Origin of the sequence: Janthinobacterium sp. PSPC1-1 (assembly GCF_049897625.1) — a bacterium.
GTDB lineage: Bacteria > Pseudomonadota > Gammaproteobacteria > Burkholderiales > Burkholderiaceae_D > Janthinobacterium > Janthinobacterium tructae.
In genome coordinates this window covers 1-56,462 of record NZ_JAFCWP010000008.1, presented here as the reverse complement: position 1 = coordinate 56,462, position 56,462 = coordinate 1, and the positions used below count along the sequence as shown (strand labels likewise).

Here is a 56,462-nt window from a genome sequence, read left to right as displayed (position 1 = left end):
CATCGCTGCCGTCGGCCCCGCCTTGCCCGTGACGGGCGCGCAGGAGATCGACGCCGCCGGCGACCTGGTCACGCCGCCGTTCGTCGACGCCCACTTCCACATGGACGCCACGCTCAGCTACGGCTTGCCGCGCGTGAATGCCTCCGGCACCTTGCTCGAAGGCATCGCCCTGTGGGGCGAGCTGAAACCGCAGCTGACGCAGGACGCGCTGGTGCAACGCGCCTTGCAGTATTGCGACTGGGCCGTGGCGCGCGGCTTGCTGGCTATCCGCTCGCACGTCGATATCTGCGACCCGCGCCTGCTGGCCGTGGAAGCGCTGCTCGACGTCAAGCGCCAGGTGGCGCCGTATCTCGACCTGCAACTGGTGGCGTTCCCGCAGGATGGCATCCTGCGCAGCCCGGGCGCCTTCGACAATTTAAAGCGGTCGATTGCCATGGGCGTCGACGTGGTGGGCGGCATTCCGCATTTCGAGCGCACCATGGCCGATGGCGCCGAATCGGTGCGCCTGCTGTGCGAATTCGCCTGCGAACAGGGCCTGATGGTGGACATGCATTGCGACGAGTCGGACGACCCGCTGTCGCGCCACATTGAAACCCTGGCCTTCCACAGCCAGCGCCTTGGCATGCAGGGCAGGGTGACGGGCTCGCACCTGACATCCATGCATTCGATGGACAATTATTATGTGAGCAAACTGCTGCCGCTGATCCGCGAGGCCGGCGTGGCGGCGATTGCCAACCCCCTCATCAACATCACCCTGCAGGCGCGCCACGACACGTATCCGAAGCGGCGCGGCATGACGCGCGTGCCCGAGATGCTGGCCGCCGGCATTCCCGTCGCCTTTGGCCACGACTGCGTGATGGACCCGTGGTACAGCCTCGGCTCGGGCGACATGCTGGAAGTGGCGCACATGGGACTGCACGTGGCGCAGATGACGGGCCAGCAGGCGATGCACGACTGCTTTTTGGCCGTGACCGAGACGCCGGCGCGCATCCTGGGCCTGGACGGCTATGGCATCGCACCCGGCTGCCATGCGGACTTGCTGATCCTCGATTGCAGCTCCACGGTGGAGGCGCTGCGGCTGCGCGCGGCGCGGCGCCTGGTACTGCGGCGCGGGAAAATCGTCAGCGAGGCGCCGCGCGCGCAATCGCGTCTGCAACTGCCGGGCCGGCCCGAAACGGTCAATTTCCGCCTGGGGCGCTGATACAATCAGCCATAACTTGTTATCGGGAGCAGCGCCTTGAAAGAAATTGATATCCGCCCGGCCCAGGAAGCCGACTTCGACGCCATGTGGCCGATTTTCCAGACCCTGGTGGCCGCTGGCGACACCTACACCTTCCCCGCCGATACCACGCGTGAAGCGTGCCACGCCTACTGGTTCGGCCCCGGCGTGCAAAGCTATGTCGCCGTGATGGGCAGCGAGCGCTTGCTGGGCATGTACAAGCTGGTGGCGAACCAGCCGGGTCATGGATCGCACGTGGCCAATGCCTCGTTCATGGTCGACCCGGCCGCGCAGGGCGTGGGCGTGGGTCGCATGCTGGGCGTGCACTGCATGGAAGAAGCGCGCCGCGCCGGCTACCTGGCGATGCAGTTCAACTTCGTCGTCAGCACCAACCTGGGCGCCGTCACCCTGTGGAAAAAGCTGGGCTTTTCCATCGTCGCTTCCCTGCCGCTGGCCTACCGCCACGCGCACCTGGGCTATGTCGACGCCTACGTGATGTACCAGCTGCTCAGCGATCCGATGCAGTGGCCGGCATGAGCGGCGCCATGATAAAGCTGACAATCGAGCCGATCACCGTCATCGAAACGCCGCGCCTGCGCTTGCGCACCTTCACGCCCGAGGACGCGCCGTTCTACCTGGCGCTGATCAATGAGCCATCGTGGATCGCCAATATCGGCGACCGCAACATCCATACCGTGGAAGCGGCGCGCGCGGCGCTGGAAGCCGGTCCGATAGCGCAGTTCCGCGAACATGGCTATTGCTTTTACATTATCGAGCGCCGCAGCGACGGCACGGCCATGGGCATGGGCGGCATGATACGCCGCGACAGCCTGCCCGGCCCCGACATCGGCTACGCCATGCTGCCCGCCTACTGGGGCCAGGGCTATGCCTACGAGGCCGCCGCCGCCGTGGTGCGGCATGCCCGGCACACGCTGCGCATCCCCACCCTGTACGGCATCACCTCGCCGCAGAACCAGGCATCGATCAATTTGCTCAATAAACTGGGCTTGCGCTTCGAGCGCTTTTCGCGCCTGCCGCCGGCGGGCAAGGATACCAATATCTACCGCAAGGATTTTCGCCAGTTTTCGTAGTGTGAACGTCAATATTGAATAGAGTAAGGAAATAGATGGCCACAAGTAAAAAAGTCGTTCCACCTCTCGAAACCATGCTTGCTGAATTGCAAGATTTAGCCATTCGAATAGCCAATGTTGACGCAGGTACTGATGCTCGTAGCGTCAAAAAAATCCGTTTGGAACTAGAAAAGGCTGTGTCTGAGATCAAGGCGACCACAGAAAGGTTGGACCCCGTTTGGCGCCCCGAATCGATTTTTGATCCTTCCGATCCCAATACTGCTGGCAGAGTAGTTGCCTTGACCATGGTTGCGCAGGAAAGGCATTCGTTAGCGGCGATCCCTGAGTTTTACGGCGCCGGGGTGTATGCGATCTACTATAGGGGTGATTTTTTGCCATACTTGCCGCTTAAAGACAAGGATCATCCTATCTATGTCGGGAAAGCTGACCCTGACCGACAAGGCGCCAAGGATGCTGTAACTCAAGGAACAAAGTTGTCGGCACGACTCAATGAACATGCCCGTAGTATTCGAAAAGCCACCACGACGCTGAAGATTGAAGATTTTGAATGCCGCTTTTTGATTGTGCAAAGTGGATATCAAAAGTCGGCCGAAGATTATTTGATCAACTTTTTTAAGCCCATCTGGAACTCGGAAACAAAGATTTGCTTTGGTCTTGGGAAACACGGTGACAGTTCTGATACGCGTGTCAATAAACGATCACCCTGGGATACCCTTCATCCAGGACGAGAATGGGCGGATAGAACTTTTGAAAACCAGAAATCGCCAGAGGTGATCAATGAACAAATTGCTGGCCACTTGGTAATCCATACGCCTTACACGGATGTCCATCAGATTTTTGAGCGTATCATGGCCGATATGCGCCAGATTAACCGGGAGCGCTTTTTTACTCCCACAAAAGGTGGTGTTTTGTTCGATCAGGTAGCTGCCGAGGTCACTTCCCCTCCAGATAAGTAGCGTTGATAGAACGAATTTTTGACTCAGATTCACACTTTCAAATAAGGTAGGAAAATCACGTGTATTTTATGTAATTTTCTTGCCATGCCGACGCCTATTTTTACTCTCGCAAAAGTGCGCATACACCGCGCGCCATCACTGCCGCCAACTTCACCGGAACCGCATTGCCCAGCTGGCGCATGGTCTCAGACCATGTGCCTTCAAATATGAAGTTGTCAGGAAAGGTCTGAATGCGTGCTGATTCTCTGACAGTAAAATACCTAACCGAGCCGTCTGTTCGGCGTAGCATATTTTCACCACCAGGTACTCCATGATCACCTGCTTTGAGCGCCTTTGCTGGTTCATCAATTGAGCTTCCCGTATGTCCTGCATAAGCTCTTGCGCCTGGCTGAAAGCGATGTGCTTGCACTAACCCTAACGCCTTTGTAGAGGATATCTCGGGATCGGGAAGGTCGGAGATGGCGTCTCTGACGGTTTGCCAAGCAAGCATGTTGGCACCATAATCAGCATCCAATATTTTTTGTATCTTTTTATCGATGCCATCGGGCCGTGGCGGACGGTTTTTTGACGCAACGCGGTGACGTTCCCAGTAGCTTCCGTTTGCCCATTTTGTCAGCACCAGCGCATCACTGCTATGTGTCTCTGCTGGGAAGTCCCAAGGCTTGTGAACATCAGCCCTGAAACCAACAAAGAAAATTCGCATGCGCTTTTGTGGTACACCATAATTGGCCGCATTGACCAGACGGTGATAGACATGATATTCGCTCGTGGCTCCCTTGGCCCTGTATTTTTGCAGCCTCACCAAGTGGTCTGTCCACAGTTCTTTCGTTTTGGCGATTTGTGAGGGGAACTCAAGTTGCAGCAAGATGTAGTTGAAGTAGTCGGCGAATGCGGCACGTTTTAGGCCTTGTACATTTTCGAAGGTGAACGCGCGCGGTCGGGCCTCTCGGACAGCACGTATTGCTTGCGGGAACATATCTCTCTCGTCGAGAAATCCACCGTGCTTCCCTCCCATGGAAAAAGGTTGGCAAGGTGGACCTCCGGTGATTAGATCGATATTGTTGTGATTTTTGTAGTTAAAATCACGTACGTCACCCTCTGTGACATCGGGCCAATGACTGATCGGTTCCACCTGCTGAAGCTTATTATTGCGCAAGGTATTGCACGCATGGCTGTTCCATTCGACAACCGCGCGATGCTGAACATCATTGCTGGAAAAACCAAGCGCCAGCCCTCCCGCCCCTGCGAATAGCTCAATTGACTCAATGGTACGAGTGCTTGTCACTAGTGTGTCTGACGGGACTAAGAGGGCGGGCGTGTTATACATGGTCATTTGGAGTGGCTGAAACGATGCTGCTTTTTCGGGACATTACTGATTCGATGTGGTTGATTGCAACTACCACTCACGCCTGTATGCGAAGGTGTGTATGGCAACTTCTGTTGGATACATTTAAGTAGTGCGGCAGTATAAAGCAAGGAACAGAAGAGGAACAAACCGATGGAAGCAGCTCCACTTTTGATGCTTTAAAATCAACTTTTCTGCACAACTCATTATACTGTGTTTTTGTACAGTATTCAATGACCTGATTTGTACTACTCAAAGTACCCTTGAAAATACTAGGAGTGGCACTATTTCTGCACGGTTTCATGAGGTGCATTATGGTTGATACTATAGATCAGCCATCGCGTAGCAGAGTGATGGCGCGGGTCAAGGGGAAAAATACTGGACCAGAGTTGTGGGTTAGAAAGATGGTTTTTGCAGCAGGATATCGCTATCGGATCCATGTCAAAAATATTCCGGGCTCCCCAGATTTGACGTTTCCTGGTAGGAAAAAAGTCATCTTCGTGCATGGATGTTTTTGGCATCTGCATGAGGGCTGTGATTTGGCTCGCATGCCTAAGAACGCCTAACAAAACGTCGTCCAGAGAAACAAACCGCCCCAAAGTTTGTCAAACCCACCTGACATTGTTTTCGGGAGCCGCGCCATGGCTAAATCACTTCTTCCTGACGACCTGTGGGCGCTGATTCAGCCTTTGCTACCAGCACATCGTCCTTCTCCCAAAGGCGGGCGTCCTCGCATTGACGACCGCGCCGCCTTGACCGGCATCCTGTTCGTCCTCAAGACCGGTTTGCCTTGGGAATACCTTCCCCGTGAACTGGGTTGCGGCAGCGGCATGAGTTGCTGGCGGCGCCTACATGCCTGGCAACAGGCGGGTAGCTGGCAACGCATCCATGACGCCATGCTGCAGCACTTGTGGGAATACGACCAGATTCAGTGGGAACGCGCTAGTGTCGACTCGGCCAGCGTGCCATCCCCCCCTCGGCGGACAGCATACCGGCCCCAATCCCACCGACCGCGGCAAGCTCGGTTGCAAGCACCATCTGCTCGTCGATCAACGCGGACTGCCTCTGGTGGCGAGCATATCGGGGGCTCAGGTACATGATTCCCGAATGCTGATTCCACTGCTTGAAGCCGTCCCTTCAGTAGCAGGGCTTGCGGGCCGGCCACGCAAACGTCCTGCCAAACTGCATGCCGACAAGGCCTATGCTTCGCGTGCCCATCGGGCCTGGTTGCGTAGCCGTGGCATTGCTCCACGCATAGCCCGCTACGGTATCGAGTCGCGCGAACGGCTGGGAAAATGGCGCTGGGTGGTCGAACGCACACTGGGCTGGCTTCACCGTTTCCGCCGCCTGCGTATCCGCTACGAGCGCCGAGCTGATATCCATCAGGCATTCCTGTCACTTGCCTGCATACTCATCTGCTGGAGATACATTCAGCGGTTTTGTTAGGCGTTCTAAGTCATGAATTAATTTTTGGTGCTCAAAATTAAGTGAAAATAAGTTACGTGACGCACGAACAGTCGAGGCCTTACGTGGGTCCGGATGGGATGTCATGGTGGTGTGGGAGTGCGAGCTTCGTGATCCTGAGAGCGTAGCGAGAGCAATACAGATATTTCTCGGCGCACCTGGTCAGCGGGCGCTGCCGAATTCCAGAGGTGAGTCTCCAGGCAATTGAGGACATGCTGGCTCGCGCTGATCCGCAGACTAATCGGGCTGACTGAAAAATAGTATTTGGAAACCCGCGCCTTTTGTAGTGGTGGTGCGCAGTCTTTGTTTTTATAGTTGGCATACCGGTGGAAAACCACCGGACTATAAAAATGGAGACTCGTGATGAAAATCGTTACTGCTATTGCATGGGGCGGCGTCATGTCCGCCGCCTGCTTGTCGATGTCGGCGGCCTCGGCGCAAAGTTGCTCGGTGCCCGTGCTCAAGGTGCTGGCGCAAAAAAGCCTGGGGCTGACGGTGATGGAAAAGACCCTGGCCGAGTATGAAAAGAAAAACGGCACCAAGGTCCAGATCAGCTATTTCGGCGAAAACGACCGCCGCTCCAAGGCCCGCCTCGACGCCTCGACCAAGGCCGGTTCCTACCAGATCTATTACATCGACGAAGCCAACGTGGCCGAATTCGCCACCGCCGGCTGGGTCGTGCCGCTGCTCAAATACCTGCCCAAGGACGCCGACTACGAGGACTTCCTGCCGGGCCGCCGCGCCGTCGCTTCCTACAAGGGCGTGGCGTATTTCGCGCCCCTGATCGGCGGCAGCGACTTCCTGTTCTACCGCCGCGACTTGCTGGAAAAGGCCGGCATCGCCGTGCCCAAGACGCTCGACGAACTGGTCGCCGCCGTGAAAAAACTGAATAATCCCCCCAATGTTTACGGTTGGGCGGCGCGCGGTCAGCGCGGCTCGGGCATGAATGTCTGGCGCTGGGCGCCGTTCATGCTGGCCGCCGGCGGCAAGTGGGAAAAGGATGGTGTGCCCACCTTCAATTCGCCGCAGGCCGTCAAGGCAACCACCCTGTACCGCGAGCTGTTCAAGTATTCGCCGCCGGGCGGCGCCACCTACGACTGGAGCAATGCGCTCGAAGCGTTCAGGTCCGGCAAGGTGGCCTTCATGATCGAGTCGACGCCGTTCGCCGACTGGATGGAGGACCCGAAAAAATCCTCGGTGGTCGACAAGGTGGGCTATGTGCGTCCGCCGTCGCCGCTGCCGTCGGCCGCTTACGGCCACGGCCTGGCCATCTCCGCCACGGGCGCGAAGGATGAATGCACGCGCCAGGCGGCCGGCAAGTTCATTGCCTGGGCCACGGGCAAGGAGCAGGAACAGGCGCGCCTGAAGGACAATGTCTTCAGCGACTACAACCGCAGCAGCACCATCGCCAGCGAGTACTTCCGCAAGCACGTCAAGCCGCAGATCCAGGCGGGTCTGACGGACACCACGCCCGTCTCGCGCGTCACCATCTGGCCCAGCCCAGAGTGGCCGGACATCGGCGACAACCTGGGCGTAGTTCTGGAGGAGGTGTTTACGGGCACGCGCGGCGACGTGCAGAGCGCGCTCGATGAAGCGAATGAGTATGCGACCGATGTGATGGCGCGGGCGAAGAAACGTAAATAACTTCTTTCACCCCAATACCTGAACAGCTGGGGTCGGACCCTCAGGGTCCGACCCCGGTATCTCGCCTTTGGGGTTAAAGCCAGCGCTTGCCTATCCTCGCCCGAAAGCTTATTTCTATGCCACGCTCCATCCATAAAAAACGCCACACCTGGCTACCGGCGGTGTTCCTCACCCTGCCGCTGCTGGTCCTGCTGATACTGGGCCTGGTGCCCAGCATCGCCGCCATCAACCTGGCCCTGCAAAATCGCGTGCTGCGCTACAGCGACAGCGAGTACGTGGGCTTGGCCAATTTTCTCCGCCTGTTCGGCGACCGCCGCTTCCTCAATGCCGTGCAGGTGTCGGCCATCTGGGAAGTCGTCACCGTGGCCGGCTCGCTGATCGTCGGCGTGCTGCTGGCCGTGTTCCTGTTCGAGAGAATCAGGGGCCGCACGCGCGATCTTCTCGCGCTGCTGCTGATCGTGCCGGTGCTGCTGCCGCGCGTCTCGGCCGCCTTCATCTGGAAGTTCATGTATTCGCCCCTGATGGGTATTTTGAACTGGCTGCTGGAATGCGTGGGCCTGGGCGGCACGGCCCTGTTGTCCGATCCCGCCACGGCGCTGTATGCGGTGGCGCTGGTCGACATCTGGCAGTGGGGCCTGTTCTTCGGCGCCGTCATCCTGAAGCTGCTCGAAACCCTGCCCACCGAACCGCTGGAAGCGGCGCGCCTCGATTACGCCGGCACCCTGCAGGTGTATGCGTATATCGCGCTGCCGATGCTGAAGGTGCCCATCATGAGCCTCGTGTTCATCAAGATGGTCGAGTCGTTGCGCTCGTTCGACCTGATCTACGTGATGACCAAGGGCGGCCCCGGCATCGCCACCGAAACGCTGGACATGTATGCGTATGCGCAAGGCATCGGCCTGATGGGCAAGGTCTCGTATGCGTCCAGCATGGCCGTGCTGATGATGCTGGCCACGACCGTCATCTTTACTTTACTCTGGAAGCGGGTCGCCAAATGGGAAAACTGACTATGACGCGCGGCCTGGGCGCCGTCGCCACCACTGCCGTCACCACCTTGATCGTGCTGGTGGCGCTATTCCCCATCCTGTGGGCCGTGCTCAATTCCTTCAAGGAGTTGATGGATATCGTCACGCCCGTGCCGCGCTTTTTCTTCACCCCGACGCTGGCCAATTACAGGCAGGTGCTGGCCAGCCCGGAAGTGCTGACGGGCCTGGGCAACAGCGTGGCCATCGTCGGCCTGGCCGTGCTTGCCGGCGCCGTGCTGGGCGTGCCGGCCGCGTATGCGATCGCCCGCTATCCGATCCCGGCGAAGAAGGATATCCAGTTCTTCCTGCTCTCCCTGCGCTTCCTGCCGCCGGTCGCCGTCGCCATTCCCCTGATCTCGATCTGGATCGACTTGGGCTTGTATGACTCGCGCCTGTCGATGGTGGTGACGTATCTGCTGGTGACCCTGTCGACCATCATCTGGCTGTCGATTCCCGCCTTTGCGCGCATCCCGAAAGAGATCGAGGAAGCGGCGGCGCTGGATGGCTACAGCCCTTACCAGGTGTTCTGTCACGTGGCCCTGCCGGTGGCTTCGAAGACCCTGATGGGTGGCATCGTCTTCAGCTTCGTGCTGGTCTGGAATGAGCTGATGATCGCGCTGGCGCTCACCTCGTCGAAAAGCATGACCCTGCCCGTGGTGGCGTCGGCCTTCACCTCGATGGGGCAGGAAGTGCCGTGGGGCGTGGTGAATGCGTCCACCGTGCTGCTGGCGCTGCCGCCACTGCTGTTCGTCGGCATCCTGGGACGGCTGCTCAACTCCATGCTCAAACATAAATAAATATAAATAAACAAAAACAAGGAAACCATCATGCAAGCACTCGTACTGGAACAGGCGGAAAAAATCACCTTGCGCGACATCGACGTGCCGCTCGTCGTCGGCGCGCGCGACGTGAAAATCAAGATCCACACGGTGGGCATCTGCGGCAGCGATGTGCATTATTTTAAACATGGCAAGATCGGCCCCTTCGCGGTCGAAGCGCCGATGGTGCTGGGCCACGAGGCCTCCGGCGTGGTGGCCGAAGTGGGCGAGCAGGTCACGCACCTGAAAGTGGGCGACCGCGTCTGCATGGAACCGGGCGTGCCGCAGTTCGATTCGCCGGCCACCATGCGCGGCCTGTACAACCTGGACCCGGCCGTGCGCTTTTGGGCCACGCCGCCCATCCATGGCTGCCTCACGCCGTATGTGGTGCACCCGGCCGCGTTCACCTTCAAGCTGCCCGACAACGTCAGCTTCGGCGAAGGCGCCATCGTCGAACCGCTGGCCATCGGCCTGCAGGCGGCCAAGAAGGCAGCCATTAAGCCGGGCGACGTGGCGGTGGTGATCGGCGCCGGCACCATCGGCGCGATGACTGCCCTGGCGGCGCTGGCGGGCGGCTGCTCGCGCGTGATCCTGGCCGACCTGGTACCGGAAAAACTGGCGCTGTTCGCCGGCAATCCCGCCGTGACCACGCTCGACGTGCGCCATGCCAGCCTGGCGGACACGGTGCGCGAGCTGACGGACGGCTGGGGCGCTGACATCGTTTTTGAAGCCAGCGGCAGCATGCGCGCCTACGACGGCATCATCGACCTGCTGTGCCCCAACGGCTGCCTGGTACTGGTCGGCATGCCGCCCGATAAGGTGCCCTTCGATATCGTCGCCATCCAGGCCAAGGAAGCGCGCATCGAGTCCGTGTTCCGCTACGCGAACATCTTCCCGCGCGCCATCGCGCTGCTGGCCTCGGGCAAGATCGACGTGAAACCCTTCATCTCGCGCACCTTCGACTTCGCCGACGGCGTGCGGGCGTTCGAGGAGGCGGCCAAGGGCCACCCGCGCGACGTCAAAATCCAAATTGAACTGGCCTGAACCAGTAATTAACAACACCTAACAAAACCGTAGCGAGCGGAAGGGAGAGGTGGCTAAGAAGCGCAACCGTACGAAGGTACGGTGAGCATCGCAGGCCGCCTATACCGACGCGCAGCAGGTTTTGATTGGTGTACTAAAAAGACGGAGAGTAATCATGGCAAACATCGCCTGCAGGCAGTTGCACAAGACTTACGACCACAAGACGGCGGTGCTGCAGCCGTTCGACCTGGAGATAGACGACGGTGAATTCATCGTCCTGCTGGGGCCATCGGGCTGTGGCAAATCGACGCTGCTGCGCATGGTCGCGGGACTGGAAGACATCAGTGGCGGCGAGTTGCTGATCGGCGGGGCCGTCGTCAACGACTTGCCGCCGCGCGAGCGCAATGTGGCGATGGTGTTCCAGAACTACGCGCTGTATCCGCACATGACGGTGTACGACAATATCGCCTTCGGCCTGCGCCGCCTGAAGGTGCCGGCCGACGAGATCGAGCGCCGCGTGCGCGAGGTGGCGGCCATCCTCAGCCTGGACAGCCTGCTCGATCGCAAGCCGCGCGCCATGTCGGGCGGCCAGCAGCAGCGCACGGCCATCGCGCGCGCCATGATCAAGACGCCGCAGGTATTCCTGTTCGATGAACCGCTGTCGAACCTGGACGCCAAGCTGCGCGCGCAGCTGCGTGCCGACATCAAGCGCCTGCACCGCCGCCTGCGCACCACCACCCTGTACGTGACGCACGACCAGCTCGAGGCGATGACCCTGGCCGACCGCGTGGTGCTGATGAAGGGCGGGCATATCGAGCAGATCGGCACGCCGGCCCAGTTGTACAACCATCCGCGCACCCTGTTCGCGGCCGGCTTCATCGGCACGCCGGCCATGAACTTCATCGACGGCGTGATCGAGAGGGATGGCGAGCGCACCCTGCTCATTTGCTCCGGCTACCGCTGGCCGTTGACGTCGCCCCGTTTCGCGACGCTCAAGTCGGGCACGCGGGTGGTGTTCGGCTTGCGCCCTAACCACTTGCGTGCCGCCACGCCGCAGGATCAGCAGCCTGGCAGCGGCGCAAGCCATGGCCTGGCGTGCGTGATCGACCTGGTGGAATTGCTGGGCGCGGAAGCGCTGATCAGCTTCCAGTGCGGTGCACTGACCCTGTCGGCGCTGCTGCCGGCGAACGCCGCCAACAGCGCGGCGCAAGTGGGCCAGATGCTGGCGCTGGCTTTCGACGAAGAACACATCCATCTGTTCGATGCCGACACCGAGCTGGCCCTGGCGGTAAGTGCTTAAGTATTAGAATAGGCACCACCGAGACTGTGCAAGGGAACCGCCGTGACGCCTGACCTGGAACTGATCCACAAACCGATACACGAATCGTTTCGCGCGTGGGCGCACGGCTATCCGCATGTGGTGGCGAAATGGCATTTCCATCCCGAGTACGAACTGCACATCATCACCACGTCGACCGGCAAGTTTTTTGTTGGCGACCATATCGGCAGTTACGCGCCGGGCAACCTGGTGCTGACGGGACCGAATTTGCCGCACAACTGGGTCAGCGAGCTGGCCGAAGGCGTGAGCCTGCCCGCGCGCGACCTGGTGCTGCAGTTTTCCAGCGACTTCATCGACCGCTGCGCGCTGCTGTTCCCGGAAATGGCACCCCTGAAAACGCTGCTGGGCGAGGCGGGCAGGGGCTTGCAGTTTCCCGACGCGCTGGGCTTGCGCCTGGCGCCGCTGATGGCGGAACTGACGACGGCGCAAGGCCCGCGCCGGGTGGAACTGTTCGCGCGCCTGTTCGGCGAGCTATGCGGCTGCCGCGAACGCCGTGCACTGGCCAGCGTCACTTATCTGGCACAGGCGGGGCGCTACATGTCGTCGACCATCAACCTGGTGCTGGCGTACATCAAGCAGAACATCACGCTCGATTTTTGCGAGCAGGACGTGGCCGACGTGGCGGAAATGAACACGCTCAAGTTCACGCGTTTCTTCCGCAAGCATACGGGCACCTCCTTCATCCATTACGTGAACCAGGAGCGCATCGCGCTGGCCTGCGAGCTGCTGATGAATACCGACATGAAGGTCACCGATATCTGCTACCGCACGGGTTTTAACAATCTGTCCAATTTCAACCGCCAGTTCCTGGCCCACAAGCAGATGTCGCCGTCGAAATTTCGCTCCTGCCTGCACATGAACATGCCCGAGTCCTTCCCCTGACGGCCGGCTTTAATCACTTTTATACATGGAACCATCGTGACATATCTCGGTATCGATATCGGCACTTCCGAAGTCAAGGCCATCCTGACCGACGACGCGCAAACCATCCTGGCCAGCAGCGGCGTGAGCCTGCGCGTGTCTAGCCCCCATCCCGGCTGGTCGGAGCAGAACCCGGAGGACTGGTGGCACGCCACGCTGGATGTGATCGCGGCCATCCGCAGCGCCCAGCCGGTGGCGTTTTCCGGCCTGCGTGGCATTGCGCTGTCGGGCCAGATGCATGGTGCCACGCTGCTCGACAAGCAGCAGCACGTGCTGCGCGCGGCCATTTTGTGGAACGATACGCGTGCCTTTGCCGAATGCGTGGAACTCGAAGCGCTGGTGCCCGAGTCGCGCGCCATCACGGGCAACCAGGCCATGCCCGGCTTCACGGCGCCCAAGTTGCTGTGGCTGCAAAAATACGAACCGTCGCTGTTTCGCGCCATCAGTAAAGTCTTGCTGCCCAAGGATTACGTGGCGCTGCGCCTGACGGGCGACTGCGTCTCCGACATGTCCGACGCTTCCGGCACCCTGTGGCTGGACGTGGCCAAACGCGACTGGTCCGAACGCATGCTGGCGGCCACCGGTTTGACGCGCGAGCACATGCCGCGCCTGGTCGAAGGCAGCCATGCCGCCGCGCAGGTGCGCCCGGCGCTGTGCCAGGAATGGGGCATCGCACATGCGGTGCTGCTGGCCGGCGGCGCGGGCGACAATGCCGCCGCCGCCGTGGGCCTGGGCGTGGTGGAAGCGGGCGCCGGCCTGCTGTCGCTGGGCACCTCGGGCGTGCTGTTCGCCGGCAGCGATGGCTTCGCGCCCAATCCGGGCCAGGGCGTACACGCCTTCTGCCATTGCCTGCCCGGGCGCTGGCACCAGATGAGCGTGATCCTCAGCGCCGCGTCCAGCCTCAGTTGGGTGGCGCGGCTGACGCAGTCGTCCGACATCGGAGAGTTGGTGACGCTGGCCGAAGGCGTGGACGCGCGCACGGCACCGATCTTTTTACCCTACCTGAGCGGCGAGCGCACGCCGCACAACGACGCCACGGCGCGCGGCGTGTTTTTTGGCCTGTCGACGGAACATGGGCGCGCCGAACTGGCCTACAGCGTGATGGAAGGCGTGGCCTTTGCCATGGCCGACGGCAATGCGGCCCTGTGCAGCGCCGGTACGCAGCTGGAAGAAGCATCTTTCGTCGGTGGCGGTTCGCGCAGCCGCTTCTGGGCCCAGCTGTGCGCGAATGCGTCGGGCCTGAACGTGCTGCGGCACGACCATGGCGTGGCTGGCGGCACCCTGGGTGCGGCGCGCCTGGCGCAGATGGCGGTGACGGGCTTGCCGCCCGCGCAGGTGTGCACGCGCCCGCCCGTGCAGGAAACGATCGCGCCGCAAGCGTCCGCCATGCTGGACGAGCGGCTGGCGCGCTACCGGCGTTTGTACCCGCTGCTGCGCGAAGAGTTCGCGGGCGCGGCCGCGGCGGCGCGCTAGGGCTGCCAACAAGATTGCCGGCCCGACCATGCTGCGATCCCGGCAATATGGCCAGACAGTCAACCTTCCCGTGTAATTTGTTGTTTCTGTGTTGAAAGTGTTTCTCTAGCGAAAGCACCGCTTGGTTTTTCATGGGGTGCGCGGCATGATTTCCTCATCTGGTGAGAATTGGATAGTTTTGGTGGCGTCTTTGTTGCCATCCTGTTCTTGCCGCCGGGAGAAACACATGCAACTCGCGAATCTGAAAATCTCCGTCCGCCTGGGTCTGTTGGGCGCCTTCTTCTTTCTTGCGCTGGTGTTCGTTGGCGTGCGCGGCTGGAGTGCGCTCGATGCGGCCAGCGCGCGCAGCGCGGAGGCCATGCAGCGCTCCGTGGCCTTGACGGAAGCGGTCGATGCGGCGCGCAGCGCGCAGGTGGAATTCAAGATCCAGGTGCAGGAATGGAAAAACATCCTGCTGCGCGGTGGCGATGCGGCCGCCTTCCGGCGCTACCGCGAAGCGTTTGTCGCCAGCGGCGCGCAGACGCGCAAGGAATTGGCCGGCTTGCAGGCCATGATGGCCGCGTTGAAACTCGATACGGCGCCCGTGGCGCAAGCGCTGCAGGCGCACGACGCGCTGGGCGTGAGCTACCTGGCGGCGCTGCAGCAGTATGACGGCGCGCGCGCCGACAGCGCCCACGCGGTCGATGCGCTGGTCAAGGGCATGGACCGCGAACCGACGCGCCAGATCGACGCCATCGTCGCCACTATCGGCAAGCAGTCGCACAGCCTGATGGCGCAGATGAAGGAGCAGGATACGGCCGCGCACCGCAGCGCCAGCATCGCCATGCTGGCCACGGTGCTGGTGACCCTGGTGGTCGGCAGCGTCACCGTGTGGTGGCTGATCCGCAGTATCACGGTGCCGCTGGGCGCGGCCGTCGGCATCGCCCAGCAAGTGGCGGCCGGCGACTTGCGCGCCGTGGTGGCCGACAGCAGCCGCGATGAAATCGGCGACCTGCTGCGTGCCTTGAAGGCGATGAGCGGCAACCTGGCCGACATCGTGGGACGGGTGCGCGCCGGCACGGACGCCATCGCCACGGCGTCGGGCGAAATTGCCAACGGTAATATGGACCTGTCTTCGCGCACGGAGGAACAGGCCAGCTCGCTGGAAGAAACGGCTGCAGCGATGATCGAGCTGACCTCCACCGTACGGCAGAATAACGACAACGCGGACCAGGCGCGCCAGCTGGCCGGCGGCGCGTCCGACGTGGCGCAGCGCGGTGGCGAGGCAGTGGCGCAGGTGGTGCAGACCATGAGCCATATCAATGCTTCGTCGAAGCGTATCGTCGACATCATCGCCGTCATCGACGGCATCGCCTTCCAGACGAATATCCTGGCCCTGAACGCGGCCGTGGAAGCGGCGCGCGCGGGCGAGCAGGGACGCGGCTTTGCCGTCGTTGCCACCGAAGTGCGCAGCCTGGCGCACAGGTCGGCCGCGGCGGCCTTGGAAATCAAGCAGCTGATCGGCGAATCCGTGCGCACGGTGGAAGAGGGCAGCGTGCTGGCGGGCCAGGCGGGGCGCACGATGGACGATGTGGTCAGCAGCGTGCAGCGCGTGAACGCCATCATCGGCGAGATCGCCGTGGCCAGCGTGGAGCAGCGCGACGGCATCGAGCAGATCAGCATCGCCATCAGCCAGATGGATGGTGTGACGCAGCAGAACGCGGCCCTGGTGGAGCAGGCCGCCGCCGCCGCGGACGCGCTGCAGCAGCAGGCTGCCAGCCTGGCCGACGCCGTCAGCATCTTCAAACTGCATGCCGTTCCCGGCGTGGCCGCGCCGGCCCGGAGACTGTCGCTGACCTGATGCAGGCCCGCCCCGCGCCGCTTGATGCCAGTCAAGCGGCGTCCGATCAGGCAAATATCGCGCCGAAATTCTTATACTATTTCCTTTCCGCATGGATCTGCGCCCGGCCGCATGGCGCGCGTTGCAAAGGAAAACCATGTTCTTCACTTTCCGCCTGCCGGGTGACGCATGACGGCGCTGCTGCTGGCGCTGTGCCTGACCCTGGCCGTAGTGCTGAGCGCGCTGCTGGCCTGCCAGTGGCAGGCGGCGCGCATGTGGCGCATGCGCCATGCGACGGGCGTGGTGCTGCAGGCGGCGCAGGCGCAGCGCATGGCGGATGCGCTGGCGCTGTTGCACGCGCTGCCGGCAGCCGTCGTCGGCACTGACCACGATGGCGTGGTGCAGTACATGAATCCCCGCGCCAGCAGCATGGGTGGCTTGCTGGGCGACGATGGCCTGGGCCAGCCTGTGACCGAGCTGCTGCCGCTGTTCCACGACGGCGCGCCTGTCGATGCGGCGCGCCAGGTGCGCGACTGCGTGGCGCGGCAGGAAGTGCTGGAAGTGGCGCGCGGCGCCGTGCTGCTGCGCCATCTCGATGGCAAGCGCATCGACGTGCAGTACAGCTGCGCGCCGCTGGCGCAAGGTGGCGCGGTGCTGCTGCTGCACGATGTCTCGGCGCGCCGGCGCGCCGAGCAGCAGCTGGAATTCATCGCCCATCACGATGGCTTGACGGGGCTGCCGAACCGGCTGCATTTCCAGATCCGCTTTGAGCACGGCATCGCCTACGCGCGCCGCCACCAGGCTTTGCTGGCCGTGCTGTTCGTCGATATCGACCGTTTTAAATCCATCAACGACAGCCTGGGACACGACGTGGGCGACCAGGTGCTGACGGAGTTCGCGCGCCGGGTGCAGCAGTGCGTGCGCAAGGTCGATACGGTGGCGCGCCAGGGCGGCGATGAATTCATCATCCTGCTGACGGAACTGCGCACGGCTCACGATGCCGAGCGAGTGGCCGAAAAGATTGTCGCCGCCATCGCCGCGCCCTTCGTCATCGGCGAATACAGCCTGTCGGTGGCGGCCAGCGTGGGCGTGGCCCTGTACCCGGACGATGACGACGACGTCAATGCGCTGATCGAAAAGGCCGACCTGGCCATGTACGCGGCCAAGCGCCACGCGCCGGGCACTTGTTTGCGTTACGCCGCGCGCATGCAGACGCAGTCGTATTCGCGCACCATCCTCGAGACAGCCCTGCGCCATGCGCTCGAACGCAACGAATTCGCCCTGTTCTATCAGCCGCGCATGGACCTGAAGACGCGCAGGATCACGGGCGTGAAGGCGCTGCTGCGCTGGAAGCACCCGGAACTGGGGCTGATGATGCCGCTCGACTTTTTACCGGTGCTGGAAGAAAGCGCCTTGATCCTGCCGGTGGGCGCCTGGGTGCTGGCCACGGCGGTGGAACAGGCGCGCAGCTGGATCGCGCAGGGGCAGAGGCTGACGGTGTCCGTCAGCCTGTCGGCGCGCCAGTTCTACCAGCGCGATATCGCGCGCAATTTCGCCGCCGCGCTGGAGGCGGCCGGCGTGCCGGGGCACTGCATCGAGCTGGAAATCGCCGCCGGCATCCTGATCGACCGCAACCAGAATTGCGAACTGATACTGCGCCAGTTCCGCCAGCTGGGCATGGCAATAGCCATCAGCGATTTCGGCACGGGCGACGCGTCGCTCAATTACCTGAAACGCTTTCCCACGGATGCCGTGAAGATCGAAAAGTGTTTCGTCGACGACCTGGGCAAGCCCGGTGGCGACGGCGCCATGGTGCGCGCCATCGTGGCGATGGCGCGCACGCTCGGGCTGCGCAGCATCGCCGGCGGCGTGGAAAGCGGCGCGCAGCTGGAACTGCTCGCCGAGATGGGCTGCGACGAGGCGTTCGGCTACTACCTGGGCCGCGCCATGGCACCCGAGGGCATCGAGGTGCTGCTCAAAAGTAGTGAAGTCATTCAGAACTGATAGCGCAGCGACAGCATGGCGTTGCGCGGATCGCCGTAGTAGCCGCCCATGCCCGTCGAATAGTACTTCTTGTCGAAGACGTTATTGACGTTCAGGGTCGCCACCAGCTGCGCACTGACCTGATACTGCGCCATCAGTCCCGCCACCGCATACGCCTTTTGCGTGAAGCGTTCGCCATTCGGCCCGCGGTCATCCATGTAGATATCGCTCTGCCAGTTCACGCCGCCGCCCAGCACCAGGCCAGGCACACCCTGCGCCAGGCGCCAGGTGGTCCACAGCTTGGCCATGGCTTGCGGCTGGTTGGTCTGGATGCGTGCGCCGGCGGCATTGCGGATGCGGCTGTAGGCATAGCTGGCCGTCAGTTGCCAGTCGGGGCGCAGCTGGCCCGAGACTTCCGCTTCGACGCCGCGCGTGGTGGCGCCCTTGACCGTGTGATAGGCGTAGGAACCGCCGCCCGTGCCGATGATCCAGACATTGCCCGGATCGGCTTCTGCCAGGTTTTCCTGCTTCAGCTGGAAGACGGCTGCGCTGGTGGTGAGCTTGCCGCCGAAGAATTCGCCCTTCGCGCCCACTTCATAGTTCTTGCCTTCCAGCGGCGCCAGGAAGCGGCTGTTGACGTCGCGTTGGCTTTGCGGCGTGAAGATGCTGGTGTAGCTGGCGTAGGCCGACCAGTGCCGGCCCAGGTCGTAGACGAGGCCCGCATACGGCGTGATCTTGCCGTTTTCGCGCATCGCATCGTACAGGTCCGCGTCATTGACATAGTCGCTGCGGATGTCGCGCTTCCAGTACGACAGGCGCGCGCCAATAATCACCGACAGCGCATCCGTCGGGCGCAGGCGCAGGGTCGAATACAGGCCGCTTTCGCGTTCCTTGTCGTACGAACTGCCCAGGCGCGTGCCGCTGTAGTCGGGCACCGGCATGGCGCCATTCCAGGCGTGGATATCCGGCACCGTGTAGTCATAGCCATCGAGGCGCCAGCCCGGATAGATGGGGCTGTTCGTCTTGAGTTCCGAGGCGCTCACGCCCAGCACCAGTTCATGCTGGCGGCCGAAGGCCTGGAACGGGCCGCTGACATAGGCGTCGAGCGAGGTCTGTTGCGGCTTGCTGTGCCAGTTGGCCAGCCACAGCCGCATGCCGCCGCCCGTCACGCGCTCAGGGTAGCCATTGCCGGAAAAGCCCTGCAAGGCGTCGTACTGGTTGCTGCTGCGGCTCACGGCCAGCTTGGCGATCCAGTCGTTCTCGAAATAGTGGTCGAGCGTCGCGAACAGCATGCTCTGTTCGCGCTCGTACGTGCTCCACGCGGCCGTGCCGTTCATCGAGCGGGGGAAGCGCGTCTGCGAGCCGTCGGCATAAAACATGGGGAAGTCGCGACCTGCGCCTTTCAGCTTTTCCTTCTGGTAGTTGATGCCGGCGCTGAGCACCGTCGATGGCGTCAGGTCCGCTTCGACGATGGCGTACAGCACGTCCTTTTTCTGGCGGTAGCGGTCGATGAACGAGCGCTGGTCTTCATGCGCGGCGACGAGGCGCGCGCGCACCTTGCCATCCGCCGTCAAGGGCGTCGAGACATCGCCTTCGATGCGGTAGCGGTCCCATGATCCCAGTTGCGCGCCGGCCGTGGCGGCAAAGCTGCGGCCCGGGCGCTTGCGCACCAGGTTGACGGCCGCCGACGGGCTGCCCGTGCCGCTGATCAGGCCCGTCGCGCCGCGGATGATTTCGACCCTGTCGTAGATAGCCATGTCGTAGGTGCGCGCTTCCAGGTTCTTGCTGGTCGGGATGCCGTCGAACATGTACGACGTCACTTCAAATCCCCTTGAAAACACCTGGTCGTATTCGCGCGTGCTCGACGAATGGTCGACCGTGATGCCGGGCGCCTGGACCAGCACGTCCTGCAAGGTGCGCAAGCCCTGGTCTTCAATCTGCTGGCGCGTGATGACGCTGACGGCTTGCGGCGTTTCGCGCAGCGACAGGTTCAGACGCGTGGCGCTGGTCAGCCCCGCGTAGCCGCGCTTGCCTTCCGTGGTGCCATCGCGCAGGGCGCTGGAGCTGACGGCTACTTCATCCAGGGTGGCGGCAATCGGCGCACCGTGCGATGCAGCGCCCGCCTTGCGCAGCACGTAGCTGCGTTCCCCGCTGGGCAGTGCTTCCAGTCCTGTGCCGGCCAGCAAACGGGCCAGTGCCTGCGGCACCGTGTAGCTGCCGTTCAGACCTGGCGTACGCACGCCTTGCAGCAGTTCGGCCGCCGCGCCCACGCTCACTTTGGCCTCGATGGCAAAGCTGGCGATGGCGGCGGACAGCTCGCCAGCCGGCACGTTGAAGGCCGTTTGCGCGGCGGGCGGCGCGGTGGGCAGTTCTGCCGCCATGGCCGGTGCCTGCGCCAGCGACAGCAGGAACACGGCGCTGCCGACGGCGCGCGCGAGGGGAGTCAAACGAGGTGGGTGCATGGTCTGGCCTTTCTGGTGGAGTGTCGTTGTCGTACTTACAGGACAGGCCATGCCGAAAAAAAGGGCCAACTTTTATAAACTATTTTTTGCGGGCCGCGATGGTGACCCAGTACGGGGTGCGGTACAGCACGTCGACGGGCAGCATGCGCGCCAGGTTTTCCAGCACGGCGTCCGTGTCGTCGAGCTGGAAGGCGCCCGTCAGGCGCAAGCCCGCCACTTGCGGTTCCACGCGCAGCAGGCCGGGGCGGTAGCGTGACAGCTCCAAGGCGAAGGCATCGAGGCGCATGTCCTGCGCCGCCAGCATGCCGTGCACCCACGCATCGGCTTGCGGCGGCGCCGGCGCGGGCAGGCCGGCGTGGCTGGCGTCGAATCGGTTTTGCTGTCCCGCCATGAGCATGCGCACGGTGGCCGAGGGCGCGCGCGGCGTGATTTCCACCGCGTGTTCGAGCACTGTCACGCGGCTGCTGTCGTTGTCGACGCGCACGGTGAAGCGCGTGCCCAGCGCGCGGATGCGGCCATGGCAGGTGGCGACGATGAAGGGTCGACTGCCCGCGTGGTCGGGGCGCGTCTGTATCAGTACTTCGCCGCGGCGCAGCGTCAGCCGGCGTTCATCGGCGCCATACGCCACATCGACGGCGCTGTCCGTGTTGAGCACCAAGGTACCGCCATCGGGCAAGGATACTACACGCCGTTCGCCCACGCCGCTGCGGTAGTCGGCCAGCATCTCGTGGCGCACCAGCAGCCAGGCGGCGGGCGCCGCCATCAGCGCCAGCAGTACCTGCACGGCCACGCGGCGCTGCGGCCGGCGCAGCACGGGCACGGCCAGCTCCGGCGGCAGAAAATTAGCTGTCTGGCTCACCTGCTGCACCCTGTTCCAGGCGCGCGCATGTTCCGGGTCGCGCGCGCGCCATTCGGCCGATGCCGCCAGATCATCCGGTGTGGCCTGGCCCGACTGCTCCAGCAAAAACCATTCGACGGCCTGGCGCGCCACCTTGCGCGACAGCAGAGGAGATGGTGGAGTGGCCGCGCTCATGCCGGCAAGTCCGGTGCCAGCAGCACGCATTCGGTCAGCGCCTCGGCCATGTAGCGCTTCACGGAGCGCTCGCCGATGCCCAGTTGCGCGGCGATGTCCGCATACGCATGGCCTTCGATCTGCGCCATGATGAAGACGGCGCGCACCTTCGGTTTCAGGCCGTCGAGCATGGCGTCGACCGCTTGCAGCGCCTGCAGGATTTGCGCGCGCTGCTCGACGGAGGGCTGGTACTGCTCTGGCTGCGCGGCCAGCGCATCGGCCCACGCGCGTTCCAGCGACTGGCGCCGTAAATGATTGATCAGCAAATGCTTGGCGACGGTGGCCAGGTAAGCTTTCGGCGCGCGCAGGGCTGGCGTTTGCGGCTGTGCGGGGGCAGCGGCTAGCAGGCGGATGAAAGTGTCCTGCATCAGGTCGGCCGCATCAAAAGCATTGCCCAGGCGCCGCTGCAGCCAGTGCACCAGCCAGCCGTGGTGTGCGCGGTAATGGCTTTCCAGCTGCGTGGGCAGCAGGAGCGAGGGCGCAAACGGACTGTCCGGCATGGCCATGATGGTTACAGCACTGCCAGCGCAATAACGGCCAGCACGGCCGCGCCGCCGATGATGCGCGCCAGGCGCATGGCCTGGTGCGGCGCATAGGGCAGCAGCCAGATCAGCAGCAAGCCGCAGCCCGTCAGGCTGCCGACCCAGTAGACCAGGCCATAGCCGCCGCCGGCGATGTGCATGGCCCAGGCCAGGGCGGCCGCCAGCGCCAGCCAGCCGGACCACTGCAGCCGGCGGCGCAGTGGTGCGGCTGGCTCGGTGCCGCGCCCATGCAGGTCGGCGTAGTGGCGGTCCATGGCCAGGCACAGTGACGACAGGCCCGCATAGCACAGGGCAAAGACGAGGAAATTGGCTATCAGCTCCATCACGCGGTCTCCATCGTCGTTGCCGGCTTGGCGGCGTGTGTGGTTTTGGCCGCCTTCACGGGCAGCGGTTTTAACTTGAACGCCGCATACGCGAGACCCAGGCCCAGCGCCAGCACCACCAGGTCGAAGGCGGCCACCGCCACGGGGCCGCGGCCCAGGAACAGGGTCACGCCCAGGTGCGAATTGGTCGTGAAGACGTTCAGCACGGGCAGAGACGCCAGCAGGAAGGCGCCCACGGCCAGTTGCATGCGCCACATCGCGCGCGAGGGGCGCAGCTGGGCGATGATGGCGGCCAGGGCCCAGGCGCCGAAGAAGCAGGCGATTTCTTCCTTCGAGCGCTCTTCCATCGCCACCGGCAGCAGGCGGTTGGCCCAGAAGTAGGCGCCGAAGGCGATCGGGATGCCGGCGATGGCGCCGATGTTGAGCGCTTCCACCAGGCGCAGGCCGAAGCTGGCGCGCTTGCCGGCAGCCAGCGCCTTGGCTTGCTTCTGGCGCGTCTTGACGGCCCACAGCAGGGCGCCCGTGGCGACCATGGCGCAGCCGGCCAGGCCGGAGAGGAAGAACAGCGCGCGCAGCAGCGGCCCGCCGAAATGCGCGACGTGCAGTCCGACCATGACGCCTTGCGTGGCGGCGGCGCCGGGCTGCGCGTCGCCATCGTTCGACAGAAGCTTGCCGGTGACGCCATCGAATTCCATCGACGGCTGCTTCGACGACATGTCGCGTCCGCCGGCGCGCGTCAGCGAAATGGTGGCGTTGGCGTCGCCCGGGTGATTCACGGAGATGCGTTCGACCTTGCCGCCCCAGTGCTGTTCCGCCTGGCGCACGAGCGGTGCCAGCGGTGTCAGCGGCGCGGCTACGCCGGCCGGCTTGCTGTCGCCCGAGCGGCCGGGGAACGCCTCCGCGAAGAAGGCGTCCTGGTCGCCCTTGTAGGCGGCCGTGGCGCCGGACGGCATGTACAGGAACATCAGGGTGACCAGGCCCGTGTAGGTGATCATGATGTGGTAGGGCAGTGCCAGCACGGCCGTCACGTTGTGCGCGTCGAGCCACGAGCGCTGGCCCTTTTTCGGACGGAAGGTAAACAGGTCCTTGAAGATGCGCTTGTGCGTGACGATGCCGCTGATGATGGAGACGAACATGAACATGGCGCAGAAACCCACGATCCAGCGGCCCCAGATGGCCGACATGTAGTGCAGGTCGAAATGCAGGCGATAGAGGAATTCGCCGCCGCGCGTCTCGCGCGGCTTCGATAGCACCTCGCCCGTGGCCGGGTCGGCTTTTTCGCTGTGAAAATTGCCGCGCCGTCCGCGTTTCTTTTCGCCGGGTTGCGATGGCTTGCTCCAGCCCAGCTGCGTGGAGGGATTGCGCTCGCCGGGCAGGCTGATGAACCAGCGCGTGGCGCCCGTGGCGCGCTCCTGCATCGCTTTTTGCGCGACCTTGGCCGCTTCCTCGGTGCTTACCTGGCTGGCGGCGGCGCCGTGCAATTCGGGCTGCATCCACAGGGTGATTTCATTGCGGTAGTAGCTGGCCGTGCCGGCGCAAAACACCAGCAGCAAAATCCAGCAGACGAGCAGGCCGGACCAGGTGTGCAGCCATGCCATCGACTGGCGGAAACCTTCTTTCATGCGAGACTCCAGGATAGTGCGTCCATCGACTGCAGGATGGCGGCGATGACGGCGGCGGGAATCAGCAGACCCAGCCAGGCGCGCAGGGCGCTGCGCGTGGCGAAGACCCACATCACGGCGCAGGTGTAGATGGCAAACGACAGCAAGGTGGCCGTCATGACGGCTTCGGAACGGGCCATGGGCAGGCTGACCGACAGCAGCATGGTGACCAGCGCTGCCAGCACGTAGCCGCCAACGATGGCGGCCACGCTGCGCGACGCCACGCCGAGGCGGTAGACGGCGCCGGCGGAGAGCCGCAGGCGCGGCATTTTAATGATGGCTGGCGCTTGCATGGTCAGTCGTGATCCTTGCTCGGTGGCAGGGCCGGGCCGGCCGGCAGTGGCGTCACGCCTTGCGGCTGCAGCAGGCTCAGGGTGGTCACGAACATGGCCTTGTCATAGGCTTGTGTGCCGCGCTGGCCGGCCGTCTTGTCCGTGTGCTGCACTTCCAGTACATAGGTGCCCTTCCATGGCAGCGGGAAGCTGACCAGGCCTTGCGCATCGCTCCACGCTTCCTTGCCCCAGCCCGATTGCACCACGGCGCTGACCTTGGCTTGCGCCAGCGGCTTGCCCTGGTAGCTGACCTGGAACTGGCCCGGTTTGCCGGTTGGCACCAGGTCCAGGGTCAGCGCGGGCGTTTGCGTCTTGCTGTCGGCGATCAGGCGCGCGGCGGGAATCCACACGGTGCGCGTGGCCTTGCCATCCTTCTTCTCTTCCCATGACGGGTAATTGTCTTCCTCGACGATGATACTTTCGCCGGCGCCCACCTTGCCATTCAGGATGAACGCGCCGGCCGTCTTGCTTGCCTGCAGCGGCTGCGCGCCCTTGGCCGAGATCCATGTCACGTTCTTGATGCTGAACTTGTCCAGCAGGCCGGGCGACGCTTCGCGCAGGTTGTCGCCGAACTCGCCGAAATACACGCTGGCTGCTTTGCCGTCCTGCTGCAGCCAGATCTGGTGCGCGCTGGCCGAGCCGGAAGCGAGGGCTGCGCCCAGCAGGGCGGTGGCGAGGACGCCGAGGCGCGCGATGGAATCGATGTGCATGGTGTATCCCTTATCTTTTTATGTGAATGGAAAATCGGCCGCGTTCCCGGGGGACTGCGGCCTGCGATGCATCAGTACTGGTAGCGCAAGTTCAGCGCCACGTTGCGCGGTTCGCCGTAATAGCCGCCGTTATAGAAACCCACACGGCGGAAATACGTCTTGTCGAACAGGTTGTTGACATTCAGGCTGGCCGAGAGTTTCGGGCTGATCTGGTAGCGCGCCATCAGGTTGGCCAGCACGTAGCTGCCCTGGCTGACCCGGATTTTGCTTTTGTTCGGCAGGGTGGCCATCGTCCAGATTTCGTTCTGCCAGTTCAAGCCGCCGCCGATGGTGAGATTTTGCAGCTCGCCCGGCAGGCGGTAGGTGGTCGAGACGCGCAGCATGTTGGTCGGCTGGATGGTGTTGGTCACCACGCCCTTGCCCGTCTTGGATTTGCTGTGCGTGTAGCCGGCGAACAGCTGCCAGCCACTCAAGGGACTGCCCGACACTTCCGCCTCGTAGCCGCGGCTTTTCGTGCCCTTGCCCGTCGAGATATAGGGACGGCTGCCGTCCGGCAGCACAAAGGTCAGCGGCACCGATCTGTCTTCCTCGCCCAGGTTGTCCTGCTTGGCTTCATACACGGCGAACGAGGCGTTCACGGCGCCGTCGAAGAATTCGCTCTTCACGCCCGCTTCCACGTTGCTGCCCGTGATCGGGTCGAGGAAAGCGTTGTTCTTGTCCTTCAGGTTTTGCGGCTTGAACAGGTCCGTATAGCTGGCGTACAGCGAAGTGCTCTTGCTCACATCGAGCACCATGCCCGCGTAGGGCGTGACGACATCGTCCGTCTTGTAGGCCGAGCTGCGCTTTTCAAAACGGCCCTTGGTGTCGTAGCGGTCGTTGTAGGTTTCCCACCTGGAGACGCGCGCGCCGGCCAGCACCTTGAAGCTGTCCGTGACATTGATGCGCGTGGCGATGAAGGCACCCGACTGTTTGGTGGTGGCGACGTCGCGCGCACCCGTGCGCGTCAGGCTGGGTTCAGGCACATCGCCCGTCCAGTTGCGGAAGTCGGGGATGGTGGTGGCAAATGGCAGCGGATCGGGCAGCAAGGTTTCATTCGTCGTGCCGACGCGCTTCCAGCCGTTCACGCCCAGCACCAGGTCGTGCTGGCGGCCGAACAGGGGGAAGGTGCCGTTGGCCGCCAGGTCGAAGTTGTCCTGCTTTTCATCGTAGGGGAAGGCGCCGCTCCAGACTTCCAGGCCGCTGCCATCGCGTTTCGGATAGCCGCTGCCGCCGTAAAACAGCTTGCCGTTCGAGGAGCTGTCCAGGCGCCCGTAGGCGGCCTTGATCTTCCAGTCGTTGGCGAAGCGGTGTTCGAGATAGACATAGCTGTTCTGGAACTCGCGCTCCCAACTGCTCCACTTGGCCGCCATGTTGAACGAGCGCGGCATGTTGGCCGGCGTGCCATCAGAGAAGAACAGGGGCGTGGTGCCCCAGCTCGTGCCCTTCGGCGTATTTTTCTGGTAGTCGATACCGGCCGTCAGCAACGTTGCAGGCGTCAGGTCCGCCTCGACGATGACGGCGCCCACCAGCTTGCGTTCCTTGTACAGGTCCATATAGGAATGGCGGTTCTGGCCGGCCACGACGACGCGCCCGCGGATGCTGCCATCGGCATTGAGCGGCGCACTGATGTCGCCTTCCAGGCGGACTTTGCTCCAGGAACCCAGCGTCAGGCCGGCCGAGGCGGCGAACTCCTTGCCGGGACGCTTGTGCAGCATGTTGATGGTGGCCGACGGGTCGCCATTGCCGCTGACCAGGCCCGTGGCGCCGCGCACGATTTCGATGCGGTCGTAGATGGCCGTGTCGAACAGCGCATTGGAGCCCGAATTGACGGCCACGCCATCGATCTGGTAATTGCCGATGGAAAAGCCGCGCGCCGAAAAGTTCGTGCGTTCGCTGTCGTTTTCCTGCACCGTCACGCCCGTCGACTGCACCAGCACCTCGGCCAGGCTGTTCAAGCCCATGTCGTCCATGCGCTGGCGCGTCACCACCGAGATCGATTGCGGCGTTTCGCGGATCGACAGGCCCATGCGCGTGGCCGTGGCCATCTGCTTTGTCGTGTAGGAACCCGTATGCTCGGTCGATGCCTTGTCTTGCTGGCCCACTACCTTGATCTCGCTCAAGGTGGCTTCATCGGGCTTGGCCGGCGCCTCGGCAGCCAGGGCCGCGCCGGCGCCCAGCGCTGCCGTCAGCAATGCGGAATGTACGGCGATGGCCAGCGGGCGCAGGGCAACGTGGGGAACCGGTGGGGAAAACGGGCCGGTAGCGATACCGGCCAGCGAACGTGCTCGCGCCATGAAACATCCTTCTTCTCGTGTGCCCACCGTCGAGCGGCTGGCGTTGTTGGTATGGGAGGCTTGCTTGGCGGTGGTGCCTGGCTGGCGCAGTCTGTCATCCAGCCGCGCATCAGTCAGGCGACTGTGTGCAGGCTCCGGTGGGAGTCGTAAATGTGAATGAGAACTATTCTTATTATAGTGTGGGGTTGCGAGACATGCAAGAGTGAGGTGTAGCATTGCTGCAGCCAGCTTAAGCGGTTTACCGCACCGTGGCAGGCGTACAACGCTTTGCCCTGCGGCCAGCATCGGTTAACATTGGTAGTTAATATGGAGATAACATGGCTATTCAAATCATCAATACGGCGCCGATGGCCGGCCAGCGGCCCGGCACCTCGGGCTTGCGCAAGAAGGTGGCGGTCTTCAGCGCACCGCAATACCTGGAAAACTTCGTGCAAAGCGTGTTCGACACGCTCGGCGACTGCCATGGCCAGACGCTGGTGCTGGGCGGCGACGGGCGTTACTACAACCGCGCGGCCATCCAGACGGTGCTGCGCATGGCAGCCGCGCACGGCTACGCGCGCGTGCTGCTGGGGCAGGGTGGCATATTGTCGACACCGGCCGTCAGCTGCGTCATCCGCAAGCATGGCGCCAGTGGTGGCCTCATCCTGTCGGCCAGCCATAATCCGGGTGGCCCCGATGGCGATTTCGGCATCAAGTACAACATCGCCAATGGCGGACCGGCGCCAGAAAAGGTCACGGAAGCCATGTTTGCGCGCACGCAAACCATCACCGAGTACCGCATCAGCGACGCGGCCGACATCGACCTCGACGCGCCGGGATTGACGCGTATCGAGCAGATGACGGTCGAAGTGATCGATCCCGTTCTTGACTACGCGGAACTGATGCAGCAGCTGTTCGATTTCGATGCCATCCGCGCCCTGTTCGCGGGCGGCTTGCGCATCTGCTTTGACGGCATGCACGCCGTTTCCGGCCCGTATGCGACGGCCATCCTGGAAGGCATGCTGGGCGCGCCGAAGGGCAGCGTCATCAATGGCGTACCCCTGGAAGACTTTGGCGGCGGCCATCCCGACCCGAATCCCGTCAACGCGCAGGAATTGATTGCCATCATGGCCGCCGCCGATGCACCGGACTTCGGCGCCGCCTCGGACGGCGACGGCGACCGCAACATGATCGTCGGCCGCCGCTTCGACGTGACGCCCTCGGACAGCCTGGCGATTTTGGCCGCCAACGCCAGCGTGGCGCCCGGCTATCGCGCCGGCTTGAAGGGCATCGCCCGCTCCATGCCCACATCGGGAGCGGCCGACCGGGTCGCTAGCGCGCTGGGCATCCCGTGCTACGAGACGCCGACGGGCTGGAAATTCTTCGGCACCCTGCTCGATGCCGGCATGGCCACCCTGTGCGGCGAGGAAAGCTACGGCACGGGATCGAACCACGTGCGCGAAAAGGATGGCCTGTGGGCCGTGCTGTTCTGGCTCAACCTGCTGGCAGAGAGAAAACAATCGGTGGAAGACATCGTGCGCGCGCACTGGGCCACGTATGGTCGCAATTACTACTCGCGCCACGATTACGAAGACATCGACAGCGCCGGTGCGCAGCAGTTGATGGACGCCGTGCGCGGCCAGCTGGCCGCCTTGCCGGGCCAGGTGTTCGATGGCTACACGGTGGCGCTGGCCGACGATTTCAGCTACACGGACCCCGTCGACGGCTCCGTGGCGACGCAGCAGGGCATCCGCATCATCATGACGGATGGCGCGCGCATCGTGCTGCGCCTGTCCGGCACGGGCACCGATGGCGCCACCCTGCGCCTGTACCTGGAGCGCTATGAGGCCGATCCGGCGCAACATGGCATCCCGACCCAGGAGGCGCTGGCGGGACTGATCGCTGTGGCCGAGCAGCTGGCGCAGATCCGCGAGCGCACGGGGCGCGACGCGCCCACAGTGACGACGTAAAAAAAGGGCGCCCTCGGGCGCCCTTCTTGATTGCGGCAGATCAAACCGGCATCATGCTTTCGCCGGCACGGCGGCCTGGCGGTAGTTGTCGACCATCTTGTAGTTGCGTGCATACAGGCCGAAGGCCAGCATGGCCACCGCTGCAAAGGCGGCGAAGAAGAACATCTGGAAGGCCGTCACGCTGATGCCGCTCTCGGCGATCTTGCCGATCACGCCTTCGTTCATGACGCTGCGGTTGACGATCAGCACCCACAGGTTGCCTACCGTGGTCGACAGATTCCAGAAGCTCATGATGGCGCCCTTCATGGAGACGGGCGCCTGGCTGTAGGCAAACTCCAGCCCTGTCGCCGAGACCAGCACTTCGCCGAAGGTCAGCAAGGCGTACGGCAGGATTTGCCACATGATGGAGACGGCGTTGCCGCTGTCGAGGGCCAGCTGCAAGAGGCCAATGACGATCCACGCCAGAGAGGAAAAGCCGATACCGGCCGTCATGCGGCGCAGGGCCGTCGCTTCCAGGCCGAAGCGGTTCAGCATCGGGTACAGCACCAGGTTATTGAACGGGATCAGCAGCATCACCAGCATCGGGTTCAGCGCCTGCATCTGCGCCGGCAGGAACCAGCTTGGTTTTTCCATGGTGTTCGCTTGCACGATCCAGGTCGAGGCCTTCTGGTCGAACAGCGAGAAGAACGGCGTGACGAGGGCGAAGATGACGAGGATGCGCAAGACGGCGCGCACGCCTTCGACGGCTTCATCCGGATGGATGCCGCGTGCGCGTTCCAGCTGCATGGCCGTGCCGATGCTGCCGAAGGCCAGCAGCAAGACCAGCGCCGTACACGCTGCAATCACGAAGCCCCATTCGGGAATGCTGTAGAACGCATACAGGGCGCCGATCACGCCGACGTAGGCCACATACAGGCCGGGACGCGAACCGCCATCGACACGCGCCAGCAGGGCCGTGCGGGCGACGCGGGTAAACGAGTCGGGATTCGGCGGCGCAGGCGGCACGTGCACGTACTTCTTGGCGCCCATCCAGAAGACGAGGGTAGCGGCCAGCATCATCAGGCCGGGGATGCCGAAGGCGATCGAGGGACCAAAGTCGCGCAGGAACATCGGCATCAGCAGCGAGGCGAAGAAAGAGCCGAAGTTAATGATCCAGTAGAACAGGTCGAAGACCAGCTTGGCCTTGTGCTTGTTGGTCTGGTCGAACTGGTCGCCGACAAACGAGGCGACAAGGGGCTTGATGCCGCCGGAACCGAAGGCGATCAGGAACAGGCCGAAATAAAAGCCGTTGACGCTGTTTTCAAACAGGGCCAGGCAGGCATGGCCGGCGCAATACACGAGGCTGAGCCAGAAGATGGTGTTGTACTTGCCGAAGAAGCGGTCGGCCAGCCAGCCGCCCAGCAACGGGAAGAAATACACGCCGATGACGAAGGTGTGGAACACGTGCTTGGCTTCGCCCGTGCGTTGATCGATCGGGATCATCAGCAGCAAGGTGCTGATGAGGAACGGCGTCAGGATGTTGCGCATGCCATAAAAGCTGAAGCGTTCGCAGCCTTCGTTGGCGATGATGTACGGTATTTGCCGGGGCATCTTGCCCGTGGCGGTTTGTGTCTCGGCCGATGACATTGGCTCTCCCCCAAGTTTTTTTTGTAAGCCGCGATGCTAAGGCCTGCCGCGTTTGCTTGCAACAGAAAAAACGGCCTGTCCGCTATTTCGCAGAGATTTGTAAGGTATTGATTTTCATAAAGACATTACTTTCGGCACTTGCACTTGCACTTGCACTGGCACGCGCCGGGCGGGGCAGCAACAGCTGCAGTGGCAGCATGCCCTCCGCTGCGGGACCGTCCGCCAGGGTAAAACCGCAACCCAGGTACAGGCTCAACGCCGCGTGGTTGTCCTGCGCCACGGCCAGGCACACGCGGCCCAGCTCGGGAATGGCGCAGGCGTGCGCGATGGCGACCTGCACCAGTTGCCGTCCCGCGCCGCGTCCACGCGCCTGCGGCGCCACATACACGCCCCACAGGCTGGCCTTGTCATGCACGACGGCGATCGGTTCGCGGCGCAGGCCGGCAATGGCGATCAATTGTTCCTCGTTGAAAGCGCCAAATATTATTTGGTGCGAGGTGGCGCGCAAGCGCTGGGCGATCTGTGCCAGCGGCAAGCCGCTTTCCGCTGCGTGCGTGGTGCAGAAGGCGGCGGGCAGTTCGGCGATGCCGGCCAGACGCAGCGCGCGGTAGGCGCTGGCGTCGTCTGGTGCAAGGAGGCGGACAGAGGTGGCGGGCATGTGGGCGAGTATCGGGCTTCGATGTCAGAAAGTAAACCTTGCGCTGCAACGCCAGCGTCCCTGGCCATCGCGCCCGCAGCCGGCCTGGGGCGTTATTGCGTGGCGATGCGCTGCATGGGCGCGTTGTCCTTGCGCCATTGTTCCAGGCTGATCAGGTCACCGTTGACGATATCGTCCACAAGGATGCGCTTGCCGTCGGGCGTGACGACAAAGCTTTCCCAGCGGTGGGCCGCGTCGGGCGTGCTTTCGAAAAAGCTCAGCTGATAGCAGGCGACGCCATCGACGAGGCGCGTTTCCGGCGACGTTTCCATCACGGCGCCGTGCGCGCGGCCGCCGGTAGCCTTTTCGATATGCGCCGACCAAGCCTTGATTTCCGGCAAAGCCATCAGCGCATCGACGGCGCGTGCGTTCTGCTCCTGCGCCGCCTGGCTGTTCGCGGCCGGGGCATTGCCGTCGTGCGGGGCGGACTGCTGGTGCAGGTAGAAAGCGCCGAGGCCGGCGGCCAGCAAGCCGGCCAGGATGCCGGCGATGATGGTGGTTTTGGAAGAAGAGGCGCGTGGCGGCATGATGGTGGCATGAGAAAGAAGGACGATGGCGGCCATGCTAAAGCAAAACGCGCAGGCCGGCAATCGCCGGGCTTGCCAACGGGCTTGCTAACGGGCTTGCCAAATGAATAGGCGAAAAAAAAGCCACCTTCCGTAGAAGATGGCTTTCGGGGCTGCCGTGCAGGCGCACGCAGCTTTTGGTCTGCCTGTCCTGTCCCGGCATAGGCATCCCCGCGTGCCGTCGCCTGCGCACGGGGATGCCGGGGTTACATCATGCCGTCCATGCCGCCCATGCCACCCATGCCGCCGCCCATGCCGCCGCCTGCTTTGTCGTCAGCGATTTCGCAGACCATGCAGTCGGTTGTCAGCATCAGCGAAGCGATCGAAGCGGCGTTTTGCAGCGCCGAACGAGTCACTTTGGCTGGGTCCAGGACGCCCATTTCGACCATGTCGCCATACGTGCCGTTGGCAGCGTTGTAGCCGTAGTTGCCCGTGCCAGCCAGTACGGCTGCCACGACGACCGAAGCTTCTTCGCCAGCGTTTTGCACGATCATGCGCAGTGGCTCTTCCATTGCGCGCAGGACGATCTTGATACCAGCGTCTTGATCAGGATTGTCGCCCTTGACCGTGATGTTGGCGCGTGCGCGCAGCAGGGCTACGCCGCCGCCTGGCACGATGCCTTCTTCCACGGCAGCGCGGGTAGCGTGCAGCGCATCTTCAACGCGGGCTTTCTTTTCTTTCATTTCGACTTCGGTGGCAGCGCCAACCTTGATCACGGCAACGCCGCCAGCCAGTTTGGCGACGCGCTCTTGCAGTTTTTCACGGTCGTAGTCCGAGGTCGCTTCTTCGATCTGTACACGCACTTGTTTCACGCGTGCTTCGATCGAGGCAGCTTCGCCGGCGCCATCGATGACGATGGTGTTTTCCTTGCCCACTTCGATGCGTTTCGCTTGGCCCAGTTCGGCCAGGGTCACTTTTTCCAGGGTCAGGCCGACTTCTTCAGCGATCACTTGGCCGCCGGTCAGGACAGCGATGTCTTCCAGCATGGCTTTGCGGCGGTCGCCGAAGCCAGGTGCTTTCACTGCGCAAGTTTTCAGGATGCCGCGGATGTTGTTCACAACCAGGGTCGCCAGCGCTTCGCCTTCGATGTCTTCTGCGATGATCAGCAGTGGACGGCCAGCTTTTGCGACTTGTTCCAGTACCGGCAGCAGGTCACGGATGTTCGAGATTTTCTTGTCGCACAGCAGGACGAATGGGCTGTCCAGGACGGCAACTTGTTTCTCTGGGTTGTTGATGAAGTAAGGCGACAGGTAGCCGCGGTCGAATTGCATGCCTTCAACGATGTCCAGCTCGTCGTTCAGCGACTTGCCGTCTTCCACGGTGATGACGCCTTCTTTGCCGACTTTTTCCATCGCTTCAGCGATACGCTCGCCGATCGAGTAGTCCGAGTTCGCCGAGATCGCGCCAACTTGGGCGATTTCTTTGGTCGTGGTGCAAGGACGGGCGATTTTCGCCAGTTCTTCGACGGTGGCAGCAACTGCTTTGTCGATACCGCGCTTCAGGTCCATCGGGTTCATGCCGGCGGCAACGAACTTCATGCCTTCGCGTACGATGGCTTGGGCCAGCACGGTGGCGGTGGTGGTGCCGTCGCCGGCGTTGTCACTGGTGCGGGAAGCAACTTCCTTGACCAACTGAGCACCCATGTTCATTTGCTTGTCTTTGAGTTCGATTTCTTTCGCTACCGATACGCCATCCTTGGTGACGGTAGGGGCGCCGAACGAGCGCTCCAGGACCACGTTGCGGCCTTTCGGGCCCAGCGTTACTTTGACTGCATTGGCGAGGATGTTGACGCCTTCGACCATCTTGGCGCGCGCTGCGTCGCCGAATATTACTTCTTTAGCTGCCATGTTCAATTCTCCTGAGTTTCGGGATGTGTCTGTCTACAACGTGGAAACAATTACTTGACGACGATCGCCATGATGTCTTCTTCGCGCATGACCATCAGCTCATCGCCGTCAACTTTGACGGTTTGGCCGGCGTACTTGCCGAACAGGACGCGGTCGCCCACTTTGACATCCAGAGGACGGACTTTGCCGTCGTCGAGAATCTTGCCATTGCCTACGGCAAGGACTTCGCCTTGATCCGGTTTTTCAGCAGCTGCATCAGGAATGATGAGGCCGGACGCAGTTTTGGTTTCCTGGTCGAGGCGTTTGACGATGACGCGATCGTTCAATGGGCGCAGATTCATACAAAACTCCTTAAAGTTCAATGGATAAGTGTTGCTAAATGAATACATGTCCGGCACAGCGCCAGACCTGCTTTCAGTGACCGCCGTTGAAAGCAGCCCGCAACGGTCAAGCAAACCCCATGTCATCTTGTCCTTGCCTGTATCCGGCAGTGGTGCATCGCGGCGTCGCCCGCCGCGTAGCGTTCCCTGCAGTGGTCTGGCAAGCACCATCAGTCCTGAGGATTGCTACGAAAGAGTTTGTTAGCACTCTCTACTAACGAGTGCTAATTATAGGGACGGTATGGGGCAACTTCAAGGGCTTATTCAAGAGGAACATATAGATAGATGCTGAGCAGAGCCTGCATCTACACAGGGTTTGCGCCAGCACAAGCCGCGTTCCCGGGCGTCAGCAACAGCAGCGACTCTAGCATGCCGCCCGGATGGGGGGCGTTCCTGTACGCGCAGGAAACAGAGTTTTACTATGAAATTTGATAAGATGATTGCAATTGCATATCAATATCGCCACATATCGCCACTTGCTCCAGAAAGAACGCCATGCCATTTCCTGTTTCCCGTCCCGTGCTGCGCCTGCTGGGCGCTACCGTCATCGGCCTCGCCTGCCTGGGCAATGCCGCCGCGCACACGCCCACCATCGTCGACGAGATCAGCGTGGCGACCCTGACACCGCTGGAAAAGAAAATGTTGCTGGGCGACTTGTTCAACGACCTCAACAAGGATGACGACGACCAGGAAGCGCACGTATGGGACAACGGCGGCGACAGTGGCGTGCTGGTGAAAGTCACGTATAACTTCAGCAACTCCGGCATGACGGAGCACAGTCTGAAGGCGCACGTCTGCCGCGACCTGAAATTCGTCGTCACGGCGGGCGGCAAGTCGCAAGACCTGAGCCGCCGCACCTGTTCGCAGAACAGCGGCAACTGGGATGTGCAGGGCAAGGACCCGGCGCCCGTCGTGTATCCGCCGTTCCTGTCCGACGTCACCATCGCCAAGCTTAATGCCAAGGAACAACAAGCCTTGCTGACGGCCGCCGTGCGCACCTTGAAAGATGAAGAGGATGGCAAGACGCGCCAGTGGAGCAACAAGGGCCTGGGCAATGCGGCGCCGCTGGCAGTGCGCCTGACGCCCTCGGGGACGGACGCCAAACCTGGCAGCTACCGCCGTACTTGCCGCGACTTGACGATGGTGCTTGACGGCAAGGGCGGACAGCAGACGCTGGTGCGCCGCTCTTGCGAAAATCGTTATGGCGGACTCGATATCGAAGCCGATTACGTCGACGAGTAAAATGCTGCCATCGCGGCGCTGGCAGATGCGCGCACTTGGCGAAAAGCGCCGGAAAAAGTGTGTATTGTCCGCCAACTGCCCTGCATTGATGTAAATATGTGTGACAGCGGCGTGATTCGATTGACGCCCATGGAGCGTCCGCCCTATAGTGGCGGGATGATTTCCGAATTCAACGAATTATCCGACAAGATAGGCCTGCTGGCCGAAATGACCCATGCGCTGCGCCGTGAAAACGCGCAATTGCGCAAGGCCAATGCCGCGCTGGCCGCCGAGAACGCCCTGTATGTGCAGCGCATGCGCGAGGCGCAGGAGCGGGTGGAAGCGTTGCTGGAAAAAATTCCCGAACTGGTGCAAGCCGGCCTGGAGCAAGCCGCTTCGGAAGCGGGAGCCTATATTGCCGAGAACGAGAAGGAAGCGTAATGCCGCGTGTCGATGTCAATATCATGGGCCAGTCCTACAGCATGGTGTGCCGCGACGGTGAAGAGCGCGCACTGCGCGAAGCGGCAATCTATCTCGATAGTAAAATGAAAGCCATCCGCGACGCGGGCAAGGTCAAGGGCAATGACCGCATCGCCGTGCTGGCCGCCTTGGGCGTGGCCGCCGAATTCCTCTCCGTGAAGTCGCCGCAAGGTCCGCTGTCGGAGCTGACGATACTCGAAGTGAAGCAGAAAATCTCGGCCATGCACACGGTATTGGACAGCGCATTGACGCCCCAGGAAAATCTTTTTTAAGCGGACACGGTACGATTTGTCTTTGCGATGCGCGACCAAAGGAGTAAACTTGGGTCTACCCTGCGGTGTTCGCGATTGCCATATATTCCTTGAACCATTTATGCGCATCGGTTGCGAATTTTGTTTGATGGGAGTGAGCGTCGCTCGTTCGACGAACCCGAAATTGAACTAACGTGACCACCTTGAACCGTTTGGTTCGGGATGCCGGCATAGCGGCACAGGCGGGGCCTAATTTGCATTGCATTTGTAAGTACAACTGAAAACGGTTGCCGCATCATGCGCAACCGTTTTTTTACGTCTGTCGCTTTCACACGGAGTCTAGATGAAACAATATTGGCTGATGAAATCCGAACCCGATGAAGTAAGCATCGACGACCTGATGGCAGCGCCGCAGCACACCATGCCCTGGTTTGGCGTGCGCAACTACCAGGCGCGCAACTTCATGCGCGATGGCATGCGGCCGGGCGATGGCGTGTTGTTTTATCATTCCAGCTGCCCGCAGCCGGGCGTGGCGGGCGTGGCCGAAGTGGCCAGCGGCGCGTATCCCGATCACAGCCAGTTTGAAGAGGGCGGCAAGTATTTCGATCCGAAGGCGACGCCTGAACAGCCGCGCTGGATCAGCGTCGACGTGCGGGGCGTAAAGAAGACGGCGCTGCTGCCCCTGTCCGAGATGCGCCAGATGCCGGAGCTGGAAGACATGCTGCTGTTGAAGAAGGGCAGCCGCCTGTCCATCACGCCCGTGACGCCGGCGCAATGGAAAGTGATTACAAGCAGGTTGAAGGCGTAGGGCGGCCGGTCAGGCGTCCGCTACGCGGGCCTTGGTGGGCGGGGTGCCCATCACCTGGCTTTTATACGCCCACACCAGCAGCGCGATGGCACCGACGATCATCGGCAGCGACAGCATCTGGCCCGATGTGATCGGTACGCCCAGCCAGACGACTTCCCAGTCCGGCGTGCGGAAGTATTCCGTGAAGAAACGCGCGCAGCCGTACAGCAGGGTGAACATGGCGCCCACGGCCATGCGCGGACGCTGCTTGCGCGCATACAGCCACAGGATGATGAATACCAAGATGCCGTCGACCAGCATCTGGTAGAGGGGCGACGGGTGCACGGGATACGGAATGCCTGGCCACTGCATGGCCCACGGCAGGGTTTCCGGGGCGATGCGGCCCGGCAGTTCGGCATTGATGAAGTTGCCCAGGCGGCCGGCGGCATAACCGAGCGGCACCAGTGGGGCGATGAAGTCGAGCACGTCGAACAGATTGCGGCCCGCCTTGCGGCTCCACAGATACATGGCCAGGATGACGCCCAGGAAGCCGCCATGGAAGGACATGCCGCCATGCCAGACCATGAAGATCTCGAGCGGATTGTGCATGAAGTATTCGGGGCGGTAGAACAGCACTTCGCCCAGGCGCCCGCCGATCACCACGCCCAGCATGCCGTAGAACAGCATGTCATCGAGGTCTTCCTTCTTCCAGCCCAGCACGGCGATATGCGGCTGCTTGATGCGCACTCGGCCCAGGATAATGAACAGGGCAAAGGCCAGCACATACATCAGGCCGTACCAGTGCACGGCGAGCGGGCCGATTTGTATGGCTATCGGGTCGGGCATCGGGTGTATCAGCATGGGGTTTCTTTCTTTGTTTAAAGCCAAGGTTGCGTAGTATGGGGGCGCTTGCGGTTTTTTGCCTTAGCGGCCACTTAATTTAATCGGCGGTCGCGCTGATCTGCTTGCGCAGCAGCGCCAGGAAACCCTGCAGCACGGCGGACGGATTGTCGCGGCGCCAGGCCAGGCCCGTTTCCACCAGCGGCGTGGCGTCCTGCAGCGGCCTGTATTCTACGCCCGGGCGCATCAGATTCGATACCGATTGTGGCACAAGCGCGATGCCCATGCCAGCCGAGACGAGGCTGACGATGGTTTGCATCTGGATCGCTTCCTGGCCGATCTGCGGCGTGATGCCGGCCGCGCGGAACACGCCGAGGATGGCGTCGTGCAGGGCGGGCGATATCGCGCGCGGGAAAATGATCAAAGGCAGGGGCGGCAAGTCGCGCAGGCGCACGGGGCCGGGCTTAGTCAATATGTCGAGGCCGGACGGCGCGGCCAGCACCAGCGGCTCGGCCAGTACGGGCAGGTAATCGAGGTCCCCTTTCGCCTTTTCGGGCAGGGGCGGGATCAACAGGCCCGCATCCGTGCGTCCGGCAAGCAATTCATCGAGCTGCAAATCGGAGGTGGCTTCCTGCAGCGCGATCTGCACCTGCGGATAGGCGCTCTGATAAGCGCGCAGCAGCGGTGGCAGCACGCTGTAGTCGGCCGAGGAAACGAAAGCCAGGCTCAGACGCCCCGCCTCGCCCTGCGCGGCCCGCCGTACCAGCGCGGGCAAATCGAGCGCCTGCGCCAGCAATCGGCGCGCCTCGGGCAGCAGGGCCGTGCCGGCCGGCGTCAGCTGCACCTCGCGCCGGGTGCGCACGAACAGGGGCGCGCCCAGCAGATCTTCCAGCGCCATGATGGTTTGCGACAGGGGCGGCTGCGTCATGTGCAGGCGCGCGGCGGCGCGGCCGAAGTGCAATTCCTCGGCAACGGTGACAAAGTAGCGCAGCTGGCGCAGTTCGAGATTCATATGTGTTTCCATGCGGATTGATTGCTGTGATATGCAAAACGACTCACAGACATGTGCATCATATATTTGACAGTGGGGCGCGCACAAGGCAATCTGACGTACCCCCACTGCATGCAGGGTTTTGTTGAAAATCCGCGCAGTCAGGCATCAATCATCCTTGGAAGGACCCCATCATGCCGCAATACCGCTCCCGCACCACCACCCACGGCCGCAACATGGCTGGCGCCCGCGCCCTGTGGCGCGCCACCGGCATGAAGGATGGCGACTTCGACAAGCCGATCATCGCCGTCGTCAACTCGTTTACCCAGTTCGTGCCCGGTCACGTGCACCTGAAAGACCTGGGTCAGATGGTGGCGCGCGAAATCGAGGCGGCCGGCGGCGTGGCCAAGGAATTCAATACCATCGCCGTCGATGACGGCATCGCCATGGGCCACGGCGGCATGCTGTATTCGCTGCCCTCGCGCGACCTGATCGCCGACTCCGTCGAATACATGGTCAACGCCCACTGCGCCGACGCCATGGTGTGCATCTCGAACTGCGACAAGATCACGCCGGGCATGCTGATGGCCGCCATGCGCATCAACATCCCCGTCGTGTTTATTTCCGGCGGGCCGATGGAAGCGGGCAAGGTCGTCAAGGTGGTCAACGGCACGCAGAAGATCATCAAGCTCGATCTGGTCGACGCCATGATCAAGGCGGGCGACAGCAGCGTGTCCGACGCCGACGTGGCGGAAATCGAACGTTCGGCCTGCCCGACCTGCGGTTCCTGCTCCGGCATGTTTACGGCCAACTCGATGAACTGCCTGACCGAGGCGCTGGGCCTGGCCCTGCCCGGCAACGGCACGATCCTGGCCACGCACTCGGACCGCCAGCAACTGTTCCTGCGCGCGGGTCGTCTGATCGTCGAACTGGCCAAGCGCCACTACGAGCAGGATGACTACTCGGTGCTGCCACGCTCGATCGCCACCAAGGCGGCCTTCGAAAACGCCATGGCGCTCGACGTCTCCATGGGCGGCTCGACCAACACCGTGCTGCACTTGCTGGCCGCCGCGCACGAGGCGGAAGTGGAATTCACGATGGCCGACATCGACCGCATCTCGCGCAAGGTACCGTGCCTGTGCAAGGTCGCGCCGATGACGGACAAATACCATATCGAAGACGTGCACCGCGCGGGCGGCATCGTGGGGATTCTGGGCGAACTGGCACGCGCCGGCCTGCTCAACACCACTTTACCGACCATCCACGCGCCGACCCTGGCCGACGCCATCGCGCAAAACGACATCATGTGCACGGACAATCCGGCCGTGCATGAACTGTTCCGCGCCGCGCCGGGCGGCGTGCCGACGCAGACGGCGTTTTCGCAGTCGGAGCGTTTTGCTGCCGTCGACATGGACCGTGCCACCGGCTGCATCCGCGACAAGGCCCACGCGTACTCGCAGGATGGCGGCCTGGCCGTCTTGTACGGCAACCTGGCCGAAAAGGGCTGCATCGTCAAGACGGCCGGCGTGGATGAAAGCATTTTGAAATTCTCGGGCAAGGCGCGCGTGTTCGAAAGCCAGGATACCGCTGTTGAAGCAATTTTGGCCGATACCGTGCATGAGGGCGACGTCGTCATCATCCGCTACGAAGGCCCGAAAGGCGGCCCCGGCATGCAGGAAATGCTGTATCCGACCTCGTACATCAAATCCAAGGGCCTGGGCAAGGCGTGCGCGCTGTTCACGGACGGGCGCTTCTCGGGCGGCTCCTCGGGCCTGGTGATCGGCCATGCTTCGCCGGAAGCGGCCGAAGGCGGCGCCATCGGCCTGGTGGAAGAGGGCGACTTCATCGACATCGACATCCCCGAGCGCAGCATCAACCTGCGCGTGACGGATGCCGAGCTGGCCGCGCGCCGCGCCGCCATGGAAGCGAAGGGCGACGATGCCTGGCTGCCCGTCAAGCGCGAGCGCTACGTGTCGCAGGCGCTGCAGGCGTATGCGGCGCTGACGACGTCGGCCGACCGCGGCGCCGTGCGTGACCTGTCGCAGCTGAAAAAGCAGAAACGCTGATTTGTTGTATAAGTGCGACGGCCGGCCCCGTTTGACCGCGCGGGGCCGCCTGGCGTTACATCGCCTTACAAACAACATGGTCATGCGTGCGCAGATGGGGCAGAATATGAGTGCCTAATCGCTACTACATTGCGTTACTACATTGAAACGCTTGATCTGGGCTCGTGGTGCATCTGCGGAAACACAGTAAAATGCCGCAGGAAGTAACTTTGGAGAAAAGACAATGAAACGTTTTATGTTGGTGAGTGTATTGACCGTATCGGCTCTGGCATCGCAAGCAGCGTTGGCCAATCCGGACCTGGCGAAAGCAAAAAACTGCATGGCTTGCCACGCGGTGAGCACGAAACTGGTGGGTCCTGCGTATAAAGACGTGGCGGCCAAATATGCCGGTCAAAAAGACGCGGAAGCCAAGCTCGTGGCGAAAGTCATGAAGGGCGGTTCCGGCACCTGGGGCGCGATCCCGATGCCAGCCAATCCGCAAGTGAGCGATGCGGAAGCCCATACCCTGGTTAAATGGGTACTGGCACAGAAATAATCTGTGCCGCAGTACCTGCAATTAGCGCGCCGGCAATCCCGGCGCATTTTTTTTGCCTGCTGCATCTAAATTGCCCAGGCCTTCCAATGTCGTTCGCACCGCCTCGTCGAGCGGCGTATGCGGCTCCTGGCCCAGCACGGCCAGCAAGCGCGCATTCTCCATGCGCAAGGGCGTTTGCCACAGATAGCGCATCTCGCGCATTTCGCGCAGGGTCGCCACGAACGGCGACGCCAGCGCCACCAGCCACCATGGAAAGCGCCGGATGGCGGGCGTGGTTCCCGTGGCCTGTTTCACCACGCGGGCAATCGCCCCCGTCATTTGCCGGCCGTCGTGGTCCCAGTGGCCGGCCATGTGAAAGCGCGCAAACGCGGGCAAGGTGGCGCGCATGGCCAGCAATTGCAGCATGGTGCGCGCCACGTCGGGCAGGTAGGACCACTGGTGGCCCACGCCGGGCGCGCCCGGATACAGCACGCTGCGCACGCTCTGGCCAGGCTTGACGAGGCCCTGCGAAAACCAGTTATTGCCGGCGCGGGGGCCGAAGAAGTCGCCCGCGCGCACGATGATGACCTTGGCGCCCTGCGTGCTGGCCCGTTCCAGCCGCGCTTCCAGTTCCACGCGGATGGCGCCTTTGCGCGTCTGCGGGTGCTGCGGCGCGTCTTCTGCCAGCACGGGAAACGCGTCGGGGCCAAAGTTGTAGACGGTGCCGGGCAGCACGATGGTGGCGCCCTCAGCGATGGCCGCAGCGATGGTGTTGTCGAGCATGGGCAGCACCAGCCGGCCCCAGTGGCGGTAGCCGGGCGGGTTGACGGCGTGCACGATGACGGCGCAGCCTTTGGCGGCCGCCAGCACATCCGCGCGCGACAGCGCATCACCGCGCAGCCATGCAACACGGTCGCCATGCTCCGGCTGCGTTTCTCCCCGCGTCAAGGCGCGTACCTGCCAGCCCGCCGCCAGGAGCTGGCGCAGCATCTCGCCGCCGATGCCGCCCGTGGCGCCCAGTACCAATACTGTTTTGTCCATATTGTCCTCCGTGTGGTTGATGGCGCCAGTATCTGCCGCGCAAGGCTCATTGGGAATTGACGAACATCGAGCAGAGGCTATACATTTATGTATGACTACCGCCATTGCCTGGGAATACTACCGTTCGCTGCTGGCCGTGCTGAAGCACGGCTCACTGTCTGGCGCGGCCCGCGCGCTGGGCATCACGCAGCCCACCGTCGGCCGGCACATCGCCGCTCTGGAAAAGGAGCTGGGTGCGACCCTGTTTACGCGGTCCCAGCAGGGCTTGCTGCCTACGCAAGTGGCGCTGGCGCTGCGGCCCCATGCGGAAACCATGGAGCACACGGCCGCCCTGATGCAGCGCGCCGCCAGCAGCCAGGGGCAGGGCGTGGCCGGCGTCGTGCGCATCGCGGCCAGCGAAGTGGTGGGCGTGGAAGTGCTGCCGACGATATTGGCCCGCCTGCGCGAACGCCATCCCGGCTTGACCATCGAACTGGTATTGAGCAACAAAGTGCAGGATTTGCTGCGCCGCGAGGCGGACATTGCCGTGCGCATGCTGCGTCCGCGTCAGGAACAGCTGGTGGCGCGCAAGGTGGGCGATATCGAACTGGGCCTGCATGCGCACGCGGATTACCTGGCGCGCCATGGCACGCCGGCCGGATTGTCGGATCTGGCGCAACACGCCGTCATCGGCTACGACGAGGCGAGTCCCTTCGTGCGCAACGCGGGCGCCGCCTTTGAGGGTTTTGCGCGGGAAAACTTTGCCTGGCGCAGCGACAGCGACCTGGCGCAACTGGCCCTGATACGCGCGGGCGCCGGCATCGGCGTGTGCCAGGCGGGGCTGGCGGCGCGCGACCCGGCCCTGCGGCGCGTGTTGCCGCAAGCGTTTGCGCTACCGATGGAAACCTGGGTCACCATGCATGCAGACTTGCGCGGCAGCCTGCGCTGCCGCGCCATCTTCGACGCGCTGGCCGAAGGTTTACTCGCTTACGTGGCTGAACAGCCGCTTATTTGATGACTTCCATCTTGGTTTTCTTGCCATCCCGATAGGTGAACAAAGTCAGCGCGCCATCCTTGATGTCGCCGTTGGCATCGAACGAGATCGGGCCCGTCACACCCTGGTAGTGCACCTTGGCCAGGAATGGCAGGTAGACGGACGGTTTCGACGATTTCGCGTCGGCCATGGCGGTGGCCATGGTCATCACGGCATCGTACACATACGGCGCGTACAGCTGCACTTCCATATTGTATTTCTGCTTGTAGCGGGCGCGGAAATCGTCCATGCCTTTTTGCTGTGCGCCCGTCACGCCGCCCGCTTCCGCGCAGGTGACCATATCTTCGCCCACGGCGTCGCCTGCCAGCTTGCCCAGCGGTTCCGTGCACAAGCCATCGCCACCCATGAACTTGGCCTTGATGCCCAGTGCCTTCATCTGGCGCAGCATGGGGCCGCCCACGGAATCCATGCCGCCGAAGAAGATCAGGTCGGGATTTTTCGATTTGATGCTGGTCAGGATGGCATTGAAGTCGGTCGCGTTGGCATTCGTAAATTCCTTGCCGACGATTTGCACGCCTGGCGCCGCCTTCTTGGCGCCCTTGACGAACTGTTCCGCCACGCCTTGGCCGTAAGCCGTGCGGTCATCGATGACGGCGATTTTCTTCGCCTGCAGCTTGCCCACGGCATACGCGCCCAGCGTTCCGCCCAGCTTGTTGTCATTGGCCACCACGCGGAAGGCTGTGTTGAATTTCTGCTGCGTGTACGTCGGGTTGGTGGCGGCCGGCGAAATCTGCGGAATGCCGGCATTGAAGTAAATGCGCGAGGCGGGAATCGTCGTGCCCGAGTTCAGGTGGCCGACGACGCCGTTGACCTTGGCATCGACCAGCTTTTGCGCCACGGCCGTGCCCTGTTTGGGATCGGCCGCGTCATCTTCGGGCACCAGCACGAATTTCACGGCTTTGCCGTCGATCTTGAAGCCTTTGGCGTTCAAATCCTCGATGGCCATCTTGGCCGCGTTCTCGTTATCCTTGCCCAGGTGGGAGCTGGCGCCAGAGACCGGGGCGACATGGCCTATCTTGATGATTTCCTGCGCGCCCGCATGGCCGGCAAAAGCGAGGGCGAGGGCGAGAGGAAGGACTTTGGTCTTGAGCAGCATAAACATTCTCCAATGGATAAAGATACGGCGGCGTCTCGTGAAACCGCTTCGAATGGCGGTACGTGTGAAGAAAGGTACAACAAAAAACAGGCGGCGCAAAGCCGCATTTGGGGCTTTTTGCATTTTGTCGTCACAATCACCAAACTGAGGCGCGATGCACCGGTTTCGCAGGCGCGAGCGCACCAAAGAATGGCGTTGGAGGAAAGAATAGGGTAGGTTGGGTAGGTTGGGTAGGTCGGGTTAGCGCGCAGCGCGTAACCCGACATTGCGCAGCATGCTCAGGGTTACAGCGTCTGCGCGGGAGGATGGAGATGTCCTAATTCATGGCTGACCGCATGCGCCACGATCTGTTCCAGCGATTGCTGCAAGTCTGCGCGCAATGCGCCGCGCATGCCGATCAGGGCGTTTTGCAGGGCCGTCTGCAGGACGTGGGCGATGCGCTCTTCCAGCAGATGGTCGATCTTGCCCTGCACCTGGTGCAGGATGCGCTGCGTCAGCCGCTGTTCGATGGCGTCCCAGTCGGGTTGTGCCACCGCTGGCGGCAACGCCGGCGTTGCCTCGATAGCAGGCTCGACTGGGATGGCGGCCGCCACCTCCGGCCCCAGCAGCACCTCCGTCAGCAGGGGAATGCCCTGGTCGAATGGCTGTTGGCTCATTGTTTGTCCACTGAGTTACCCGCCACGAAGTGCGTCAGCTGCACGTCTTGCTGGCGGTAGTGCAGGAAACGCTGGCGGCCCGCCTGCGCATCTTGCGCATCCATGGAGACGATTTCAAAGACGCGCTGGAATTGCGCGTAATTGGCGGGCGGCAACTGCGACAGGTTGACGAGGATGTCGTGGTGCGGCAGCTCCGCCGCCGCGTCATCGGTCAGGATGATGGGCGTTTGCGCCGCCAGCGGATCGCCGGCCAGCACGTGCGGCAGGAAATCCGTGGCGGAAATGGTCCACATGGCGCTGTTCAAGGCATCGAGCTGGGCGCTGTCGGCCGCCAGCACGACGACCTTGTTGCCAGCCATATACGCCTTGCGCGCCAGGCGGCAGGCGTAGGCCAGCTTGTCGGGCACGTTGCTGTGAAAATCGACGCGGCTCATGGCGCTCAGGCGGCCATGCCGCTATGGCGCAGCAGGGCGTCGATCGACGGTTCGCGGCCGCGGAAGGCCGTGAACGATTCCAGCGCCGGGCGCGAGCCGCCGACGGACAGGATTTCTTGCAGGTAGCGCTTGCCCGCCGCCGTGGTGGCGGCCGGTCCCAGCGCGCGGGCTTCTTCAAACGCCGCATAGGCGTCGGCGGACAGCACCTCGGCCCACTTGTAGCTGTAGTAGCCGGCCGCGTAGCCGCCGGAGAAGATATGCCCGAAGGAATTCTGGAAGCGGTTGAACGGGGGCGGGATGATCAGCGCGAACTTGGCGCGCACGCCGTCGATCAGCTGCTGCACGCTCTGGCCCGTGCTGGCATCGTAGTCATAGTGCAAATGCATGTCGAGCAAGGAAAATTCCACCTGGCGCAGGGTTTGCAAGCCGGACTGGAAATTCTTGGCCGCCAGCATCTTGTCATACAGCGCGCGCGGCAGCGGCTCGCCGGTAACGGCATGCGCGGTCATGTGTTCGAGCACTTCCCATTCCCAGCAGAAGTTTTCCATGAATTGCGATGGCAGTTCCACGGCATCCCATTCGACGCCGGCAATGCCCGACACGCCCAGCTCGTCGACCACCGTCAGCATATGGTGCAAGCCGTGGCCGAATTCGTGGAACAGGGTGATCACTTCGTCGTGCGTAAACAGTGCTGGCTGAACCTGGCCGTCGAGCACGGCCGGTTCCGTGAAATTGCAGGTCAGGTAGGCGATCGGCGTTTGCACGTGCTGCGCATCGGCACGGCGGCCGCGCGCGTCGTCCATCCAGGCGCCATCGCTTTTTCCCGCGCGCGCATACAGGTCCAGGTAGAACTGGCCGACCAGCTGGCCGTCGCGCTCGATGCGGTAAAAACGCACGTCAGGGTGCCAGACGGGCGCCGTATCGAGTTTGATCTCGACCGTGAACAGGTTCTGGATCTGGCGGAACAAGCCATCGATCACCTTGTGTTCAGGGAAATATTGCTTCACTTCCTGGGCTGAGAACGCGTAGCGGCGTTCCTGCAGCTTTTCGGAAGCGTACGGCACGTCCCACGCCTGCAGCTCGTCTATGCCCAGTTCTTCGCGGGCGAATTGTTGCAGTTCGGCCAGGTCCTTTTCGGCGAACGGGCGCGCGCGTTTGGCCAGGTCTTGCAGGAAAGCGATGACTTGCGCGGGCGAGGTGGCCATCTTGGAAACCAGCGACACTTCGGCGAAATTGGCGTAGCCCAGCAGTTGTGCTTCTTCGTTGCGCAGCCGCAACAAGGTGACGATGTTGTGCGTGTTGTCCCAGTCCTCTTTTTTGCTGAAGACGTCGCCCTGGTCCGACGCCTTGGTGGCGTTGGCGCGGTAGATGGTTGCGCGCAGTGCGCGGTTGTCGGCAAATTGCAGGATCGGGTAATAGGACGGGAAGTGCAGTGAGAATTCATAGCCTTGCTTGCCGGCTTTTTCGGCGGCGGCGCGCGCGGCGGCCTTCACGTCGTCGGGCAGCCCGGCGAGATCGGCTTCATTGTCGACCAGCAACTTGTAGTCATTCGTGGCGTCGAGCACGTTTTCGGAAAAACGCGTCGAGACGGCCGCGTGTTCTTCCTGGATGGCGCTGAAGCGTTCTTTCTTGTCCTTGGGCAACTCGGCGCCGCCCAGGCGGAAGTCGCGCACGGCATTCTCGACGATGCGCCGGCGCGCTGGCGACAGGCTGGCGAAATCGGCGCGGGCCTGCAATTGCTTGTATTTGCCGAAGAGGATTTCATTCTGGTCCAGCTCGGTCCAGAATTCCGTCACCTTGGGCTGGTTGGCATTGTAGGCGGCGCGCAATTCCGGCGTATCGATCACGCTATTGAGATGGTTGACGATGCTCCAGGCGCGGCCCAGGGTTTCGGCAATCTGGTCCTGGGGCACGACGAGGTTGTCCCAGCTCACTTCTTCCATGGGCGCTTCCAGCTGCGCCACCGTGGCGCGCGCCTGGGCCAAGAGGGTATCGATGGCAGGCGTGACATGCTCGTGCGTGATCGCGTCGAAGCGTGGCAGTCCGGAAAAATCAAGCAGGGGATTGGTATTCATCGTCGGTTCCATATTAATAAGGCGGCAACGCCGCCCCGGGGTGATTCTTTAGATGCGCTCGGCGGCCTCGACCGTGTTCATGAGCAACATGGTGATCGTCATCGGGCCCACGCCGCCAGGCACGGGCGTGATGTGCGAGGCGACTTCTTTCACGCCGGCAAAATCCACGTCACCGCACAGCTTGCCGTCATCGTCGCGGTTCATGCCCACGTCGATGACGATGGCACCCGGCTTGACCATGTCGGCCGTCAGGGTGTTGCGGCGGCCGACGGCGGCCACGACCACGTCCGCCTGGCGCGTGTACAGGCCCAGGTCCGGGGTCGCACTATGGCAGATGGTGACGGTAGCGTTCGCTTGCAAGAGCAGCAGGGCCATCGGTTTGCCGACGGTGTTGCTGCGGCCGATGACGACGGCGTGCTTGCCGCGCAGGTCGACGCCCGTGCTTTCGATCAATTTCATGCAACCATACGGCGTGCACGGACGGAAGCCGGGCAAGCCCGTCATCAGTTCGCCGGCGCTCAGGACGGAATAGCCATCCACATCTTTCGTCGTGGAGATCGCTTCGATGACCTTGTGCGGGTTGATGTGCTTGGGCAAGGGCATTTGCACGAGAATGCCGTGGATGGCGGGGTCCGCGTTCAGGCTGGCGATGCGTGCCAGCAAGTCCGCTTCGGACAGGTCCGCTTCATATTTTTCCAGCACCGAGTGGAAACCCACGTCGCCGCACGCCTTGACCTTGTTGCGGACGTACACCTGGCTGGCCGGGTCTTCGCCGACGAGTATCACGGCCAGGCCGGGCTGGGTGCCCTTGGCCGTGAGGGCGGCGGCGCGCGTGGCGATCTCGCTGCGCAGTTTTTGGGAGAGGGCGATTCCGTCGATCAGTTGTGCTGGCATGGTAGGGAGGCTGTGTGGGAGGGAAAGGACAGATTATAAAGCCGGGCGGCGCAAAGGGGCGGTTTTGGCGTAACAACAGCGGGCCAGAGACGCGGGCCTGAGAAAATGCCGATGGCGGCGTTGCAGCTCCTTGCCGTACTGGCGTACTGTCTGCGTCGCCGCGCCTAGCCCTCGACATTTTTCAGGCCCGCTTGGCCCGGTATGCCTGTGCGGACGACTGAGGTGTTGATTCCTTTTGCCACTATGCTCATCCTAATTTCCGGGCAGAATTTGCGGCACTGCAGCATAAATTTCATAGGGTAATTTCATAATATGAAATGCTATATCGTAATTTGAAAAATAGTAAATACGCTGTTAGAATCCCCACACTAAACCGACTTAATAGTAAATAATCAGCGAAATACCGTCCGACAGCGATCCGGAAAATCGGGGTGGGGCGTTCACAAAGGAGACTCAACAGATGTCAGCTCAACTGAACCAGGTAACGACACAGATCGGCACCGACCCGGATATGCAGGAAACCAAGGAGTGGCTGGACGCGCTCGAAGCCGTTCTGGAAAATGAAGGTCCGGAACGCGCGCATTACCTGATGGAGCGCATGGTCGACCTGGCCCGCCGCCGTGGCGCCCAGATCCCGTTCTCCAGCACCACCGCCTACGTCAATACCATCCCCACCAAGCAAGAAGCACACTGCCCAGGCAACCTGGAATACGAAGAGCGCCTGCGCTCGTGGATGCGCTGGAACGCCATGGCCATGGTGGTCAAGGCCAACCGCGCCGACGGCGACCTGGGTGGCCACTTGTCCTCGTTCGCTTCGCTGGCGAACATGCTGGGCATCGGTTTCAACCACTTCTGGCACGCACCAACGGCCGACCACGGCGGCGACCTGCTGTACATCCAGGGTCACTCCTCGCCCGGCGTCTACGCGCGCGCCTTCCTCGAAGGCCGCCTCTCCGAAGAGCAAATGCTGAACTTCCGCAAGGAAGTCGACGGCAAGGGCCTGTCCTCGTACCCGCATCCTAAATTGATGCCGGATTTCTGGCAGTTCCCGACCGTGTCGATGGGCCTGGGCCCACACATGGCGATCTACCAGGCGCGCTTCCTGAAGTACCTGCACGCACGCGGCATCGCCAAGACCGACAACCGCAAGATCTGGGCCTTCTGCGGCGATGGCGAGATGGACGAGCCAGAGTCCTTGGGCGCGATCGGCCTGGCCGCACGCGACATGCTCGACAACCTGGTCATCGTGGTCAACTGCAACCTGCAGCGCCTGGACGGCCCTGTGCGCGGCAATACCAAGATCATCCAGGAACTCGAAGGCGAATTCCGTGGCGCCGGCTGGAACGTCGTCAAGGTCATCTGGGGTCCGGGCTGGGATGCCCTGCTGGCGCAAGACAAGGAAGGCATTCTGCAGCGCGTCATGATGGAAACCGTCGACGGCGAATACCAGAACTACAAGGCCAAGGACGGCGCCTACGTGCGCAAGCACTTCTTCGGCAAGCATCCGAAGCTGCTGGAAATGGTTGCCAACATGACGGACGACGACATCTGGCGCCTGACCCGTGGCGGTCACGATCCGCACAAGATCTACGCGGCCTTCAAGATCGCCCAGGAACACAAGGGCCAGCCAACCGTCCTGCTGGTGAAAACCATCAAGGGCTACGGCATGGGCAAGTCCGGCGAAGCGCGCAACACGGCGCACCAGACGAAAAAACTCGACGACGAAGCGATTCGCGAAATGCGCGACCGCTTCTCGCTGCCTATCCCTGACGACAAGCTGGCCGACATCCCGTTCTTCAAGCCAGCCGACGACGCGCCGGAAATGGTCTACCTGCACGAGCGCCGCAAGGCCCTGGGTGGCTACCTGCCGCAGCGCCGCCAGAAGTCGGAAGAAACCCTGCCCGTGCCTGGCCTGGACGCCTTCAAGAACGTGCTCGAAGCCACGCCAGAAGGCCGTGAAATTTCGACCACGCAAGCGTTCGTGCGCGTCATCTCGACCCTGCTGAAAGACCCGAACCTGGGCCAGCGCGTGGTGCCTATCCTGGTCGATGAATCGCGTACCTTCGGCATGGAAGGCCTGTTCCGCCAGATCGGCATCTACAACCCGAAAGGCCAGTTGTACGAGCCGGTCGACAAAGATCAGGTCATGTACTACCGCGAAGACAAGGCTGGCCAGATCCTGCAAGAGGGCATCAACGAAGCGGGCGGCATGAGCTCGTGGATCGCCGCTGCGACGTCGTATTCGACCAACGACCGCATCATGATCCCGTTCTACACCTTCTACTCGATGTTCGGCTTCCAGCGCATCGGCGACCAGGTATGGGCTTCGGCCGACATGCGCGCCCGTGGCTTCCTGATGGGCGGCACGGCCGGCCGTACGACCTTGAACGGCGAAGGCTTGCAGCACGAAGATGGCCACAGCCATATCTTCGCCGCGACCATCCCGACCTGCATGCCGTACGATCCGACCTTCAGCCATGAAGTCGCCGTCATCATCCAGGACGGCTTGCGCCGCATGATCGCCAACCAGGAAGATGTGTTCTACTACATCACGATCATGAACGAGAACTACGCCCAGCCAGGCATCAAGCCAGGCCAGGAAGAAGGCATCCTGAAAGGCATGTACAAGCTGCAGGAAGGCCAGGCTGACGCCAAGCTGCGCGTACAACTGATCGGTTGCGGCACCATCCTGCGCGAATCGATCTTCGCCGCCGAGTTGTTGCAAAACGACTGGGGCGTGGCTGCCGACGTGTGGTCGGCGCCGTCGCTGACCCTGGTGGCCCGCGATGGCCAGGATGCGGAACGCTGGAACATGGTCAACCCGTCGAAACAGCAGCGCGTGCCTTACGTGACGTCGCTGATGCAGGACACGGACGGCCCGATCGTCGCCACGACCGACTACATGCGCGCGTTTGCAGAACAGATCCGCGCCTTCATGCCGAAGGGCCGCACCTACAAAGTGTTGGGCACCGATGGCTTTGGCCGCTCGGACAGCCGCGCCAAGCTGCGCGAGTTCTTCGAAGTGAACCGTTATTATGTCACCGTGGCCGCGCTCAAATCGCTGGCTGACGAAGGCAAGATCGACGTGTCGGTGGTGGAGCAGGCGATCGCCAAGTACGGCATCGACGCGAACAAACCGAATCCGGTGACCCAGTAATCGTTGTGCGGACCCGATGATGCCAGGGCGGTGCGAAAGCGCCGCCCTGGCGTGTGTACGGGTCCATCTGACAAATAAAATAACGGAGCAAGCTATGAGCATTGTGGAAGTCAAAGTCCCGGATATCGGCGATTTCAAGGAAGTCGAGATCATTGAACTGATGGTCAAGCCGGGCGATACGGTCAAGGTTGACCAGTCCCTGATCACGGTCGAATCGGACAAGGCCAGCATGGAAATTCCATCGAGCCACGCCGGTGTCGTCAAGGAATTGAAAGTCAACGTGGGCGACAAGATCGCCGAAGGTTCGCTGGTGCTGCTGCTGGAAGTGGCGGACGACGCGTCCGCTCCGGCACCCGCCGCCGCTGCGCCTGCACCGGCAGCCGCGCCAGTTGCTGAAGCCGCCGCTGCCGCCACTCCTGCTGCCGCCCCTGCGCCAGCCGCCGGCGGTCTGGTCGAAGTGACCGTGCCCGATATCGGCGACTTCAAGGAAGTCGAAGTCATCGAACTGATGGTCAAGGTCGGCGACACGATCGCCGTCGAGCAGTCGCTGCTGACGGTCGAATCGGACAAGGCCAGCATGGAAATTCCATCGAGCCACGCCGGTATCGTCAAGGAATTGAAGGTCAAGGTCGGCGACAAGGTCGCCAAGGGTAGTCTGGTACTGGTGGTGGAAACGACCGGCGCCGCTGCCGCTCCTGCCGCTGCTGCCCCAGTCGCTATGCCAGCGCAAGCTGCCGCTGCACCAGCCGCTGCCGTCGCATCGGCGCCGGTCGCCGCTACCCCGGCGCCTGCCGCCGCGCCTGCCGTCAACGGCAAGCTGGCGCACGCGTCGCCATCGATCCGCAAGTTCGCACGCGAACTGGGCGTGGACCTGGTCAGCGTGGGCGGTTCCGGTCCGAAGGGCCGCATCACCCAGGAAGACGTGCAGAACTTCGTCAAGGGCGTGATGTCGGGCGCTGTTGCCGCACCAGGTGCTGCCAGTGCGCCGGTCGCCAAGGCCGGTTCCGGCGTGGGCCTGGACTTGCTGCCATGGCCGTCGCTGGACTTCAGCAAGTTCGGCACGACCGAACTGCTGCCGCTGTCGCGCATCAAGAAAATCTCGGGTCCGAATTTGCACCGCAACTGGGTCATGATCCCGCACGTCACGCAGTTCGACGAAGCAGATGTGACGGACCTGGAAGCGTTCCGCGTCGACACCAACGCCGCCAATGCGAAGAACAAGGATGCGGCCAAGCTGACCATGCTGGCCTTCGTCATCAAGGCCTCCGTGGCCGCGCTGAAGAAATTCCCCGCGTTTAACGCCTCGCTCGACGCCAAGGGCGAAAACCTGATCCTCAAGCAGTACTACAACATCGGCTTCGCGGCCGACACGCCGAACGGCCTGGTAGTGCCCGTGATCAAGGGCGCGGACCAGAAGTCGGTCTCGCAGATCGCCCGTGAAATGACGGAACTCTCCTTGCAGGCGCGCGAAGGCAAGCTGAAACCGGCCGACATGCAGGGCGCCAGCTTCACGATTTCGTCCCTGGGCGGCATCGGTGGCACGCACTTCACCCCTATCGTGAATGCGCCGGAAGTGGCGATTCTGGGTCTGTCGAAAGCCTCGATCAAGCCGGTATGGGATGGCAAGGCCTTCCAGCCACGTTTGATGATGGGCACCTCGCTGTCCTACGACCACCGCGTGGTCGATGGCGCGATGGGCGCGCGATTCTCCGTGTACCTCGGCGAAGTCCTGGCCGACATGCGCAAAATTCTGCTGTAAGGAGCGATTGATGAGCACAGTAGAGGTAAAAGTACCGAATATCGGCGACTTCAAGGAAGTCGAAGTCATCGAACTGATGGTCAAGGTAGGCGACACCATCAAGGTGGACCAGTCGCTGATCACGGTCGAATCGGACAAGGCCAGCATGGAGATTCCATCGACCCACGCGGGCGTGGTCAAGGAAATCAAGGTCAAGGTCGGCGACAAGATCGCCGAGGGCAGCGCCTTGCTGGTGCTGGAAGCGACTGAAGGCGCGGCGGCTGCCGCACCAGCGGCTGCTCCTGCGCCAGCGGCAGCACCTGCTGCGGCTCCGGCTCCGGCAGCAGCGCCTGTCGCCGCCATCCCGGCCGGCAGTTACAGCGGCCAGGTCGACATCGATATCGACATGATGGTGCTGGGTGGCGGTCCCGGCGGTTATTCGGCGGCGTTCCGCGCGGCCGACCTGGGCCTGAGCACCGTCATCGTCGAGCGCTACGCCACGCTGGGCGGCGTGTGCCTGAACGTGGGCTGCATCCCGTCGAAGGCGCTGCTGCACGTTGCCTCCGTCATCGATGAAACGGCGCACATGTCGAACACGGGCGTGACGTTTGCCAAGCCGACGATCGACATCGACCAGGTACGCAAGTACAAGGAAGGCGTGATCTCGAACATGACGGGCGGCCTGGCTGGCATGGCCAAGGCGCGCAAGACGCAAGTGGTGACGGGCGTGGGCCAGTTCCTCAGCGCGAACCACATCGAAGTGACGGCAGGCGACGGCTCGAAAAAAGTCGTGCAGTTCAAGCAAGCCATCATCGCCGCCGGTTCGTCCGTGGTGAAACTGCCCTTCGTGCCGGAAGACCCGCGCATTGTCGATTCGACGGGCGCGCTGGAATTGCGCCAGATCCCGAAACGCATGCTGGTCATCGGCGGCGGCATCATCGGCCTGGAAATGGCGACCGTCTATTCCACGTTCGGTGCGCGCATCGACGTGGTCGAAATGATGGATGGCCTGATGCAGGGCGCGGACCGCGATGCGGTCAAGGTGTGGCAGAAGTTCAATGAAAAACGCTTCGACAACATCATGACCAAGACCAAGACGGTCGCGGTGGAAGCGCTGCCGGAAGGCATCAAGGTCACGTTCGAAGCGGCCGAAGCGGGCGCCACGGCGCCGGCGCCGCAAGTCTACGACCTGGTGCTGGTCGCCGTGGGCCGCAGCCCGAACGGCAAGAAGATCGCTGCCGACAAGGCCGGCGTGAACGTCACCGACCGCGGCTTCATCGAAGTCGACAGCCAGATGCGCACCAACGTGCCGAACATCTTCGCCATCGGCGATTTGGTCGGCCAGCCGATGCTGGCGCACAAGGCCGTGCATGAAGCCCACGTGGCAGCGGAAGCTGCCGCCGGCCAGAAGTCGCACTTCGACGTCAAGGTGATTCCGTCGGTCGCCTACACGGACCCGGAAGTGGCATGGGCCGGCATCACGGAAGACGAAGCGAAAGCCAAGGGCATCAAGGTCGAGAAGGGCCACTTCCCGTGGGCCGCCTCGGGCCGCGCCGTGGCCAACGGCCGCGCCGAGGGCTTCACCAAGCTGCTGTTCGATGCGGAAACGCACCGCATCATCGGCGGCACCATCGTCGGCACGCATGCGGGCGACATGATCGGTGAGATCGCGCTGGCCATCGAAATGGGCTGCGACGGCACCGACATCGGCAAGACCATCCACCCGCACCCGACGCTGGGTGAGTCGATCGGGATGGCCGCTGAAGTGTACGAAGGCGTGTGCACGGACTTGCCGCCACCGCGCAAGCGCTGATGTTGTAACGATAAAAACCCCGCAAGTGATTGCGGGGTTTTTTATTATCCAACTACGATTAAACCCCTCATCGGCAGCACCATCGTCGGCACGCATGCGGGCGACAGGTGAGCGATGAGGCGGTGAAATCGCGCTGGCCATCGAAATGGGCTGCGACGGCACCGACATCGGCAAGACCATCCACCCGCACCCGACGCTGGGCGAGTCGATCGGGATGGCCGCTGAAGTGTACGAAGGCGTGTGCACGGACTTGCCGCCACCGCGCAAGCGCTGATAAAGAGTTAACTTTCAGTACAAGAAACCGGGACATGTTTGAACTGAACCCCAAAAGTTGGACACCAACTTTTGGGGTTTTTCATGTCGAAGTACAGTGAGCAATTTAAGCTCAGCATTATCCAGCAATATTTGTCCGGTTCGGTGGGGTATAAACAGATTGCCGACAAGCACAATCTTCATCATTCAACCGTGAGATTGTGGATTAAATTGCATGCAGCGCATGGCATTGACGGCCTGGTAAAAAAGTTCAGCCATTACAGTGCAGAGTTCAAGCTCTCTGTGTTGCAGCATATGTGGGCCGCTGATTTGTCTTGCTGGCAGGTCGCTGCGGTATTCAATATCCGCAATCGCGGCATCATCAGTCATTGGGAGCGCTGCTATCATAGCGGTGGTCTAGAAGCCCTGATTCCACGCAAACGTGGAAAGCCCAAGCAAATGCCCTTACTACCACCTACAGAGCCGTCCGAATCCCTTCCGGA

General features: G+C 62.4%; 50 protein-coding genes and 1 other RNA gene (1 of these 51 running past the window's edge). 29 read left to right on the top strand and 22 right to left on the bottom strand.

Annotation, left to right across the window (positions count from 1 at the left end):
• The 4 genes in view from ACP7EG_RS22405 to ACP7EG_RS22390 are tightly spaced (at most 36 nt apart) and all read left to right on the top strand, a layout consistent with a single transcriptional unit that may run on beyond the window.
• Window positions 1-1,201 carry the 3' portion of an amidohydrolase family protein gene (locus ACP7EG_RS22405; RefSeq protein WP_426089349.1) on the top strand. It extends 74 nt beyond the left edge of the window, so only the last 1,201 of its 1,275 coding nucleotides appear in the window; its start codon lies beyond the left edge, outside the window; the stop codon is at window positions 1,199-1,201.
• 36 nt (window positions 1,202-1,237) lie between these two features.
• Window positions 1,238-1,756, top strand: coding sequence for a GNAT family N-acetyltransferase (locus ACP7EG_RS22400; RefSeq protein ID WP_426089348.1), 519 nt, complete (start codon window positions 1,238-1,240; stop codon window positions 1,754-1,756).
• Between the two features lie 8 nt (window positions 1,757-1,764).
• Window positions 1,765-2,310 (top strand): GNAT family N-acetyltransferase, encoded by a 546-nt coding sequence (locus ACP7EG_RS22395; protein ID WP_426089347.1) that lies wholly within the window; start codon window positions 1,765-1,767, stop codon window positions 2,308-2,310.
• Between the two features lie 35 nt (window positions 2,311-2,345).
• Window positions 2,346-3,266: an Eco29kI family restriction endonuclease gene (locus ACP7EG_RS22390; RefSeq protein ID WP_426089346.1), complete on the top strand. Its 921-nt coding sequence runs from the start codon at window positions 2,346-2,348 to the stop codon at window positions 3,264-3,266.
• Between the two features lie 100 nt (window positions 3,267-3,366).
• On the opposite strand, the gene ACP7EG_RS22385 is transcribed toward ACP7EG_RS22390, so the two are convergent.
• Entirely contained in the window at window positions 3,367-4,599 is a 1,233-nt protein-coding gene (locus tag ACP7EG_RS22385; protein WP_426089345.1) for a DNA cytosine methyltransferase, read from the bottom strand.
• Window positions 4,600-4,913: 314 nt separating this feature from the next.
• On the opposite strand from ACP7EG_RS22385, the gene ACP7EG_RS22380 reads away from it, so the two are divergent.
• From ACP7EG_RS22380 to ACP7EG_RS22330, 11 genes are all read left to right on the top strand, one after another.
• The gene (locus ACP7EG_RS22380; protein ID WP_426089489.1) at window positions 4,914-5,177 is read left to right on the top strand and encodes a very short patch repair endonuclease; all 264 of its coding nucleotides are present in this window, start codon (window positions 4,914-4,916) and stop codon (window positions 5,175-5,177) included.
• A gap of 75 nt (window positions 5,178-5,252) precedes the next feature.
• Window positions 5,253-6,057, top strand: a protein-coding gene (locus ACP7EG_RS22375; RefSeq protein ID WP_426089344.1) for an IS5 family transposase whose coding sequence is annotated in 2 segments (ribosomal slippage) — window positions 5,253-5,588 and window positions 5,590-6,057 — 804 coding nt in all. Because the reading frame shifts where the segments join, the coding sequence is not laid out codon by codon here.
• A gap of 381 nt (window positions 6,058-6,438) precedes the next feature.
• Entirely contained in the window at window positions 6,439-7,719 is a 1,281-nt protein-coding gene (locus ACP7EG_RS22370) for an ABC transporter substrate-binding protein (RefSeq protein WP_426089343.1), read from the top strand.
• A gap of 116 nt (window positions 7,720-7,835) precedes the next feature.
• Window positions 7,836-8,726: a carbohydrate ABC transporter permease gene (locus tag ACP7EG_RS22365; protein WP_426089342.1), complete on the top strand. Its 891-nt coding sequence runs from the start codon at window positions 7,836-7,838 to the stop codon at window positions 8,724-8,726.
• The gene (locus tag ACP7EG_RS22360) at window positions 8,714-9,541 is read left to right on the top strand and encodes a carbohydrate ABC transporter permease (protein WP_426089341.1); all 828 of its coding nucleotides are present in this window, start codon (window positions 8,714-8,716) and stop codon (window positions 9,539-9,541) included. Before ACP7EG_RS22365 ends, ACP7EG_RS22360 begins: the two co-directional genes overlap by 13 nt.
• 30 nt (window positions 9,542-9,571) lie before the next feature.
• The gene (locus ACP7EG_RS22355; protein ID WP_426089340.1) at window positions 9,572-10,606 is read left to right on the top strand and encodes an NAD(P)-dependent alcohol dehydrogenase; all 1,035 of its coding nucleotides are present in this window, start codon (window positions 9,572-9,574) and stop codon (window positions 10,604-10,606) included.
• Window positions 10,607-10,760: 154 nt separating this feature from the next.
• The gene (locus ACP7EG_RS22350; RefSeq protein WP_426089339.1) at window positions 10,761-11,885 is read left to right on the top strand and encodes an ABC transporter ATP-binding protein; all 1,125 of its coding nucleotides are present in this window, start codon (window positions 10,761-10,763) and stop codon (window positions 11,883-11,885) included.
• Window positions 11,886-11,927: 42 nt separating this feature from the next.
• Window positions 11,928-12,806 (top strand): AraC family transcriptional regulator, encoded by an 879-nt coding sequence (locus ACP7EG_RS22345; protein ID WP_071075722.1) that lies wholly within the window; start codon window positions 11,928-11,930, stop codon window positions 12,804-12,806.
• A gap of 36 nt (window positions 12,807-12,842) precedes the next feature.
• Complete coding sequence (gene xylB, locus ACP7EG_RS22340; protein WP_426089338.1) at window positions 12,843-14,318, top strand: xylulokinase; 1,476 nt, start codon at window positions 12,843-12,845, stop codon at window positions 14,316-14,318.
• A gap of 226 nt (window positions 14,319-14,544) precedes the next feature.
• Entirely contained in the window at window positions 14,545-16,158 is a 1,614-nt protein-coding gene (locus ACP7EG_RS22335) for a methyl-accepting chemotaxis protein (protein WP_426089337.1), read from the top strand.
• 168 nt (window positions 16,159-16,326) lie between these two features.
• Window positions 16,327-18,141, top strand: a complete 1,815-nt coding sequence (locus tag ACP7EG_RS22330; RefSeq protein WP_426089336.1) for a putative bifunctional diguanylate cyclase/phosphodiesterase — start codon at window positions 16,327-16,329, stop codon at window positions 18,139-18,141.
• Here the strand turns inward: ACP7EG_RS22330 and ACP7EG_RS22325 are convergent.
• The 8 genes from ACP7EG_RS22325 to ACP7EG_RS22290 form a co-directional block, all read right to left on the bottom strand.
• The gene (locus ACP7EG_RS22325; protein WP_426089335.1) at window positions 18,132-20,582 is read right to left on the bottom strand and encodes a TonB-dependent siderophore receptor; all 2,451 of its coding nucleotides are present in this window, start codon (window positions 20,580-20,582) and stop codon (window positions 18,132-18,134) included. The genes ACP7EG_RS22330 and ACP7EG_RS22325 overlap by 10 nt on opposite strands.
• 79 nt (window positions 20,583-20,661) lie before the next feature.
• Entirely contained in the window at window positions 20,662-21,615 is a 954-nt protein-coding gene (locus ACP7EG_RS22320; protein WP_426089334.1) for a FecR domain-containing protein, read from the bottom strand.
• Entirely contained in the window at window positions 21,612-22,154 is a 543-nt protein-coding gene (locus ACP7EG_RS22315; RefSeq protein ID WP_426089333.1) for a sigma-70 family RNA polymerase sigma factor, read from the bottom strand. The genes ACP7EG_RS22320 and ACP7EG_RS22315 overlap by 4 nt, the downstream gene beginning before the upstream one ends.
• 11 nt (window positions 22,155-22,165) lie before the next feature.
• Entirely contained in the window at window positions 22,166-22,519 is a 354-nt protein-coding gene (locus ACP7EG_RS22310; RefSeq protein ID WP_426089488.1) for a DUF3325 domain-containing protein, read from the bottom strand.
• Window positions 22,519-24,141: a PepSY-associated TM helix domain-containing protein gene (locus tag ACP7EG_RS22305; RefSeq protein WP_426089332.1), complete on the bottom strand. Its 1,623-nt coding sequence runs from the start codon at window positions 24,139-24,141 to the stop codon at window positions 22,519-22,521. The genes ACP7EG_RS22310 and ACP7EG_RS22305 overlap by 1 nt, the downstream gene beginning before the upstream one ends.
• Window positions 24,138-24,473 (bottom strand): DUF3649 domain-containing protein, encoded by a 336-nt coding sequence (locus ACP7EG_RS22300; RefSeq protein WP_096237615.1) that lies wholly within the window; start codon window positions 24,471-24,473, stop codon window positions 24,138-24,140. The genes ACP7EG_RS22305 and ACP7EG_RS22300 overlap by 4 nt, the downstream gene beginning before the upstream one ends.
• Window positions 24,474-24,475: 2 nt before the next feature.
• Window positions 24,476-25,222, bottom strand: coding sequence for a DUF4198 domain-containing protein (locus ACP7EG_RS22295; RefSeq protein ID WP_426089331.1), 747 nt, complete (start codon window positions 25,220-25,222; stop codon window positions 24,476-24,478).
• A gap of 71 nt (window positions 25,223-25,293) precedes the next feature.
• Window positions 25,294-27,555: a TonB-dependent siderophore receptor gene (locus tag ACP7EG_RS22290; protein WP_426089330.1), complete on the bottom strand. Its 2,262-nt coding sequence runs from the start codon at window positions 27,553-27,555 to the stop codon at window positions 25,294-25,296.
• A 317-nt stretch (window positions 27,556-27,872) separates the two neighbouring features.
• Between ACP7EG_RS22290 and ACP7EG_RS22285 the strand changes: the two genes are divergently transcribed.
• Window positions 27,873-29,504, top strand: coding sequence for an alpha-D-glucose phosphate-specific phosphoglucomutase (locus ACP7EG_RS22285; protein WP_426089329.1), 1,632 nt, complete (start codon window positions 27,873-27,875; stop codon window positions 29,502-29,504).
• A gap of 51 nt (window positions 29,505-29,555) precedes the next feature.
• Here the strand turns inward: ACP7EG_RS22285 and ACP7EG_RS22280 are convergent, their stop codons facing one another.
• The 5 genes from ACP7EG_RS22280 to groES form a co-directional block, all read right to left on the bottom strand.
• Window positions 29,556-31,130 carry an oligopeptide:H+ symporter gene (locus ACP7EG_RS22280; protein ID WP_426089328.1) on the bottom strand — a complete coding sequence of 525 codons (1,575 nt, stop codon included), beginning with the start codon at window positions 31,128-31,130 and terminating at the stop codon, window positions 29,556-29,558.
• An 82-nt stretch (window positions 31,131-31,212) separates the two neighbouring features.
• On the bottom strand, window positions 31,213-31,788 hold the full coding sequence (locus ACP7EG_RS22275; protein ID WP_426089327.1) for a GNAT family N-acetyltransferase: 576 nt from the start codon (window positions 31,786-31,788) through the stop codon (window positions 31,213-31,215).
• Window positions 31,789-31,880: 92 nt separating this feature from the next.
• A complete protein-coding gene (locus tag ACP7EG_RS22270; RefSeq protein ID WP_426089326.1) occupies window positions 31,881-32,390 on the bottom strand; it encodes a hypothetical protein in 510 nt (169 codons plus the stop codon).
• A 209-nt stretch (window positions 32,391-32,599) separates the two neighbouring features.
• The gene (groL, locus tag ACP7EG_RS22265; protein WP_096237607.1) at window positions 32,600-34,240 is read right to left on the bottom strand and encodes a chaperonin GroEL; all 1,641 of its coding nucleotides are present in this window, start codon (window positions 34,238-34,240) and stop codon (window positions 32,600-32,602) included.
• A gap of 50 nt (window positions 34,241-34,290) precedes the next feature.
• Complete coding sequence (gene groES, locus ACP7EG_RS22260) at window positions 34,291-34,581, bottom strand: co-chaperone GroES (protein ID WP_096237606.1); 291 nt, start codon at window positions 34,579-34,581, stop codon at window positions 34,291-34,293.
• A gap of 534 nt (window positions 34,582-35,115) precedes the next feature.
• Between groES and ACP7EG_RS22255 the strand changes: the two genes are divergently transcribed.
• The 5 genes from ACP7EG_RS22255 to ACP7EG_RS22235 all read left to right on the top strand — a co-directional run bounded on the left by ACP7EG_RS22255 (window position 35,116) and on the right by ACP7EG_RS22235 (window position 37,380).
• Window positions 35,116-35,862: a hypothetical protein gene (locus tag ACP7EG_RS22255; protein WP_426089325.1), complete on the top strand. Its 747-nt coding sequence runs from the start codon at window positions 35,116-35,118 to the stop codon at window positions 35,860-35,862.
• A 156-nt stretch (window positions 35,863-36,018) separates the two neighbouring features.
• A complete protein-coding gene (locus ACP7EG_RS22250) occupies window positions 36,019-36,282 on the top strand; it encodes a DUF904 domain-containing protein (protein WP_426089324.1) in 264 nt (87 codons plus the stop codon).
• On the top strand, window positions 36,282-36,593 hold the full coding sequence (locus ACP7EG_RS22245) for a cell division protein ZapA (RefSeq protein ID WP_034747344.1): 312 nt from the start codon (window positions 36,282-36,284) through the stop codon (window positions 36,591-36,593). The genes ACP7EG_RS22250 and ACP7EG_RS22245 overlap by 1 nt, the downstream gene beginning before the upstream one ends.
• 54 nt (window positions 36,594-36,647) lie before the next feature.
• Window positions 36,648-36,825, top strand: a non-coding RNA gene (ssrS, locus tag ACP7EG_RS22240) — 6S RNA.
• Between the two features lie 90 nt (window positions 36,826-36,915).
• Entirely contained in the window at window positions 36,916-37,380 is a 465-nt protein-coding gene (locus tag ACP7EG_RS22235; RefSeq protein WP_071075738.1) for an EVE domain-containing protein, read from the top strand.
• A 9-nt stretch (window positions 37,381-37,389) separates the two neighbouring features.
• Here ACP7EG_RS22235 and lgt read toward each other — a convergent pair whose 3' ends face one another.
• Window positions 37,390-38,220 (bottom strand): prolipoprotein diacylglyceryl transferase, encoded by an 831-nt coding sequence (gene lgt, locus ACP7EG_RS22230; RefSeq protein ID WP_426089323.1) that lies wholly within the window; start codon window positions 38,218-38,220, stop codon window positions 37,390-37,392.
• A 79-nt stretch (window positions 38,221-38,299) separates the two neighbouring features.
• Window positions 38,300-39,211 carry a LysR family transcriptional regulator gene (locus ACP7EG_RS22225; protein WP_426089322.1) on the bottom strand — a complete coding sequence of 304 codons (912 nt, stop codon included), beginning with the start codon at window positions 39,209-39,211 and terminating at the stop codon, window positions 38,300-38,302.
• Between the two features lie 173 nt (window positions 39,212-39,384).
• On the opposite strand from ACP7EG_RS22225, the gene ilvD reads away from it, so the two are divergent.
• The gene (ilvD, locus tag ACP7EG_RS22220; protein WP_426089321.1) at window positions 39,385-41,256 is read left to right on the top strand and encodes a dihydroxy-acid dehydratase; all 1,872 of its coding nucleotides are present in this window, start codon (window positions 39,385-39,387) and stop codon (window positions 41,254-41,256) included.
• Between the two features lie 223 nt (window positions 41,257-41,479).
• The gene (locus ACP7EG_RS22215; protein WP_071075742.1) at window positions 41,480-41,791 is read left to right on the top strand and encodes a c-type cytochrome; all 312 of its coding nucleotides are present in this window, start codon (window positions 41,480-41,482) and stop codon (window positions 41,789-41,791) included.
• Window positions 41,792-41,812: 21 nt separating this feature from the next.
• Here ACP7EG_RS22215 and ACP7EG_RS22210 read toward each other — a convergent pair whose 3' ends face one another.
• Complete coding sequence (locus ACP7EG_RS22210; protein WP_426089320.1) at window positions 41,813-42,811, bottom strand: NAD-dependent epimerase/dehydratase family protein; 999 nt, start codon at window positions 42,809-42,811, stop codon at window positions 41,813-41,815.
• 91 nt (window positions 42,812-42,902) lie between these two features.
• Here ACP7EG_RS22210 and ACP7EG_RS22205 point away from each other — a divergent pair, with 91 nt between their 5' ends.
• Entirely contained in the window at window positions 42,903-43,805 is a 903-nt protein-coding gene (locus ACP7EG_RS22205) for a LysR family transcriptional regulator (protein WP_426089319.1), read from the top strand.
• On the opposite strand, the gene ACP7EG_RS22200 is transcribed toward ACP7EG_RS22205, so the two are convergent.
• The 5 genes from ACP7EG_RS22200 to folD form a co-directional block, all read right to left on the bottom strand.
• Window positions 43,798-44,940, bottom strand: coding sequence for a branched-chain amino acid ABC transporter substrate-binding protein (locus ACP7EG_RS22200; RefSeq protein ID WP_426089318.1), 1,143 nt, complete (start codon window positions 44,938-44,940; stop codon window positions 43,798-43,800). The two genes, ACP7EG_RS22205 and ACP7EG_RS22200, sit on opposite strands and share 8 nt — an antisense overlap.
• A gap of 284 nt (window positions 44,941-45,224) precedes the next feature.
• Complete coding sequence (locus ACP7EG_RS22195; protein ID WP_426089317.1) at window positions 45,225-45,596, bottom strand: hypothetical protein; 372 nt, start codon at window positions 45,594-45,596, stop codon at window positions 45,225-45,227.
• The gene (locus ACP7EG_RS22190) at window positions 45,593-46,030 is read right to left on the bottom strand and encodes a DNA polymerase III subunit chi (RefSeq protein WP_426089316.1); all 438 of its coding nucleotides are present in this window, start codon (window positions 46,028-46,030) and stop codon (window positions 45,593-45,595) included. Before ACP7EG_RS22190 ends, ACP7EG_RS22195 begins: the two co-directional genes overlap by 4 nt.
• Before the next feature lie 5 nt (window positions 46,031-46,035).
• Entirely contained in the window at window positions 46,036-48,105 is a 2,070-nt protein-coding gene (locus tag ACP7EG_RS22185) for a M3 family metallopeptidase (protein WP_426089315.1), read from the bottom strand.
• 48 nt (window positions 48,106-48,153) lie between these two features.
• Complete coding sequence (gene folD, locus ACP7EG_RS22180) at window positions 48,154-48,999, bottom strand: bifunctional methylenetetrahydrofolate dehydrogenase/methenyltetrahydrofolate cyclohydrolase FolD (RefSeq protein ID WP_141170504.1); 846 nt, start codon at window positions 48,997-48,999, stop codon at window positions 48,154-48,156.
• Window positions 49,000-49,459: 460 nt separating this feature from the next.
• Between folD and aceE the strand changes: the two genes are divergently transcribed.
• The 5 genes from aceE to ACP7EG_RS22155 all read left to right on the top strand — a co-directional run.
• Window positions 49,460-52,156, top strand: a complete 2,697-nt coding sequence (aceE, locus tag ACP7EG_RS22175) for a pyruvate dehydrogenase (acetyl-transferring), homodimeric type (protein WP_141170503.1) — start codon at window positions 49,460-49,462, stop codon at window positions 52,154-52,156.
• Between the two features lie 94 nt (window positions 52,157-52,250).
• Window positions 52,251-53,915, top strand: a complete 1,665-nt coding sequence (gene aceF / locus ACP7EG_RS22170; RefSeq protein ID WP_426089314.1) for a dihydrolipoyllysine-residue acetyltransferase — start codon at window positions 52,251-52,253, stop codon at window positions 53,913-53,915.
• A gap of 10 nt (window positions 53,916-53,925) precedes the next feature.
• On the top strand, window positions 53,926-55,707 hold the full coding sequence (lpdA, locus tag ACP7EG_RS22165; RefSeq protein ID WP_426089313.1) for a dihydrolipoyl dehydrogenase: 1,782 nt from the start codon (window positions 53,926-53,928) through the stop codon (window positions 55,705-55,707).
• A gap of 145 nt (window positions 55,708-55,852) precedes the next feature.
• Window positions 55,853-55,981 carry a hypothetical protein gene (locus tag ACP7EG_RS22160; RefSeq protein ID WP_261980892.1) on the top strand — a complete coding sequence of 43 codons (129 nt, stop codon included), beginning with the start codon at window positions 55,853-55,855 and terminating at the stop codon, window positions 55,979-55,981.
• 83 nt (window positions 55,982-56,064) lie between these two features.
• On the top strand, window positions 56,065-56,462 hold a 398-nt coding region (locus ACP7EG_RS22155), incomplete at its 3' end, for a transposase (protein WP_426089312.1).

Bases quoted from the DNA above. Each gene is read 5' to 3' on its own strand.
- ACP7EG_RS22395 (WP_426089347.1), top strand. From the start codon at position 1,765: ATGATAAAGCTGACAATCGAGCCGATCACCGTCATCGAAACGCCGCGC.
- ACP7EG_RS22390 (WP_426089346.1), top strand. From the start codon at position 2,346: ATGGCCACAAGTAAAAAAGTCGTTCCACCTCTCGAAACCATGCTTGCT.
- ACP7EG_RS22385 (WP_426089345.1), bottom strand. From the start codon at position 4,599: ATGACCATGTATAACACGCCCGCCCTCTTAGTCCCGTCAGACACACTA.
- ACP7EG_RS22380 (WP_426089489.1), top strand. From the start codon at position 4,914: ATGAGGTGCATTATGGTTGATACTATAGATCAGCCATCGCGTAGCAGA.
- ACP7EG_RS22370 (WP_426089343.1), top strand. From the start codon at position 6,439: ATGAAAATCGTTACTGCTATTGCATGGGGCGGCGTCATGTCCGCCGCC.
- ACP7EG_RS22365 (WP_426089342.1), top strand. From the start codon at position 7,836: ATGCCACGCTCCATCCATAAAAAACGCCACACCTGGCTACCGGCGGTG.
- ACP7EG_RS22360 (WP_426089341.1), top strand. From the start codon at position 8,714: ATGGGAAAACTGACTATGACGCGCGGCCTGGGCGCCGTCGCCACCACT.
- ACP7EG_RS22355 (WP_426089340.1), top strand. From the start codon at position 9,572: ATGCAAGCACTCGTACTGGAACAGGCGGAAAAAATCACCTTGCGCGAC.
- ACP7EG_RS22350 (WP_426089339.1), top strand. From the start codon at position 10,761: ATGGCAAACATCGCCTGCAGGCAGTTGCACAAGACTTACGACCACAAG.
- ACP7EG_RS22335 (WP_426089337.1), top strand. From the start codon at position 14,545: ATGCAACTCGCGAATCTGAAAATCTCCGTCCGCCTGGGTCTGTTGGGC.
- ACP7EG_RS22330 (WP_426089336.1), top strand. From the start codon at position 16,327: ATGACGGCGCTGCTGCTGGCGCTGTGCCTGACCCTGGCCGTAGTGCTG.
- ACP7EG_RS22325 (WP_426089335.1), bottom strand. From the start codon at position 20,582: ATGCACCCACCTCGTTTGACTCCCCTCGCGCGCGCCGTCGGCAGCGCC.
- ACP7EG_RS22320 (WP_426089334.1), bottom strand. From the start codon at position 21,615: ATGAGCGCGGCCACTCCACCATCTCCTCTGCTGTCGCGCAAGGTGGCG.
- ACP7EG_RS22315 (WP_426089333.1), bottom strand. From the start codon at position 22,154: ATGCCGGACAGTCCGTTTGCGCCCTCGCTCCTGCTGCCCACGCAGCTG.
- ACP7EG_RS22310 (WP_426089488.1), bottom strand. From the start codon at position 22,519: ATGGAGCTGATAGCCAATTTCCTCGTCTTTGCCCTGTGCTATGCGGGC.
- ACP7EG_RS22305 (WP_426089332.1), bottom strand. From the start codon at position 24,141: ATGAAAGAAGGTTTCCGCCAGTCGATGGCATGGCTGCACACCTGGTCC.
- ACP7EG_RS22300 (WP_096237615.1), bottom strand. From the start codon at position 24,473: ATGCAAGCGCCAGCCATCATTAAAATGCCGCGCCTGCGGCTCTCCGCC.
- ACP7EG_RS22295 (WP_426089331.1), bottom strand. From the start codon at position 25,222: ATGCACATCGATTCCATCGCGCGCCTCGGCGTCCTCGCCACCGCCCTG.
- ACP7EG_RS22290 (WP_426089330.1), bottom strand. From the start codon at position 27,555: ATGGCGCGAGCACGTTCGCTGGCCGGTATCGCTACCGGCCCGTTTTCC.
- ACP7EG_RS22285 (WP_426089329.1), top strand. From the start codon at position 27,873: ATGGCTATTCAAATCATCAATACGGCGCCGATGGCCGGCCAGCGGCCC.
- ACP7EG_RS22280 (WP_426089328.1), bottom strand. From the start codon at position 31,130: ATGTCATCGGCCGAGACACAAACCGCCACGGGCAAGATGCCCCGGCAA.
- ACP7EG_RS22275 (WP_426089327.1), bottom strand. From the start codon at position 31,788: ATGCCCGCCACCTCTGTCCGCCTCCTTGCACCAGACGACGCCAGCGCC.
- ACP7EG_RS22270 (WP_426089326.1), bottom strand. From the start codon at position 32,390: ATGGCCGCCATCGTCCTTCTTTCTCATGCCACCATCATGCCGCCACGC.
- groL (WP_096237607.1), bottom strand. From the start codon at position 34,240: ATGGCAGCTAAAGAAGTAATATTCGGCGACGCAGCGCGCGCCAAGATG.
- groES (WP_096237606.1), bottom strand. From the start codon at position 34,581: ATGAATCTGCGCCCATTGAACGATCGCGTCATCGTCAAACGCCTCGAC.
- ACP7EG_RS22255 (WP_426089325.1), top strand. From the start codon at position 35,116: ATGCCATTTCCTGTTTCCCGTCCCGTGCTGCGCCTGCTGGGCGCTACC.
- ACP7EG_RS22250 (WP_426089324.1), top strand. From the start codon at position 36,019: ATGATTTCCGAATTCAACGAATTATCCGACAAGATAGGCCTGCTGGCC.
- ACP7EG_RS22245 (WP_034747344.1), top strand. From the start codon at position 36,282: ATGCCGCGTGTCGATGTCAATATCATGGGCCAGTCCTACAGCATGGTG.
- ACP7EG_RS22235 (WP_071075738.1), top strand. From the start codon at position 36,916: ATGAAACAATATTGGCTGATGAAATCCGAACCCGATGAAGTAAGCATC.
- lgt (WP_426089323.1), bottom strand. From the start codon at position 38,220: ATGCTGATACACCCGATGCCCGACCCGATAGCCATACAAATCGGCCCG.
- ACP7EG_RS22225 (WP_426089322.1), bottom strand. From the start codon at position 39,211: ATGAATCTCGAACTGCGCCAGCTGCGCTACTTTGTCACCGTTGCCGAG.
- ilvD (WP_426089321.1), top strand. From the start codon at position 39,385: ATGCCGCAATACCGCTCCCGCACCACCACCCACGGCCGCAACATGGCT.
- ACP7EG_RS22215 (WP_071075742.1), top strand. From the start codon at position 41,480: ATGAAACGTTTTATGTTGGTGAGTGTATTGACCGTATCGGCTCTGGCA.
- ACP7EG_RS22210 (WP_426089320.1), bottom strand. From the start codon at position 42,811: ATGGACAAAACAGTATTGGTACTGGGCGCCACGGGCGGCATCGGCGGC.
- ACP7EG_RS22205 (WP_426089319.1), top strand. From the start codon at position 42,903: ATGACTACCGCCATTGCCTGGGAATACTACCGTTCGCTGCTGGCCGTG.
- ACP7EG_RS22200 (WP_426089318.1), bottom strand. From the start codon at position 44,940: ATGCTGCTCAAGACCAAAGTCCTTCCTCTCGCCCTCGCCCTCGCTTTT.
- ACP7EG_RS22195 (WP_426089317.1), bottom strand. From the start codon at position 45,596: ATGAGCCAACAGCCATTCGACCAGGGCATTCCCCTGCTGACGGAGGTG.
- ACP7EG_RS22190 (WP_426089316.1), bottom strand. From the start codon at position 46,030: ATGAGCCGCGTCGATTTTCACAGCAACGTGCCCGACAAGCTGGCCTAC.
- ACP7EG_RS22185 (WP_426089315.1), bottom strand. From the start codon at position 48,105: ATGAATACCAATCCCCTGCTTGATTTTTCCGGACTGCCACGCTTCGAC.
- folD (WP_141170504.1), bottom strand. From the start codon at position 48,999: ATGCCAGCACAACTGATCGACGGAATCGCCCTCTCCCAAAAACTGCGC.
- aceE (WP_141170503.1), top strand. From the start codon at position 49,460: ATGTCAGCTCAACTGAACCAGGTAACGACACAGATCGGCACCGACCCG.
- aceF (WP_426089314.1), top strand. From the start codon at position 52,251: ATGAGCATTGTGGAAGTCAAAGTCCCGGATATCGGCGATTTCAAGGAA.
- lpdA (WP_426089313.1), top strand. From the start codon at position 53,926: ATGAGCACAGTAGAGGTAAAAGTACCGAATATCGGCGACTTCAAGGAA.
- ACP7EG_RS22160 (WP_261980892.1), top strand. From the start codon at position 55,853: ATGGGCTGCGACGGCACCGACATCGGCAAGACCATCCACCCGCACCCG.